Annotated in this window: 46 protein-coding genes (2 of these 46 only partly in view); 21 read left to right on the top strand and 25 right to left on the bottom strand. The window is 72.7% G+C overall.

The window, feature by feature from the left end; translation table 11 throughout:
* Positions 1 to 521 carry the 5' end (the start) of a class I adenylate-forming enzyme family protein gene (locus tag ACZ6R6_RS01220; protein WP_470089170.1) on the bottom strand. Its footprint begins 952 nt before the window's first position, so the window shows 521 of its 1,473 coding nt (coding positions 1–521); the start codon lies at positions 519 to 521; its stop codon lies off the left edge, out of view.
* Positions 522 to 801: 280 nt separating this feature from the next.
* Here ACZ6R6_RS01220 and ACZ6R6_RS01215 point away from each other — a divergent pair, with 280 nt between their 5' ends.
* Genes ACZ6R6_RS01215 through ACZ6R6_RS01195 form a run of 5 tightly spaced genes read left to right on the top strand, consistent with a single transcriptional unit; the run spans position 802 to position 10,856 of the window.
* Positions 802 to 7,188, top strand: a complete 6,387-nt coding sequence (locus ACZ6R6_RS01215; protein WP_470089168.1) for an amino acid adenylation domain-containing protein — start codon at positions 802 to 804, stop codon at positions 7,186 to 7,188.
* On the top strand, positions 7,185 to 7,391 hold the full coding sequence (locus ACZ6R6_RS01210) for an MbtH family protein (protein WP_470089166.1): 207 nt from the start codon (positions 7,185 to 7,187) through the stop codon (positions 7,389 to 7,391). The genes ACZ6R6_RS01215 and ACZ6R6_RS01210 overlap by 4 nt, the downstream gene beginning before the upstream one ends.
* Positions 7,392 to 7,423: 32 nt before the next feature.
* Positions 7,424 to 7,678, top strand: coding sequence for an acyl carrier protein (locus ACZ6R6_RS01205; protein WP_451933199.1), 255 nt, complete (start codon positions 7,424 to 7,426; stop codon positions 7,676 to 7,678).
* A gap of 44 nt (positions 7,679 to 7,722) precedes the next feature.
* Entirely contained in the window at positions 7,723 to 9,033 is a 1,311-nt protein-coding gene (locus ACZ6R6_RS01200) for a condensation domain-containing protein (RefSeq protein WP_470089164.1), read from the top strand.
* Positions 9,030 to 10,856, top strand: coding sequence for a N,N-dimethylformamidase beta subunit family domain-containing protein (locus ACZ6R6_RS01195; RefSeq protein ID WP_470089163.1), 1,827 nt, complete (start codon positions 9,030 to 9,032; stop codon positions 10,854 to 10,856). Before ACZ6R6_RS01200 ends, ACZ6R6_RS01195 begins: the two co-directional genes overlap by 4 nt.
* Positions 10,857 to 10,940: 84 nt before the next feature.
* Here ACZ6R6_RS01195 and ACZ6R6_RS01190 read toward each other — a convergent pair whose 3' ends face one another.
* Both ACZ6R6_RS01190 and ACZ6R6_RS01185 read right to left on the bottom strand, forming a co-directional pair.
* Positions 10,941 to 11,585: a M15 family metallopeptidase gene (locus ACZ6R6_RS01190; RefSeq protein ID WP_470089162.1), complete on the bottom strand. Its 645-nt coding sequence runs from the start codon at positions 11,583 to 11,585 to the stop codon at positions 10,941 to 10,943.
* Positions 11,586 to 11,596: 11 nt separating this feature from the next.
* Positions 11,597 to 12,757, bottom strand: coding sequence for an ROK family protein (locus tag ACZ6R6_RS01185; RefSeq protein ID WP_470089161.1), 1,161 nt, complete (start codon positions 12,755 to 12,757; stop codon positions 11,597 to 11,599).
* Positions 12,758 to 12,979: 222 nt separating this feature from the next.
* Here ACZ6R6_RS01185 and ACZ6R6_RS01180 point away from each other — a divergent pair, with 222 nt between their 5' ends.
* The 4 genes from ACZ6R6_RS01180 to ACZ6R6_RS01165 all read left to right on the top strand — a co-directional run bounded on the left by ACZ6R6_RS01180 (position 12,980) and on the right by ACZ6R6_RS01165 (position 17,740).
* Positions 12,980 to 14,311 (top strand): extracellular solute-binding protein, encoded by a 1,332-nt coding sequence (locus ACZ6R6_RS01180; protein ID WP_470089160.1) that lies wholly within the window; start codon positions 12,980 to 12,982, stop codon positions 14,309 to 14,311.
* Between the two features lie 4 nt (positions 14,312 to 14,315).
* On the top strand, positions 14,316 to 15,329 hold the full coding sequence (locus tag ACZ6R6_RS01175; protein WP_470089159.1) for a carbohydrate ABC transporter permease: 1,014 nt from the start codon (positions 14,316 to 14,318) through the stop codon (positions 15,327 to 15,329).
* Positions 15,329 to 16,180 carry a carbohydrate ABC transporter permease gene (locus ACZ6R6_RS01170; protein ID WP_470089158.1) on the top strand — a complete coding sequence of 284 codons (852 nt, stop codon included), beginning with the start codon at positions 15,329 to 15,331 and terminating at the stop codon, positions 16,178 to 16,180. Before ACZ6R6_RS01175 ends, ACZ6R6_RS01170 begins: the two co-directional genes overlap by 1 nt.
* 105 nt (positions 16,181 to 16,285) lie before the next feature.
* Positions 16,286 to 17,740 carry a glycoside hydrolase family 3 protein gene (locus ACZ6R6_RS01165; RefSeq protein WP_470089157.1) on the top strand — a complete coding sequence of 485 codons (1,455 nt, stop codon included), beginning with the start codon at positions 16,286 to 16,288 and terminating at the stop codon, positions 17,738 to 17,740.
* A gap of 72 nt (positions 17,741 to 17,812) precedes the next feature.
* On the opposite strand, the gene ACZ6R6_RS01160 is transcribed toward ACZ6R6_RS01165, so the two are convergent.
* Genes ACZ6R6_RS01160 through ACZ6R6_RS01130 form a run of 7 tightly spaced genes read right to left on the bottom strand, consistent with a single transcriptional unit; the run spans position 17,813 to position 28,106 of the window.
* The gene (locus ACZ6R6_RS01160; RefSeq protein WP_470089156.1) at positions 17,813 to 18,487 is read right to left on the bottom strand and encodes a DUF6875 domain-containing protein; all 675 of its coding nucleotides are present in this window, start codon (positions 18,485 to 18,487) and stop codon (positions 17,813 to 17,815) included.
* Entirely contained in the window at positions 18,481 to 19,803 is a 1,323-nt protein-coding gene (locus ACZ6R6_RS01155) for an FAD-dependent oxidoreductase (RefSeq protein ID WP_470089155.1), read from the bottom strand. The genes ACZ6R6_RS01160 and ACZ6R6_RS01155 overlap by 7 nt, the downstream gene beginning before the upstream one ends.
* Entirely contained in the window at positions 19,800 to 20,909 is a 1,110-nt protein-coding gene (locus ACZ6R6_RS01150) for a methyltransferase (protein ID WP_470089154.1), read from the bottom strand. The genes ACZ6R6_RS01155 and ACZ6R6_RS01150 overlap by 4 nt, the downstream gene beginning before the upstream one ends.
* The gene (locus tag ACZ6R6_RS01145; protein ID WP_470089153.1) at positions 20,887 to 22,368 is read right to left on the bottom strand and encodes an MFS transporter; all 1,482 of its coding nucleotides are present in this window, start codon (positions 22,366 to 22,368) and stop codon (positions 20,887 to 20,889) included. Before ACZ6R6_RS01145 ends, ACZ6R6_RS01150 begins: the two co-directional genes overlap by 23 nt.
* A complete protein-coding gene (locus ACZ6R6_RS01140) occupies positions 22,361 to 26,692 on the bottom strand; it encodes a non-ribosomal peptide synthetase (RefSeq protein ID WP_470089152.1) in 4,332 nt (1,443 codons plus the stop codon). The genes ACZ6R6_RS01145 and ACZ6R6_RS01140 overlap by 8 nt, the downstream gene beginning before the upstream one ends.
* Positions 26,689 to 26,979 (bottom strand): phosphopantetheine-binding protein, encoded by a 291-nt coding sequence (locus ACZ6R6_RS01135; RefSeq protein WP_470089151.1) that lies wholly within the window; start codon positions 26,977 to 26,979, stop codon positions 26,689 to 26,691. The genes ACZ6R6_RS01140 and ACZ6R6_RS01135 overlap by 4 nt, the downstream gene beginning before the upstream one ends.
* Entirely contained in the window at positions 26,976 to 28,106 is a 1,131-nt protein-coding gene (locus tag ACZ6R6_RS01130; protein WP_470089149.1) for a condensation domain-containing protein, read from the bottom strand. The genes ACZ6R6_RS01135 and ACZ6R6_RS01130 overlap by 4 nt, the downstream gene beginning before the upstream one ends.
* Positions 28,107 to 28,278: 172 nt before the next feature.
* On the opposite strand from ACZ6R6_RS01130, the gene ACZ6R6_RS01125 reads away from it, so the two are divergent.
* Positions 28,279 to 29,793: a glycoside hydrolase family 3 N-terminal domain-containing protein gene (locus ACZ6R6_RS01125; RefSeq protein WP_470089147.1), complete on the top strand. Its 1,515-nt coding sequence runs from the start codon at positions 28,279 to 28,281 to the stop codon at positions 29,791 to 29,793.
* A 203-nt stretch (positions 29,794 to 29,996) separates the two neighbouring features.
* Here ACZ6R6_RS01125 and ACZ6R6_RS01120 read toward each other — a convergent pair whose 3' ends face one another.
* From ACZ6R6_RS01120 to ACZ6R6_RS01110, 3 genes are all read right to left on the bottom strand, one after another.
* Positions 29,997 to 30,698 (bottom strand): PIG-L deacetylase family protein, encoded by a 702-nt coding sequence (locus tag ACZ6R6_RS01120; protein ID WP_470089146.1) that lies wholly within the window; start codon positions 30,696 to 30,698, stop codon positions 29,997 to 29,999.
* Positions 30,695 to 32,059, bottom strand: a complete 1,365-nt coding sequence (locus tag ACZ6R6_RS01115; protein WP_470089144.1) for a hypothetical protein — start codon at positions 32,057 to 32,059, stop codon at positions 30,695 to 30,697. Before ACZ6R6_RS01115 ends, ACZ6R6_RS01120 begins: the two co-directional genes overlap by 4 nt.
* A gap of 122 nt (positions 32,060 to 32,181) precedes the next feature.
* Positions 32,182 to 33,360 carry an ROK family transcriptional regulator gene (locus ACZ6R6_RS01110; protein WP_470089142.1) on the bottom strand — a complete coding sequence of 393 codons (1,179 nt, stop codon included), beginning with the start codon at positions 33,358 to 33,360 and terminating at the stop codon, positions 32,182 to 32,184.
* A 307-nt stretch (positions 33,361 to 33,667) separates the two neighbouring features.
* Here ACZ6R6_RS01110 and ACZ6R6_RS01105 point away from each other — a divergent pair, with 307 nt between their 5' ends.
* The 3 genes from ACZ6R6_RS01105 to ACZ6R6_RS01095 are packed head-to-tail and all read left to right on the top strand — an operon-like array spanning position 33,668 to position 36,616.
* Positions 33,668 to 35,344 (top strand): condensation domain-containing protein, encoded by a 1,677-nt coding sequence (locus ACZ6R6_RS01105; RefSeq protein ID WP_470089141.1) that lies wholly within the window; start codon positions 33,668 to 33,670, stop codon positions 35,342 to 35,344.
* 20 nt (positions 35,345 to 35,364) lie between these two features.
* Positions 35,365 to 35,814: an RrF2 family transcriptional regulator gene (locus tag ACZ6R6_RS01100; RefSeq protein ID WP_470089139.1), complete on the top strand. Its 450-nt coding sequence runs from the start codon at positions 35,365 to 35,367 to the stop codon at positions 35,812 to 35,814.
* Between the two features lie 10 nt (positions 35,815 to 35,824).
* On the top strand, positions 35,825 to 36,616 hold the full coding sequence (locus ACZ6R6_RS01095; protein WP_470089137.1) for an Fpg/Nei family DNA glycosylase: 792 nt from the start codon (positions 35,825 to 35,827) through the stop codon (positions 36,614 to 36,616).
* Here ACZ6R6_RS01095 and ACZ6R6_RS01090 read toward each other — a convergent pair.
* From ACZ6R6_RS01090 to dapA, 8 genes are all read right to left on the bottom strand, one after another.
* Positions 36,613 to 36,975 (bottom strand): helix-turn-helix domain-containing protein, encoded by a 363-nt coding sequence (locus ACZ6R6_RS01090; protein ID WP_306856984.1) that lies wholly within the window; start codon positions 36,973 to 36,975, stop codon positions 36,613 to 36,615. The two genes, ACZ6R6_RS01095 and ACZ6R6_RS01090, sit on opposite strands and share 4 nt — an antisense overlap.
* Positions 36,976 to 37,182: 207 nt before the next feature.
* Positions 37,183 to 37,686: a CinA family protein gene (locus tag ACZ6R6_RS01085; RefSeq protein WP_470089135.1), complete on the bottom strand. Its 504-nt coding sequence runs from the start codon at positions 37,684 to 37,686 to the stop codon at positions 37,183 to 37,185.
* Positions 37,686 to 38,288: a CDP-diacylglycerol--glycerol-3-phosphate 3-phosphatidyltransferase gene (gene pgsA, locus ACZ6R6_RS01080; RefSeq protein WP_470089134.1), complete on the bottom strand. Its 603-nt coding sequence runs from the start codon at positions 38,286 to 38,288 to the stop codon at positions 37,686 to 37,688. The genes ACZ6R6_RS01085 and pgsA overlap by 1 nt, the downstream gene beginning before the upstream one ends.
* Before the next feature lie 25 nt (positions 38,289 to 38,313).
* Positions 38,314 to 39,723: a 30S ribosomal protein S12 methylthiotransferase RimO gene (gene rimO / locus ACZ6R6_RS01075; RefSeq protein WP_470089132.1), complete on the bottom strand. Its 1,410-nt coding sequence runs from the start codon at positions 39,721 to 39,723 to the stop codon at positions 38,314 to 38,316.
* 115 nt (positions 39,724 to 39,838) lie between these two features.
* Positions 39,839 to 40,594 carry a helix-turn-helix domain-containing protein gene (locus tag ACZ6R6_RS01070; RefSeq protein ID WP_470089130.1) on the bottom strand — a complete coding sequence of 252 codons (756 nt, stop codon included), beginning with the start codon at positions 40,592 to 40,594 and terminating at the stop codon, positions 39,839 to 39,841.
* Positions 40,595 to 40,705: 111 nt separating this feature from the next.
* Positions 40,706 to 43,261 (bottom strand): DNA translocase FtsK, encoded by a 2,556-nt coding sequence (locus tag ACZ6R6_RS01065; RefSeq protein WP_470089128.1) that lies wholly within the window; start codon positions 43,259 to 43,261, stop codon positions 40,706 to 40,708.
* Between the two features lie 181 nt (positions 43,262 to 43,442).
* On the bottom strand, positions 43,443 to 45,128 hold the full coding sequence (locus tag ACZ6R6_RS01060; protein ID WP_470089127.1) for a ribonuclease J: 1,686 nt from the start codon (positions 45,126 to 45,128) through the stop codon (positions 43,443 to 43,445).
* A gap of 165 nt (positions 45,129 to 45,293) precedes the next feature.
* The gene (dapA, locus tag ACZ6R6_RS01055) at positions 45,294 to 46,220 is read right to left on the bottom strand and encodes a 4-hydroxy-tetrahydrodipicolinate synthase (protein ID WP_470089126.1); all 927 of its coding nucleotides are present in this window, start codon (positions 46,218 to 46,220) and stop codon (positions 45,294 to 45,296) included.
* A 492-nt stretch (positions 46,221 to 46,712) separates the two neighbouring features.
* Here dapA and ACZ6R6_RS01050 point away from each other — a divergent pair, with 492 nt between their 5' ends.
* Positions 46,713 to 47,438 (top strand): GntR family transcriptional regulator, encoded by a 726-nt coding sequence (locus tag ACZ6R6_RS01050; RefSeq protein WP_470089124.1) that lies wholly within the window; start codon positions 46,713 to 46,715, stop codon positions 47,436 to 47,438.
* Here the strand turns inward: ACZ6R6_RS01050 and ACZ6R6_RS01045 are convergent.
* Positions 47,435 to 48,967, bottom strand: coding sequence for an FAD-dependent monooxygenase (locus ACZ6R6_RS01045; RefSeq protein ID WP_470089122.1), 1,533 nt, complete (start codon positions 48,965 to 48,967; stop codon positions 47,435 to 47,437). The two genes, ACZ6R6_RS01050 and ACZ6R6_RS01045, sit on opposite strands and share 4 nt — an antisense overlap.
* Positions 48,968 to 49,044: 77 nt before the next feature.
* Between ACZ6R6_RS01045 and ACZ6R6_RS01040 the strand changes: the two genes are divergently transcribed.
* Positions 49,045 to 49,674 (top strand): TetR/AcrR family transcriptional regulator, encoded by a 630-nt coding sequence (locus ACZ6R6_RS01040; RefSeq protein ID WP_470089121.1) that lies wholly within the window; start codon positions 49,045 to 49,047, stop codon positions 49,672 to 49,674.
* A 208-nt stretch (positions 49,675 to 49,882) separates the two neighbouring features.
* Here the strand turns inward: ACZ6R6_RS01040 and ACZ6R6_RS01035 are convergent, their stop codons facing one another.
* Positions 49,883 to 50,254, bottom strand: coding sequence for a DoxX family protein (locus tag ACZ6R6_RS01035; RefSeq protein ID WP_470089119.1), 372 nt, complete (start codon positions 50,252 to 50,254; stop codon positions 49,883 to 49,885).
* Between the two features lie 83 nt (positions 50,255 to 50,337).
* Between ACZ6R6_RS01035 and ACZ6R6_RS01030 the strand changes: the two genes are divergently transcribed.
* Complete coding sequence (locus tag ACZ6R6_RS01030; RefSeq protein WP_470089117.1) at positions 50,338 to 51,210, top strand: LysR family transcriptional regulator; 873 nt, start codon at positions 50,338 to 50,340, stop codon at positions 51,208 to 51,210.
* Positions 51,211 to 51,596: 386 nt separating this feature from the next.
* The gene (locus ACZ6R6_RS01025; protein ID WP_470089116.1) at positions 51,597 to 52,238 is read left to right on the top strand and encodes a JAB domain-containing protein; all 642 of its coding nucleotides are present in this window, start codon (positions 51,597 to 51,599) and stop codon (positions 52,236 to 52,238) included.
* Positions 52,239 to 52,649: 411 nt separating this feature from the next.
* Here ACZ6R6_RS01025 and ACZ6R6_RS01020 read toward each other — a convergent pair whose 3' ends face one another.
* Positions 52,650 to 52,943, bottom strand: a complete 294-nt coding sequence (locus tag ACZ6R6_RS01020; RefSeq protein ID WP_470089114.1) for a hypothetical protein — start codon at positions 52,941 to 52,943, stop codon at positions 52,650 to 52,652.
* Between the two features lie 138 nt (positions 52,944 to 53,081).
* Between ACZ6R6_RS01020 and ACZ6R6_RS01015 the strand changes: the two genes are divergently transcribed.
* Complete coding sequence (locus ACZ6R6_RS01015) at positions 53,082 to 53,567, top strand: winged helix-turn-helix domain-containing protein (RefSeq protein ID WP_470089113.1); 486 nt, start codon at positions 53,082 to 53,084, stop codon at positions 53,565 to 53,567.
* A gap of 50 nt (positions 53,568 to 53,617) precedes the next feature.
* Complete coding sequence (locus ACZ6R6_RS01010) at positions 53,618 to 54,154, top strand: GntR family transcriptional regulator (protein ID WP_470089111.1); 537 nt, start codon at positions 53,618 to 53,620, stop codon at positions 54,152 to 54,154.
* A 23-nt stretch (positions 54,155 to 54,177) separates the two neighbouring features.
* Here the strand turns inward: ACZ6R6_RS01010 and ACZ6R6_RS01005 are convergent, their stop codons facing one another.
* A complete protein-coding gene (locus tag ACZ6R6_RS01005; RefSeq protein WP_470089109.1) occupies positions 54,178 to 55,131 on the bottom strand; it encodes a helix-turn-helix transcriptional regulator in 954 nt (317 codons plus the stop codon).
* A 62-nt stretch (positions 55,132 to 55,193) separates the two neighbouring features.
* Here ACZ6R6_RS01005 and ACZ6R6_RS01000 point away from each other — a divergent pair, with 62 nt between their 5' ends.
* Entirely contained in the window at positions 55,194 to 56,342 is a 1,149-nt protein-coding gene (locus tag ACZ6R6_RS01000) for an epoxide hydrolase family protein (RefSeq protein WP_470089107.1), read from the top strand.
* Between the two features lie 88 nt (positions 56,343 to 56,430).
* On the top strand, positions 56,431 to 57,018 hold the 5' portion of the coding sequence (locus ACZ6R6_RS00995) for a transglutaminase domain-containing protein (protein ID WP_470089105.1). 123 nt of this gene lie beyond the right edge of the window; the window shows 588 of its 711 coding nt (coding positions 1–588); it begins with the start codon at positions 56,431 to 56,433; its stop codon lies beyond the right edge, outside the window.

Genomic DNA, 57,018 nt, shown 5'->3' with positions numbered 1-57,018 from the left:
AGGTTGGCGTGGGTGGCCGACACGCCCTTGGGGCGGCCCGTGGTCCCGGAGGTGTAGAGGATCTGGGCGAGGTCTCCGGGGGCGGGACGGGTCATCTCGTGGGCCGCCCCGCTCTGCTCATAGGACGTTTCGGCCCGCAGCTCGGCGACCGTGGCGCTCCAGCCGGCCTCGGGCACGGTGAGCCCGCCGGCGTGGACGGTTCCGCTCGCACGGCAGTGCTCCAGCATGAAGCGCAGATCAGCGGGGGCGAGGCGGTCCGACAGCGGCACGGCGGCCGCCCCGGCCGCCAGCACCCCGCAGAACGCCACGGCGTAGTCCGCCCAGTCGGCGCTCCCGAAGACCAGGCCCACCCGATCGCCCCTGGTGACACCCCGCGCCACCAGGCTGTTCGCGATCACGGCGGACCGCTCGTGCCACTGGCGATAGGTGAGCGGATCCGAGCCGTGCACGATCAGCGCGACCCCGTCGGGGTCGGTGGAGGCTCGGTCTCTGAGCAATTGGGGGACGGTCAGGTTCACCATGTGAACCTCCCAATAAAGATCGGATGTATATGAACTCAGCGCATGCGGGCGCCTGAGTCACAACAGGAAAGAATCTTTACTATTCTAAAACGAGCGTCAGTCTTACATGATCGCCACAGCAGCGCAAGCCCTTTGCCGAGGTTCGCGAGAACGCCGGAAACCCCTGCCACACAGGGCCTTGCGCACCCCGGTCGGAGGTGTAACACTAACCACCCGGAACTAACTGAAAGGTTTCTTTCCAGAAAGAAACTTTTCCCATTACGTGCTCAACTCGGCAAATATGCGCGGAGCGGGCCTCCGCATACCCATTTTCAGGCGCCATCGCGCGAATGCGGGCCCGCGGCCGACGAAGGAGCTCTGCGTGCCTCAGCCAGAGACCGTTTCCCCCGGCCGACCTGCGACGGAATACCCGCTGTCGTACGGACAGCAACGGCTGTGGTTTCTCCACCGGCTCGATCCAAGCGACTCGGCCTACAACACATCCTATGTTTACAGGTTGAAAGGCCGTCTTGACACGGTCGCGTTGGAGGCCGCGTTCACCGCCGTGGCGGCCCGGCACGAGAGCCTGCGGACCCGGTTCCGGGAGGTGTCCGGAGAGCCGCTGGCGATCGTCGACCCGCCCGCGCCCGTGACGCTGGAGCGGCTGACGGCCGGGGACGAGCAGGAGGCGCTGGGCCTGGTCTCCATGCTCACCAACACGGCCTTCGACCTGTCCGCCGCGCCCCCGTTCCGGGTCGCGCTGATCGGTCTCGGACCCGACGAGCACGTGCTCTGCGTCGTCCTGCACCACATCAACGGCGACGGCTGGTCACTGAACGTGCTCCGCTCCGAGGTGGCCCTCCACTACGGCAGCGGCGGCACCGCCCCGCTGCCCGAGCTGCCCCTCCAGTACGGCGAGCACGCCCGCCGCCGGCACGCGGCGGACTCCGGCCTCCAGTGGTGGGTCGAGCGGCTGACCGGGGTGCCGCCCCTCGAACTGCCCACCGACCGGCCACGTCCCGTCCAGCGCAGCGGCGCCGGCGGCGAGGTGGACTTCCGGATCGACGCCGACCTGGCCGACGCCGTCCGGGACCTGGCCCGCCGCGCCCGCTGCACGCCGTACATGGTGCTGCTCGCCGCCTACCAGGTCCTGCTCGCCCGGCACACCGGCCAGAGCGACTTCTGCGTGGGCACCCCGTCGGCCGGCCGCGACAGCACCGAGCTGGAGACCATGATCGGTTTCCTGTCGACCACGCTGGCCCTCCGCTGCGACCTGTCCGGCGACCCCACCTTCGGCGAGCTGCTCAAGCGCACCAGGCGGGTCGTGCTGGACGCGCTCTCCCGGCAGGACGTCCCCTTCGAACGGCTCGTGGCGGAGCTGGACGTGGAGCGGGACCTCAGCCGCACCCCGCTGTTCGCGACCCTGTTCGCCTTCCACACCCACGGCGAGTGGGTCGACCCGCTGCCCGGCCTGACCGCCACGCCCTTCCCGCACGGCTGGTCCCGGGCCCGGCTCGACCTGTCGGTGGACATCTCCCCCGCCCACGACGGCCACCTGCTCGGCAGCGTGGTCTACAGCACCGACCTGTTCGACCGCGAGAGCGTGGAGCGGATGGTCGCCCGCTTCCAGGAGCTGCTCGCGGCCGCCGTGGCCGACCCCGAGGCGCCGGTGGGCTCGCTGCGGATGCTGCCGGAGGCCGAGCTCGCACTGCTGGAGAAGTGGAACGGGACCGGCGCCGAGCTGCCCGGCGTGACGCTGGTCGACCTGGTGCTGGAGCAGGCCGCCGCGACCCCGGACGCCGTCGCGGTGCAGACCCTGACCCACCCCGGACAGCCGGCCCCGGACGCCGCCGCGGAACCGGCCCCTGCTCACGCCGGCCGGCCGGCCGCCGCCCCCGGCCGCGCCGTGGTGAACACCGTGACCTACGCGGAGCTGGTACGGCGGGCCGCGGAGCTGGCCGGCCGGCTGGGCGCCGCCGGCATCGGCCGTGGCTCGCTGGTCGCGGTCCGGATGGAGCGCGGCGCGGACATGGTCGTCGCGCTGCTGGGCGTGGCGATGAGCGGCGCCGCCTACCTGCCGGTCGACCCCGACTACCCCCAGGCCCGCGTCTCGTACGTGATCGAGGACTCCGCGGCCGCGCTGGTGCTGACCGGCCTCGACGACCTTCCCCCCGCGACCGCCGCGCTCCCGCGGCCCGGCCCCGGCGACACCGCCTACGTCCTGTACACCTCCGGGTCCACCGGGCGCCCGAAGGGCGTGGTGGTGCCGCACCGGGCGCTGACCAACTTCCTGCTGGCGATGCGGGGACTCGTCGGGTCCTCGCCGCGGGACGCGTGGCTGGCGCTGACCTCGCTGTCGTTCGACATCTCCGCCCTGGAGCTGTACCTGCCGCTGGTGACCGGCGGCCGGGTGGTCGTCGCCGACGCCGAGACGGCCCGCGACGGCGCCCGGCTCGCCCGGCTCGTCCGGGACGCGGGCGTGACCCACGTCCAGGCGACGCCGTCGGGGTGGCGGGTCCTGCTCACCGGGGACCTGCCCCGGGTGACGGGCCTGACCGGCGGCGAGCCGCTGCCGGCGCAGCTCGCCCGCGAGCTGCGTCCCCGGGTGGACCGGCTCGTCAACGTCTACGGCCCGACCGAGACCACGATCTGGTCCACGGCCTGGGAGGTCCCCGAGGACCCCGGCGAGATCGTCATCGGCCGCCCGATCGCCAACACCACCGTCCACGTCCTGGACCCCACCGGCGCTCCCGCCCCGATCGGGGTCCCGGGCGAGCTGCTCATCGGCGGCGCGGGAGTCGCGACCGGCTATCTCGGCCGCCCCGCCCTGACCGCCGAGCGCTTCGTCCCCGGCCCCGGCGGCTCCCGCGTCTACCGCACGGGGGACCGCGCCCGGCTGCGGGGCGACGGCGCCCTGGAGTTCCTCGGCCGCACCGACAACCAGGTCAAGCTCCGGGGCCACCGCATCGAGCTCGGCGAGATCGAGGCCGTGCTCGACGCCCATCCCGCCGTACGGCAGGCGGTCGTCGCCGTGCGCGGGGACCGGCTGGTCGCCTTCGCCGTACCGGCTCCGGACGCCCGCGGGCTCCTCGACGAGATCGGCGAGCACGCCAGGCGGGAACTGCCGGGATACATGGTGCCCAGCGTGTTCGTCGAGGTGGAGGCGTTGCCGCTGACGCCGAACGGGAAGATCGACCGCGGCGCGCTGCCGGACGCGGAGGGCGGGTCCCGGCGGGACGCGAGGGCCCCCCGCACTCCGGGCGAGCGGCTGGTCGCACAGGTCTTCGCCGAGGTGCTCGGGGTGGCCGAGGTCGGCGCGGACGACGACTTCTTCACGCTCGGCGGCCACTCGCTGCTGGCGACCATGGTCACCGCGCGGCTGTCGGCGCTGTCCGGCACGGAGGTGCCCGTCCGTGAGGTGTTCCTGCGGCCGACGGTCGCCGCGCTGGCGGAGCTGGTCGGCGACGGCGCGGAGCCCGCCGGCCCCGGAGAAGGACGGGCGGGACACGCCGCCGGGGACGGGACGGACGGGCGGACCGACGGCACCGGGGACGGGCCGGCCGGGCATGCCGCCGGCTCCGGGGACGGGCCGGCGGGACGGGAGGGCCGTCTCGGGGGCGGGCCGGCCGACGGGCCCCGGCCGCGGCCGGCGGGGACCACCGCGCCGCTCTCGGCCGGCCAGGAGCGGCTCTGGTTCCTCAACCGGCTCGACCCGGACGACGCCTCCTACAACATGTGCCTGGTCAGGCGGTTGCGGGGCCCGCTGGACCTGGACGCCCTGGGCAGGGCCCTGGACGGCACGGTGGCCCGCCACGAGAGCCTGCGCACCCGCTTCCCCGAGATGGACGGCGCCCCCGTCGCGGTCGTCGACCCGCCCGGCCCGGTCGCCGTCGACCGGGTGGGCGCCGAGGGCGAGGCCGGGGCCCTGGAGCTCGTCGCGGCGCTGACCAACAGGCCCTTCCCGGACCTGGCCTCCCGGCCGCCCCTGCGGGTCACGCTGGTCGGGATCGGCGAGGACGACCATGTCCTGTGCCTCGTCCTGCACCACATCCTCGGCGACGGCTGGTCGCTCAACCTCGTCTTCGACGAGCTGTCGGATCTCTACTCCGGCCGGGCGGAGCTGCCCCCGGTGCCGCTCCAGTTCGGCGACGTCGCCCGCTGGCAGCGTGAGCGCGACACCGGCGGCCTGCTCGCCTACTGGCGGGACCGGCTCGCCGACCCGACCCCGCTGGAGCTGCCGACCGACCGGCCGCGCACCGCGGGCGCCGCCCGGCGCGGCGACGTGGTGACGGTCCGGCTGAGCTCCGGCGAGGCCGACGCGCTGACCCGGCTGGGCAGGGAGCACGGCGCCACGATGTTCATGGTCCTGCTCGCCGCCTACCAGGTGCTCCTGGCCCGGCACACCGGCCAGAGCGACATCCTGGTCGGCACGGCCACCGCGGGCCGGGACCGGGTCCAGCTCGAACCGGTCGTCGGCTACCTCAGCGACACCCTGGTCCTGCGCGGCGACCTGTCGGGCGACCCCACCTTCGCCGACCTGCTGCGCGAGACCCAGATCGGCGTCCTGGACGCCTTCTCCCACCAGGGCGTCCCGTTCGAGGAGCTGGTGACGGCCCTGCGGACCGAGCGGGACCTCACCCGCACGCCCCTGTTCCAGACGATGATCATCCTGCACACGCAGGACTCCGGGCACGCCCGCGACGCCTTCGCCGGGCTGACCACCACGGCCTTCGAGCACGGCATGCGGCAGGCCAAGCTCGAACTGATGCTGGAGGCCTGGCAGGACGAGCACGAGCTGCTGATCACCCTGGTCTACGACGCCGAGCTGTTCGACCGGGCCACCGTCGAGGGGCTGGCCGGCCGCTTCCGCCTGCTCCTGACCGCGCTGCCCGGGGCCGCCGGCGAGCGGGTCTCCGCCCTCCCACTGCGCACCGGGGACGACGACGCCCTGCTCCGCCGCCTGTCCGAGGGCCCGGCCCAGCCTCCGGCGACCGCCGTGCCGGACCTGTTCGCGGCGGCCGTGCGGCGCACGCCGGACGCGGTGGCCGTCGGGTGCGGGCAGACCCTGCTCACCTACGCCGAGCTGGACGCGCGCGCCGACGGGCTGGCCGCGCTCCTGCAGGCGCGCGGCGTCGCCCCCGGCGACGTGGTCGGCGTCCGCCTGGGCCGGACCCCGGACACCGTCGCCGCGCTGCTGGCCGTCTGGCGGGTCGGAGCCGTCTACCTCCCGCTCGACCCCGACTACCCCGAGGACCGGCTCGCCTTCCTGGTGGCCGACAGCGGGGCCTCCCACGTGCTGGCCGAGGCCGGGCCGTACCAGGGGGTCCCGGAGCCCGCGCCGCGCGACGCCGCCGCCTACGTGATCTACACCTCGGGCTCCACCGGCACGCCCAAGGGCGTCGTGGTCGAGCACGAGGGGCTCGCGGCGCGGGTGACGTGGATGCGTGAGGCGTACGGCCTGGGCCCCGGCGACCGGGTGGTGCAGTTCGCCTCGCTGAGCTTCGACACCCACGCCGAGGAGATCTACCCCACCCTCGCCGCCGGGGCCCGGCTGGAGCTGCTGCCCGACGGCGGCGTCACCCTGCCCGACCACCTGGACCAGGTCACCGTCCTGGACCTGCCGACGGCCTACTGGCACGCGCTGGTCGACCAGATCGACGAGATCGCCTGGCCCCCGACGCTGCGCCTGGTGATCCTGGGCGGCGAGCAGGTCCACGAGGCGGCGGTGGCCCGCTGGCGGGAGCGCTTCGGCGACCGGGTGCGGCTGGTCAACACCTACGGCCCGACCGAGGCCACGATCATCGCCACGGCCGCCGAGCTGGACGGCTCCCCCGGCAGGCCGCCGATCGGCACCCCGATCGGCGGCACCCGGGTCATGGTCCTGGACGGCCACGGCGAGCCCGTGCCGCCGGGCGCGCCGGGCGAGCTGTGCGTGACCGGGGCCGGGGTCGCCCGGGGCTACCTCGGCAGGCCCGCGCTGACCGCGCGGCGCTTCGTCCCCGGCCCCGGCGGTTCACGGATCTACCGGACCGGCGACCGGGCCCGCTGGCGGAGCGACGGGCGGCTGGAGTTCCTCGGCCGCGACGACGACCAGGTCAAGGTCAGAGGCTTCCGGGTCGAGCTGGGTGAGATCGAGGCCAGGATCCTGGCGCATCCCGGCGTCGGCCAGGCGGCGGTGGCCGTACACCAGGAGACCCTGGTCGGCTACGTCGTGGGCGCCGCCACGGGCGAGGAGCTGGGCAGACACCTGGCCGGCGCGCTGCCCGCCTACATGGTCCCGGCGCTCTGGGTCGGCCTCGACGCCCTCCCGCTGACCCGCAGCGGCAAGCTCGACCGGGCCGCGCTGCCCGCGCCCGAGGCCAGGACTGGGGCGGCGACCGCCCCGCGCGGCGACGCCGAGCTGCTGGTGGCCGACGTCTTCGGCGAGGTGCTGGGGATCGGGGAGATCGGCGCCTTCGACGACTTCTTCGCCCTGGGCGGCCACTCGCTGCTGGCCACCCGCGTCATCGCCAGGCTGCGCGCCCTCGTCGAGGTGGACGTGCCGATCCGGACCCTGTTCGCGCGGAGCACCGTGGCCGGTCTCGCGGCGGCGGTGGAGGAGCTGCTGATCGCCGAGCTCGACGGGCTGTCGGAGGAGGAGGCCGCCCGTCTCATGCAAACGCCTCAAGGAGAAGGGGAGCTGGGATGAGTCACCGCGTCGTGGTCAACCACGAGGAGCAGTATTCGATCTGGCCCACCGGCCGGGAGCTACCGGACGGCTGGCGGGAGGAGGGCGCCACCGGGAGCCGGGACGAGTGCCTGGCCCACATCGACCAGGTCTGGACTGACATGCGCCCGCGCAGCGCCAGGGAGGCCGGCGGTGTGTCACGAGTGGATCTGGATCTCCAATGACGACGGCCCGCGGCACACGACAGGAGCCCGCAATGGTGGTTAGGGAACGGCTGGCCGCGATGGTGGCCACGGCGTCGGACGGCGCGGTGACGGCCAAGGAGGCGCTCGCCGCGACGGTCCCGCTGTCGGCGCTGGGGGTCACCTCCCTGGCGCAGATGCGGTTGATCGACGCGGTGGAGACCGAGTTCGGGGTCGAGATCGACCTGTCGGGCGACGGGTTCGACCTGCTGGACGACCTGGACGCGCTGGAGCGCTACATCGCCGGGGCCGGACGCACCGGCTCCTGAACACCTCGCGGACGTGCTCGGCACGTCTCGAACAGGAGAGGCACATGGACATCCGGTTCTCGGGGAGCCGATCGGACACGGCGCCGCTGACCTGGGGGCAGCGGGCCATCTGGGACACGATCCAGAAGACGGCGCCGGACGACCACTACTTCAACTTCGGCCGCGTGCTCGCCGTGCCCAGGCGGGCCCGGCCGCTCACCGTGGAGCGGGCCGCCGCGGCTCTGGGCGCGCTGGTGGAGCGGCACGAGTCGCTGCGGACCAGGCTGGGGGCGGGGCCGTCCCAGGTGCTGGGGACCTCCGGCGCCATCCCGGCCACCGTGTCGGCCGGTGATCCGGACCGGCTGCTGGAGGCGCTGGCGGCCAGGGCCTTCGACTACGGGGACGAGTGGCCGCTCCGGGTCGGCCTCGTGGTCGCCGACGGGGCCGTCACCCACATCGTGCTCGTCTTCTGCCACCTGGCGGCCGACGGCCTCGGCGCCGAGGCGGCGGTCACGGACCTGCGGCTGCTGCTGCTCCGCGGGGCCGTGGCCGGGCCGCCGCCGCCCTCGCCGCTGGACCTGGCCCGCTGGCAGCGGTCGGAGCGGGGGCTGAAGGTCGCCCGGACCGCCGCCGAGCACTGGGAGGACGGCTACCGGCGGATCCCGCCGACCATGTTCGACCGGCCCGTGGCCGTGCCGGAGGGCCCGCCCATCTGGCGGGCGCGGATCGTCTCCCGGGCGATGGACCTGGCCGTCCAGCGGATCGCCGCCGTACACGGCGTGAGCACCTCGACCGTGCTGCTGGCCGGCGCGTCCGTGCTGGTCGGGGCCGTGACCGGGCACGACGTGTGCGCGATGCTGCCGATCGTGGGCAACCGCTTCCGCGGCGACACCGCGAACGCGGTCACCACCCTCTCCCAGGAGGGCCTGTTCGTGCTGGACCTGCGCGGCGGCGCCGCCTTCGCCGACCTGCTGCGGGCGGCCAAGCCGGCCGCGCTGCGCGCCTACCGCTCCGCCTACCACGACCCGGGCGACCGGGACCGGCTGACCGCCCGGATCAGCCGGGAACGGGGCACCGGGATCCACCCCTACTGCTGCTTCAACGACATGCGCTTCATCGACCGGGTGGACGCCTCCCACGACGAGCGGACGGTACGGCAGGCGATGGACGAGACGGCCCTGACCTGGCCGCTCAGCCAGGAGCGGCTCAACTGCCGCTTCTGCCTGCACGTGACCGGCGAGCCCGGCGGGCTGGGCGTCTCGCTGACCGCCGACACCCGCTACCTGCCCCGGCCGGCCATGGAACGCTACCTGCGCGACATGGAGTCGCTGCTGGTGGAGGCGGCGTTCCGCGAGGTGCTGGAGCCGGTGGGATGACGGTCTACGCCTACGCCGAGGCCACCTCCTGCGTCCAGGGCGGCACGCTCGGCTTCCACCTCGCCCGCGCCTCCCGGGCCCCGCTGCGCGGCTCGGTCCTGGTGGAGGACGTCTGCGCGGACACGGCCGTGTTCGACGCGGAGTTCGGCGGGCCGCTGTGGACGCTCGACGTCCCCGCGGACCTGCCGAGCTCGCTCTACCGGGCGGTGTTCACCGCCGACGACGACGTCTCCGAGGTCTACTTCGCGGTGCGGGCCGCCCGCCCGCGCTCCCCGATCCTGCTGTCGATCCCGTTCCCGACCTGGCAGGCGTACAACCGGGCGGGCATCCCCGGCGAGTCCATCTACTGGACCGAGCAGGCCGGCCGGGCCTCGCGGGTCTCCTTCGACCGGCCCGGCGGCGGCCCGCCGCCCGAGCGCTGGGAGGAGGGGATGCTGCGCTGGCTCGGCCCGGCCGGATACGAGGTGGACTACTGCTCGGGGCTGGACCTGCACGACGGCTCGGCGCTCCTGTCGGGCTACCGGCTGCTGGTGGTCAACGGCCACGACGAATACTGGACCGCGGGGATGCGTGACAGCGTCGAGGAGTTCGTCCGCCGGGGCGGCAACCTGGCGGTGTTCTCCGGCAACACCTGCTGGTGGCAGTTCCGGCTGGAGGACGGCGGGCGGACCATGGTCTGCTACCGCGACGCGGTCACCGACCCGATGGCCGCCGTGGAGCCCGGGCTCACCACGGTCGAGTGGTCCAGCGCGCCGGTGAACCGGCCGGAGAACACGCTGACGGGGGTCAGCTTCCGGCGCGGCGCCGGGACCTGGGGTCCGTACATGAAGCTGATGCACGAGGAGTCCTACACCACCCGGTTCCCCGAACACTGGGTCTTCGACGGGACCGGGCTGGGCGAGGGCGACAGGTTCGGCCGGGGCGCCATCGGCTACGAGACCGACGCCTGCGACTTCACCGAGGTGGACGGCGTCCCGGTGGCCACCGGCCGCGACGGCACCCCGCCGTCCTTCGTCGTCCTCGCCACCGCCGACCTGCGCCACTGGCACCGCTACGGCCAGGGCGGCATGGCCACCATGGGCGTCTTCGGCCTCGGCGCCGGGACGGTGTTCACCGCCTCCACCGTGAACTGGGGCAACACCCTGCACGACCCCGCCGTGGACCGGATCACCCGCAACGTGCTGGACCGGCTGTCCCGCCCGTCCGCCAGGTGGGAGGTCATCGGCCCCGAATGCTCCCTGCGGGCGCTGACCGCGTGTGACTCCCAGCTCTACGGCGTGGGCGAGGACGGCTCGCTGTACCGCAGGGAGGTCTCCGGCCAGAACCTGCGCTGGCGCCGGGCGGGCTCCGGCGGCGGCGTCGTCGCCATGGCCACCCCGCGTGAGGCGTCCACCACCAGGCCCATCGGCCTGTACGGCCTGACCGGCGACGGCCGGCTCGTCTACCGCGACTCCGATCTCACCTCCCCCTGGACCGTGCTCGGCCTGGCGCCTTCCGGCGGGGTCGGGCTGGCCCTGGTGGACGGCGACCTGTGGGCCGCCACCGCCGACGGCGGCCTGTGGCGGCTGCCTCCGGAGACCTCCGAGTGGTCCCTGGTCGGCGGCGGCACCGACGCCACCGCGCTCACCTCCATGAACGGCCGCCTCTACATCGCCGACGCGGCGGGCCGCGTCCGCACGCGCCTGCCGGTGGCGGCGCCCGCCGAGTGGAGCGACCTGTGCGAGGCGGGCGGCTGCACCGTCCTCACCGCCCACGCCGGCCGGCTGATCGGCACCGCCCCGGGCCACCCCCTCCGCTGGCGCGTCCCGGTCCCCGACCTGTAGCGGAAGGCGCGGCTCAAGGTCCGGAAGGCGGGGCCCAGCACCCGGCGGGGGCCAGGGCCCGGAGGGAGGGCGCGGCTCGGCAGCTCAGAGGGAGGTGGGGCCGTACACGGCGGAGGCGGCCCCGGTGGTCATGGCCCAGTAGCGGTCGCCGTAGGACCAGTGCCACCACTCGGTGGGGTAGTTGACCAGGCCGGCCGTCGTCAGGGCGGCGCCGAGGAGCCGGCGGTGGTGGCGGGCCTCGGACGACAGGCCGGGGGCGTCGGTGTAGCAGGCGCCCCCGCTCTGCTCGGGGGTGGCGTTGAGCGGGGTGCCCATGTCGAGCTCGTCCCCGTCGTCGGTGCACAGGGTCAGGTCCACCGCAGCTCCCGCGGTGTGCGGGGCGACCTCGACCGGCGAGACGTAGCGGCTCGCCGCCACGCAGATCTCCTCGGGCGACATCTCCGGGAAGACCACCCGCAGCTCCGCCGAGTATTCCTCGAAGATCCGCTGCTGCATCACCAGCGGCCGGTAGCCCTCCACGACCAGCAGCCGGTAGCCCGGCGGGAGCTGCGCCTGCGCGCCCTCCAGCCGGGTCAGCAGCCCCTGCCGCAGGTGGGCGAAGGCCCCCTCGGAGTCGGCCAGCCGCCTGTCCACCCGCAGCCGTCCGCGCACGTCGGCCAGCCGCTCCCCGGACTCTTCGACGGGGATCGCGGCGACCCGGGGGTCGGAGATCAGCACGATGTCTCGCATAGCGGTAATTCTCACACCGTTTGCGAGAATACCTGTTCGCGGGCCTGCTCCAGGGCCGAGACCAGGGCGCCGCGCAGCACCGGGTTGCCCTGGACCCGCGTCGTCACGACCCTCGGCTGGCTGGGGCAGACCCTGGCCACGGCCTCCTCGACCCTGGCCGCGAGCGCGCTCCCGCCGGCCCGGCCGACGTCGCCGCCGAGCACGATCAGCGCGGGGTCCAGGACCACGGCCACCGCCGCCACGCCGACCGCGAGCCGCCCGGCCAGCTCGTCGAGGAAGCCGTCCGATCCGCCGGCGACGGCCATACGGACGTGGTCGCCGGGTGAGTCGCCGGCGACGCCGTGCGCGCCCGCCAGGCCGGCCACGGCGTCGCCGCCGACCAGGCGCTGGAACGAGCCGGACTGGGGTTCGCCCACGTCGGTGGGGAGCGGCTCCCCGGGGACCGGGAGCCAGCCGATCTCCCCCGCGCCGCCGGTGAAGCCGCGGTGCAGGCGCCCGCCGAGCATGACTCCCAGTCCCTGGCCGACTCCCGCCCACACGAGCACGAAGTCGTCCATGTCCTGCGCCGCGCCGTGGCAGCGCTCGGCCAGCGCGGCCAGGTTCACGTCGTTCTCGATCGTCACGGGGACGTTGAGGTCGTGGCGGAGCCCGGCGAGCACGCCCTCGTGCCAGGAGGGCAGGTCGAAGGAGAAGCGGACGTCGCCGGTCCGGGGGTCGACGACGCCCCGGGTGCCGATCACGAAGGCGCGCAGGCCGGTCATCGGGATGCCCGCCGACGCGCACGCCTTCTCCACGGCGCCGTGCACGAGCCGGACCGGGTCGTCGTGGCCGTTGGGGTCCACCGAGATCTCGGCGACGGTCTCGCCGGTGATGTCGGCCACCCCGGCGCTGATCCGGTCCGGCAGCACGTCGAGTCCCACGACGTAGGCGCACGAGGGCACGACGCCGTACAGGGCGGCGTTGGGCCCGCGCCCGCCGGCCTGCTCGCCGACCACGGCGACGAGGTCGCGGTCCTCCAGCCTGGCCAGCAGCTGGCCCGCCGTCACCTTGGAGAGACCCGTGTGTTCTCCCAGCTCAGCCCGGGTGAGCGGGCCGCTGGACAGCAGGAGCTCCAGCGCCGCGCGGTCATTGAGCTGGCGCAGCAGCCGGGGCGTCCCCGGGCGTCTGGACAAGATCTGCTCCCCCCGTCACGATCCGCTAACGATCGTTTCTTTTAAGAAAGTTTCTTGTTAGTTTAACCGTAGTCAGCCCGCAGGCAAGAGTGACAGCAGGCTGCGGGATGTCAGAGCGCCGACCGTGAGGAGGCGCCTTCGACCAGGTGTGGCGGGGCATGGGGACCGCGCCGGCACCCGAAGCGCGACCCCGACGCGAAGCCGGGAAGGGAGAACCCCGAAGTGAAAATCACGAAGATCGCGGTTACGACTGCTACCACCGCCGCCCTGGCCCTGGGCCTCGCCGCGTGTGGCTCCGCCAGCGAGCCCGCCAAGAGCGCCGACCCGCAGGCCGGCGCCTCCACCGCGGCCTCCGGCCCGAAGTACGCCGGCCAGACCCTGACCGTGTGGCGTCTCGGTGACAGCAACCCGGCCGCCCAGAAATACATGGACGACCTGAACGCGGCCTTCGAGAAGGAGTCCGGCGCCAAGATCAAGCTTGAGTGGATCCCGTGGCCCCAGGTGAACGACAAGTTCACCGCCGCCGCCGCGGGCGGCGCCGGCCCGGACGTCACCGAGATCGGCAACGACCAGGTACCGCTCTGGCAGAGCCAGGAGGCCCTCGCCCCGGTCACCCCGCTGGCCGAGGCCGGCGACCAGGCCGAGATCCCGAAGAACCTGCTCGGCCTGGAGACCATCGACAACGAGGTCTACGCCCTGCCCTGGGGCGCCGGCTCCCGCGCGGTGCTCTACCGCAAGGACTGGTTCAAGGAGCTCGACATCGAGGTCCCCAAGACCTGGGACGAGCTGGTCGCCGCGGCCAAGAAGATCCAGGCGGAGAAGGGCAAGGACGTCGACGGCTTCGCCTTCAACGGCGGCTCCGACGCCAACCACCTGCTCGGCGCGTTCGCCTGGTCCGAGGGCGGCGAGTACGCCCTCAAGGAGGGCGACAAGTGGGTCGGCAAGGTGACCGACCCCAAGTTCAAGGCCGGCTTCGCCACCTACACGGGCCTGGTCACCGACGGCCTGTCCGGTAAGTCGCGTCTCACCCAGAACACTGTGGACATCCGCAAGCGCTTCGCCAACAACAAGGTCGGCATGTACCTGACCGCCGGCTGGGACCTGCCCGGCATCGAGGTGGACAGCAAGGGCAAGCTGAAGGCCGACAAGCTGGCCTTCTTCCCGCTGCCGGCCAAGTCCGGCGGCGAGGCCCCGTCCTTCTTCGGCGGCAACGACATCGCCATCTGGGACAGCGCCAAGAACAAGGAACTCGCGGCCGAATATCTGAAGATGGCCACCAACAAGGAGTGGGCGGGCCGTTACGCCACCGAGGGCGGCCTGCTGCCGATCTACCCCGAGGCGCTGGCGAAGCTGAGCTCGGACCCGGCGCTGGCCCCGTTCGCGGCGGCCTTCGCCAAGGCCAAGGCCTTCCCGGCCGACTCCAACTGGACCGAGGCCAACGAGACCAAGGCCGTGCTGCAGAACGCCGCGCGCTCCGTCATCGAGGGCAAGGCCACCGCTGACGAGGCGCTCAGCAAGGCCAACGGGGAAATCGAAGAGATCCTGAACCAGTAGTCACATGACGAACACGTCTACGATCGCCCGGGGCGGGGGCAACCCCCCCGCCCCGGGGCGGCGCCGTCACAGCCCGCAGCGCCCCGCCAAGGCCAGCGGGCTCCCTCCGTGGGTCATCCCGTACGTCCTGCTCGTACCCGGCCTCGTGGTGATCGCCGGACTGCTGCTCTACCCGCTGTTCCAGATGATCGTCATCTCGTTCCAGAAGGTGGGCATCCCCCAGATCAACGGCAAGAAGCCGGCCGACTGGGTGGGCTGGGACAACTACACCAAGGTCCTGGACAACGAGATCTTCTGGTCCTCGCTCCGCAACACCGTCGTGTTCGCCGCCATCACGGTGACCCTGACGCTGGTCCTCGGGACCGCGGTGGGCACGCTGCTCAACAAACTCGGCAAGAAGATGTCCACGTTCGTGGTCGTCGGCATCATGTCCGCCTGGGCGGTACCGCCGGTCGCCCAGGGCGTCATCTGGCGCTGGCTCTTCGACGCCGACGCCGGAATGATCAACTGGGTGCTCAACCTGCTCCCGGACTGGCTGTCCAGCCTGCTGTTCGGGCGGTCCGACTGGACCGGCGAGCCCTGGCTCAACGACGCGGTCACCATCTACCTCGTGCTGATCGTCTGCGTGGTCTGGGCCTCGTTCCCGTTCATCGCGGTGTCGGTGCTGGCCGGTCTCAAGGGCATCCCCACCGAGCTCTATGAAGCGGCCAGGGTCGACGGCTCCGGCCCCTGGCGGACCTTCAGGAAGATCACCCTGCCGCTGCTCAAGCCGGTGTTCTCGGTGCTGACGATCCTGTCCATCATCTGGAACTTCAAGGTCTTCAGCCAGCTCTACGTGCTGATGAACGGTCCGACCAACCGTGAGGCGTTCAACCTGTCCATGTTCTCCTTCGCCGAGGCCTTCCGCAGCCCGCCGAAGATGGGCACCGGTGCGGCGATCGCGGTGGTCCTCACCCTGCTGCTGCTGGTCGTCACCGCCGTCTACGTCCGGCAGATCGTGAAGACGGAGGAGATGTGATGACTCCGATCGCACGCAAGCGCCTCACGAAGGCCGCGCTCAACACCGCCGGCGTCCTGGTCTTCATATTCGCGGTCTTCCCCGTCTACTGGATGGTCTCGACCTCCTTCAAGACCAACGACCAGATCTTCACGACGGACTTCATCCCGTTCCCCACGGAGTTCACCCTCGAACACCTGGACCGGATCCTCACCGAGGGCGTGGCCGGCAACTCCATCTGGCTCTACATGCGCAACAGCGCGATCGTGGCCCTGGGGACCGTGCTCATCGGCGCCGTCTTCGCGCTGCTGGCGGCCACCGCCATCGCCCGCTTCAGGTTCAGGGGCCGCGCCGGCTTCCTGGTCCTGCTGCTCATCGTCCAGATGATCCCGGCCGAGGCCCTGCTCATCCCGCTCTTCCTCAACGTCAAGCGGCTCGGCCTCTACGACCAGCTGCTGGGCCTGATCGTCATCAACGTCGGCCTGACCCTCCCCTTCGGCATCTGGATGCTGCGCACGTTCGTCGCCGCGGTGCCCAAGTCCCTGGAGGAGGCCGCCTGGATCGACGGCGCCAGCCGGTTCACGACCTTCTGGAAGGTCCTGTTCCCGCTGGTGGCCCCCGGCCTGGTGGCGACGAGCATCTTCTCGTTCATCACCGCCTGGAACGAGCTGATCTTCGCGCTCATCCTGATGTCGGACTCCTCGGGCTACACGATGCCCGTCGCGCTGCAGTTCTTCTTCGGGCAGCGGGGCACCGACTGGGGCGCCATCATGGCCGGCTCCACGATGATGACGATCCCCGTCGTCGTCTTCTTCCTCCTGGTGCAGCGACGGATGGTCACCGGCCTCGTCTCGGGCGCCGTCAAGGGCTAACCCCTCCTGGGGCTGGTACGGCTCCGCACCCACAAGGCGCGAGCCGTACCAGCCCTGTCTCATATTCGACACCCCCTAACCTCAGGTAAGGAATCAGGTAGCGCCATGTCTGAGCTCATCGCGGACTCCAGCGATCAGGGGCTGCGTCGTCTCGCGGCCGGCACGTTGCTCGTCGCCTTCCAGGGCACCACCGCCCCTGAATGGGTGCTCCGGGACCTGCAGAACGGTCTCGGCGGCGTCACCCTCTTCGGTTTCAACGTCGCGGACCCCGCCCAGCTGTCCGGGCTGACCGCCCGCCTGCGCGAGACCGGCGACCCGGTCATCTCACTGGACGAGGAGGGCGGCGACGTCACCCGCCTCGACTACCACGTGGGCAGCCCCTACCCCGGCAACGCCGCCCTCGGCGCCGTCGACGACGTCGAGCTGACCCGGCGCGTCTACCGCTCCATCGGCGACGACCTGGCCCGGTGCGGCGTCAACCTCGACATGGCGCCGTCCGCCGACGTGAACACCGCCGACGACAACCCGGTGATCGGCACCCGCTCGTTCGGGCCGGACACCGCGCTGGTCGCCCGGCACACCGTCGCCGCGGTCCACGGCCTCCAGGCGGCCGGCGTGGCCGCCTGCGTCAAGCACTTCCCCGGCCACGGCGCCACCCGCCAGGACTCCCACCTGGAGGTCCCGCTCGTCGATGCCTCCCTCGAACTGCTGCGGGAGCGCGAGCTCGTGCCCTTCCGCGCCGCGATCGACGCCGGGACCAGGTCCATCATGACCGCGCACGTCCGCGTCCCGGCCCTGACCGGCACCGCCCCGGCCACGCTGTCGACCGCCGCCCTGACCGGCCTGCTCCGCGGTGAGCTGGGCTACGACGGCGTGATCGTCTCCGACGCCCTCGACATGAAGGCCGTCACCGACGCCTACGGCCTGGCCGGCGGCTCGGTGCTCTCCCTGGCCGCCGGGGCCGACCTGCTCTGCCTCGGCCCGCAGCCGACCGAGGAGGACGTCCACCGGATCATCGCCGAGATCGTCGCCGCGGTCGGGGACGGCCGGCTGCCGCGGGCCCGGCTGGAGGCGGCGGCCGAGCGGGTGGAGCGCCTGCGCGCCTGGTTCGGCATGCCCCGCGCGGCTCAGGTGGAGGAGAACCTGATCGGCCTGGCCGCCGCCCGCCGCGCGGTCAGCCTCACCGGCTCGGCGTCCCCACTGGTCGACCCGCTGGTGGTGGAGGTGGACACCCCGCCGACCATCGCCGTCGGCGACGTCCCGTGGGGGTTCGCGCCCCTGCTGCCGCAGGCGGAGATCCTCCGGGTCAAGCCCGAGGCCGCGGACGTCCCGGGCATCCTGGAGCGTGCCATCGGCCGCTCCCTGGTCGTCGTGGTCAAGGACGCCCACCGCTACGAGTCCAGCAAGTCGGTGGTCTCCGCGCTGCTGAGCGCCCGCCCCGACGCCACGGTGGTCGAGATGGGCCTGCCGATCTGGCGGCCCGAGGGCGTCACCTATCTCGCCACGTACGGCGCCGCCCGCGCCAACGCCCAGGCCGCCGCCGAGCTGCTCGGCGTCTGACCCTCCGGTCACATGCCGGTACGGCCCGCACCCGGGAGGACCCCCCCGGGCGCGGGCCGTACTGTTGCGCGGTCAGGTCGCGGCCAGCAGGCCGTGGTGGCGGGCGGCCGCCTGGATCTCCTCCCTGAGCGCGGCGGGCGGGCGGTGGCCGAACCGCTCCAGGTAGGCGGCCAGGTGTGCGGGGTCCTCGCGCAGGAACGGGAAGTCGGTGGCGACCATGTGCCGGACCGCCAGCAGCGGGACCGGGCTGCCCAGCGGCCGGAACCCGGGGTTCCAGAGCCCGGCCTTGGGCGGCGGGCCGGGGTAGAACTCCCCGATCATCAGCCCCTCGGAGACGTAACGCGACTTGAGCGTCTCCTGGGCGGCGTCGATCACCTCGGCCGCCCCGGCCTCGGGCAGGTCGGGGAAGAGCACCAGGATGGTCCGGTACTGCGGGGACACCCCGGGCGGCGAGACCAGCCGGAGGAACCAGTCCCGGTAGCCGTCGAGCGCCTCGGCCGCCTCGGCGCCGTCCGGCGTTCCGGGATGGACGCCCAGGTAGAAGGTGCCCCGCTCCAGCGACGTCTGGGCGTACGGGCAGACCGGCCCCTTCCTGCCGAGGTCGCCGTGGGGACGGCACAGATACTCCCGCGCCCAGGCGACGATCTCCCCGAGGGCCGCGCCGTACCGCCTGACCAGCTCGTGGCCGCCGTCCAGGTCGGAGGTCTCGACCAGCAGGCGGGTGGGGTCCGCGGGATCGGTCAGCATCGTGCTCCGCCCTTCCGGGTGCTCCGCCGTACGGCGGCCAGCGCCGCGGCGCCCGCCGCGGTCCCGGCCCAGCGCAGGATCGCGTCCTGGCGCCGGGCGCGGGTGAGGGCGTCCGCGTACGGGATGGTCGTGTGCGAGATCATCGTGTAGAGCGGGACCCAGCGGCCGGGCAGCAGCCGGGCGAGCAGCAGGTCCGCCTTCTTGCGCGCGAGGTGGAGCGGGGAGCGGAGCCGCTCGCGCAGCTCCACGAAGTTCTGCCTGGACAGCTCGTCCAGCACGTCGGTGTGCGGCTTGCGCAGGCGCTGGTACTCGGCGAAGGCCCTGCCGAGGTCATCGGGGTGGGCGCCGACGCAGCGGTCGAGGACCGTGCAGTCCTCCAGCGCCGCGTTCATGCCCTGGCCGTAGAAGGGGTAGACCGCGTGACAGGCGTCGCCGATGAGGGCGACCCTGTCCCGGTAGTGCCAGAGCGAGGTGCGGATCGACACCAGATGCCCGACGGGATGCTCGGCGTACTCCTTGGCCAGATGAGGCATGAGCTCGATCGCGTCGGGGAAGCGCTCCCGGAAGAACGCCTCCGGGTCGGCGATCTCCGCGAACCGTCCGGCCGGCAGGAAGAGCGTGCCGGTGAGGGAGTTGTCCCGGTTGGGGTGGGCCACGATGAGGGCGTCCTGGCCGGGCCATACGTGCAGGGCCTCCAGCCTGGCCCTGGCCGACCCGTCGTCGGCGGCGGGGATCGTCAGCTCCTTGTACCCCCACTCCAGGAACTCCTGGTGGTGGTCCACCCTGAGCCCCTGCTGCATATGGGCGCGGACCTGCGAGAACGCGCCGTCCGCGCCGATCACCGCGGTGCCGGGGACGGTGAGCGCGGCCCCGGTGTCCTCCTCGGTGAGACGGACGACCGCCGCCTCGCGGTCGAGGCCGACCAGCCGGTGCCGGAAGTGGAAGCTCACCCCGGGCAGGGTCTCGGCGTGGTCGATCAGCGTGGTGATCAGGTCTCGGCGCAGCACCGAGTGGAGGATCTCCCCCTCGTGCGCGCCGTAGGGCTGGAACGGCGCCCCACCGCCGGGCAGGTGGATGGCCCGGCCCCGCATCGGCACGGTGAGCGGCCACAACGTCTCCATCAGCCCGATGCCGTCGAGCGCCTTGATCCCCCGGGCGGACAGGCCGAGGTTGATCGACCTGCTCTCGTCCTCGTCGAGCAGGCGGGGATCGGCCCGCCGCTCGTAGACGTCCACCTGGAAGCCGCGCCCGGCGAGGTGACAGGCCAGCAGCGTCCCCGCCGGGCCGGCCCCGACGATAACGATCCGGCGCCTCATCCGTCCTCCCCACGGGTCCGGGCCGCGTCCGCCCCGGACCGCAGGGCCCGCTCCGCCCCTGAGTCCGGGGTCCGCTCCGCCCCGGGCAGGCGGGCGACGAGCAGTTCGCTGGGGCCGTCGATCGCGTGCCGCTCGATCCGGCCGAACCCGGCCTCGGCCAGCCATCCGGCGACCTCGTCGAAGGAGTAGATCCGGCCGCCCTGGGTGACGGCGAGGTTGAGGCTGAAGGCCCGGGTGAACGCCTCGGCCACCGGTGGCGTGCCCTCGGGCAGATCCGCGAAGGACTCCAGGACCAGCACCGTGCCGCCGGGACGCAGCGCGGCGGCGACCCGCGCCAGCAGCGCGCGGTTGCCCGGCCCGTCGAAGCCGTGGCAGAGGTTGAACAGCAGCGCCGTGTCGTGCCCGGCGCCGAGGTCGGCCCCGGCCACGTCGCCCGGGACCGCCGTGACGCGACCGCCCAGCCCGGCCCGCTCGATCCTGGCCCGGCCGCCCCGCAGCGCCTCCGGCAGGTCCACGATCGTCGCGGTGAGCCGGGGATGGGCCTGGCAGAAGGCGATGCTGTAGCGGGCGTGGCCGCCGCCGACGTCGAGCAGCCGCTCCCCCGGGTCGGGCGCGGCCGCGGCGACCAGCGGCGCGAGCCCGGTGGCCATCCCGTCCAGCATGGCCTGGAACTCGCGCAGCGTCTGCGGCCGGCTCTCCAGCCATCCGTAGAAGTCGGCCTGGGGCCGGCCGGTGCGGACGGTCTCCTCCAGCCCGTCCCAGAGCTCGCCCAGCAGGTCCTGCCAGAAGGCCAGCGCCGGGGCGTAGCTCCACGGGCTCCGCCGGTCCAGCGCGGCCGCCATCGGGCTGGCGGCGTAGCGCCGGTCGGGCAGCCGGTCGAGGTAGCCGAAGGAGACGAGCGCGTCCAGCAGGACGGGCAGGGCGCCGGCGTCCGTGCCCGTCCCGGCCGCCAGCTCGGTCACGGGCAGCGGCCCGTCCAGGAGCGCCTCGAAGACCCCCAGCCGCTGGGCGGCGCCGGCCGCCCGGAACGCCATCGTCCCGATCAGATCGAGATGTGGCCCGGGTGCCTGGTCACGGAGTTCGTCAGGGTCGAGATACAACGGCATCGCTGTCTCCTTGCGCGATGTGAACGCCTTGCGCGACGTCGGGGTGCTCGGTCTCGGCCTCCGGACCCGCGCCCCCGTCCGGCCCCGGGGGGCGGGCGGTGGCGGCGTCGTCGTCCGGCGGTGAACGTGCGGGATCGGTCTCGGCGGGGACGGGCTCCGGCGGGTGCACGTCCTCGGCGTCGGGGAGCTCGGACTCCACGTTGCGGAACCGGGGCCGGAGGTAGGCGAGCGGGGCGAGCAGGAGCAGGCCCAGCCCGGTGAGGAGGAAGACGGCCGCCAGACCCCGGCCGGTGCCGGTGCCGATCACGCTGCCGAGGGTGCCGGCGAGCGCCCCGTCGGGGGCCATCATCGGTTCGAGGACGTGGTCGGCGAGGGGGCCGGCGGCCAGGTAGGTCAGGACGGTGGCGGCCTGGGTGAGCGTGCGGGCCGTGCTGAGGACGCGGCCCAGCGCCGCCGGGTCCGTCTTGAGCTGCAGCACGGTCATCCCGACGCCCTGCACGAACGGGAGCGTGAACAGGAACGCCGGCGCCACCACCGCGATCAACCACGGCGACGGGGCGAGGCTGTGCAGGGTCAGCAGCACCCCGCCGAGGGCCACCGACACCGCGATGCCGCGCATCCGGCGCCGGGGTCCGCCCCAGGCGCTCAGCACGAGCCCCCCGGCGAAGACGCCCGCGCCGCCGGCGAACATCAGCGCGCCCAGCACCGCGGGCGACCCGAACGACAGGATCAGCGGCTGGACCAGCACCCCGGACATCCCGAAGAACAGGTTGTAGGCCGCCAGCACCATGACGAGCTGGAACAGTCCGGGCCTGGCCCGCAGGTGCCGCCAGCCGTGGAGTAGGTCCCGGCGGAGCGGCTCGGGCGGGGTGGCGGCGCCCGGCCGGGTGACCTCCGGCGGCAGCCGTACGGCGAACATGACCACCCGGGTGACCAGGAACGTCGCCAGGTCGACCACGACCACGCCGGTGACCCCGACCGTCACCAGCAGCGTCCCCGCCAGCAGCGGGGCGGCGATCTTGACCGAGTCGGCCACCTGCATCAGACCGTTGGCCCGGCCGAGGTGCCGCTGCGGCATGATCAGCGGCATCATCGAGTGGTAGGCGGCCATGTGGAAGGTGCCGAAGACCGAACCGGCCACCGTGATCGCGTAGACGTGCCAGACCTCCAGCGCGCCGGAGGCCAGCAGCACCGCCAGCACCCCGGTCACCGCGGCGGCCCCGGCGTCGGCCGCCATCAGCAGCCGCCGGCGGTCCCACCGGTCGGCCGCCGCCCCGGCCACCGGCGACAGCAGCACCTCGGGCAGGACCGCGCAGAGCATGATCAGCACGAACTCGGTGGCCGAGCCGTTCTTCTGGTAGACCCAGACGCCCAGCACGAACCCGGTCAGGCTCGACCCGATGATGGACAGGAGCTGCGCCGCCCAGATCACTACGAACCGGCGGATCCCATCACGCACGGCGGGCCCCCGCGAGGACTCCGGCGCCGATGTAGTGGTCGAGATACCGGCCGAGCAGGGCGCCGTCGGCGGGCGGGCAGACGAGCCCCGCCCCGGCGAGCGTCTCCTCGGTGGCCGAACAGTCGAAGGACGGCCCGCCGGGCCCCTCGTGGTCGGCGACGAACGCCGGGTAGAGGGCGATCGGCAGGTCGTCCCCGACCGCCAGCCGGTCGCGGACCAGCCGACGCCACCGCCCGCCGGGCACGAGCCGCACCGGGAAACCCCGCTCGCGCAGGCCCTCGGCCAGCTCCGCCGAGTCCAGGACGCGCGGATTGTAGTAGTGGAAGTCCCCGGTGGCGCGGCTCCGGGCCAGGTGCACGATCGCCGCGGCGACGTGGTCGACCGGTGCCATGTCGAGCCGTTCCCCGTCGGGCACCGAGCCCAGGAGCGCGCAGGTGGCGAAGAGTCTGCCGAGGAAGTCGCCGGGCGCGGACCGGCCGGTGCGGCTGTCGGCGGAGACGCGGGCGGGCCGGTGGATCGCGATCGGGAGCCCGGTCCGCCGGGCGGCGCTGGCCAGCCGGTCGGCCACCCATTTGCTCTGGTCGTAGCCGAGGTGGAGCAGGTCCGGGTCGGGCAGCGGGTCGCCCTCCCTGACCGTGCGCTCGCCCGGGGTCAGGTGGACGCCGAGCGTCGAGACCAGGTGGACCGGGGTGGTGATCCGGCCGCGCGCCGCCAGGCGCAGGATCTCCAGGACGCCGTCCACGTTGGCCGCCCGCAGCCGCCGGTAGGGCAGGGCGAAGTTGACCAGGGCGCCGTTGTGCACGATGAGGTCGGCCGAGTCGGCCAGCTCGGCGGAGCGTCCGGGCGGCAGGCCGAGCCCGGGGGCGCCGAGGTCGCCGCGCTCCGGGACGATCCGGCCGGCGAAGCGGTCCTCCCAGAGGCCGTGGCGTTCAAGGTTGCCGCGCAGCCGCCCGGCCGGATCGTCGCCCCTGACCAGGCAGTGGATCTCGGCCTCGGTGGCGCGCAGCAGACCGGCCAGGAGGTAGGCGCCGAGGAACCCGGAGGCGCCGGTGAGCAGCACCCGTCCCGGCGGCCCGTCCGGGACCGGCGCGCCGGTGCGGGCGATGTCGCCGGGCAGGACCGCCTCGGCGCGCAGGTCCACCGCCTCGTCCGGCCGGCCGTCCACGACGGCGGCCAGCTCGGCTAGGTCCGCGGTGGCGAACAGCGCGGTCATCGGGACCGTGACCCCCAGCCCGGCGGCGATCCCGGAGACGATCCGCGGCGCCAGCAGCGAGTGGCCGCCCAGGTCGAAGAAGTTGTCCCGGCGGCCCGGCTCGACCTTGAGCACCTCGGCCCAGACCGCCGCGAGCGCCCGCTCGGTGCCCTCCCTCGGCGGCTCGTACGGCGGGGCGTCGCCGTCCCGGTCCGGCTCCGGCAGGGCTCGGAAGTCGATCTTCCCGTGCGAGGTGAGGGGCAGGGCCGCGAGCATGACGGCGGCGCCGGGGATCATGTAGCCGGGGAGCCGGTCGGCGAGGAAGGCCCGCAGGGCCGCCGTGGTGAGCGGCTCGCCCACCAGGTAGGCGACCAGCCGCCGGGCCCCGGCGACGACCACGGCCTCGCGGACGCCGGGATGGGCCAGGCAGGCCGCCTCGACCTCGCCCGGCTCGATCCGGTTGCCGTTGACCTTCACCTGCCGGTCGGTCCGGCCGAGGAACTCCAGGTTCCCGCCGGGCCGGACCCTGGCCAGGTCGCCGGTGGCGTACATTCTGGCCCCCGGGCGGGGCGAGAAGGGGTCGGGCAGGAAGCGTCCGGCGGTCAGGCCCGGGCGGCCGAGATAGCCGTGGGCCAGGCACTCGCCGCCGATGTGCACCTCGCCCGGCACGCCGATCGGGGCCGGGTTGCCGTGCCGGTCGAGCACGTAGACGCGGGTGTGCGGCAGCGCGGTCCCGATCGGCAGGTGCGTGGCCGCGCCCAGCTCCGCCCCGTCGACCGTCCGGTAGGCGGTGGCGCAGACGGTCGCCTCGGTGGGGCCGTAGTGGTTGTGGAAGGCGACCCGGCCGCCGGTCAGCCCGGCCCAGGCCCGCAGGCGCTCCAGCGGGACGCCCTCGCCGCCGACCATCATCGTGGTGAGCGGGAACCCCGCGCCGCCGGCCCGCGCTCCGCCGTCACCGGCCTCCTCCAGGTGCTCGACCCACTGCTGCCACAGCGCCGAGGCGGTGTCGACCATGGTGATCGAGTGCTCGGCGCACAGGTCGACGAGCGCGGGCCCGGTGAGCGAGGCGGGGTCCGGGTGCAGCACCAGCGCCGCGCCGCTGATCAGCGCGGGGAAGACGTCTCCGGCCGAGGCGTCGAAGCTGAGCGGCGGGACCATGAGGACCCGCTCCCCCGGCCCGAACCCGTGCAGGTCCCGGAACGACCTGGCCAGGTGGGAGAGCGTGCGATGGCCGACGACCACGCCTTTGGGCCGTCCGGTGGATCCGGAGGTGTAGATCACGTAGGCGGCCTGGTCGGGATGCCTGACGTCCGGCTCCGGGACCGCCGCCCGCTCCGTCGTCCAGAAGGCGAGGTCGGCCCGGGTCACGATCGGCCCGGTGAACCCGGCGAACCCGGCCTGCTCCGCGATCGCCACCGCCGCGCCGGAGTCCGCCAGCAGGTGGGCCAGCCGCTCGGCGGGCTGCGCCGGGTCCAGCGGCACGTAGGCGGCGCCCGCCTTCAGGATGCCCAGCAGCGCCACGACGGCCTCGGGCCCGGCGGCCAGCGCCAGCGCGACCCGCGCGCCCTGGCCGGCCGGCCCGGACGGCGCCGTCCGGGCCAGCAGCAGGCGGAGCCGGTCGGCGACGGCGGTGGCGGCCCGGTCGAGTCCGCCGTAGGTGAGGACCGTGCCGCCGGGACCGCCGGCCGTACCGGGGACGATGACGGCGGGGGCGTGGGGGGTCCGGGCGGCCTGCCGGGCGATCAGGTGGTCGAGCAGCAGCGCCCCGGCCTCCCAGGCGAGCTCCTCGGGGGGCTCGCCGAGGACGGCGGCGAGCTCGCCGGCGGGCAGGATCTCCAGCTCCGACAGGCGACGGCCCGGATCGGCGACGACCGACCGCAGCAACGTCTCGAAGTGGGCGCCCATCCGCTCCACCGTGGACCGGTCGAACAGGTCGGTGCTGTAGGTGAACATGAGCTGGACGTGGGTGGGGTAGACGATCACCTCCAGGGCGAGGTCGAACTTGGCGCCGGTCAGGCCCGACAGCACCGGCTCGGTGCGCAGGCCGTCGAGGGTGAGCGTCCCGCCGTCGGGGTTGCCCAGCATGAGCATCGTCTGGAACAGCGGGGTCCTGGCCGGATCCCGGTCGAGCCGCAGCTCGCCCACCACCCGCTCGAACGGCACCGCGGCGTGGCCGTACACGGTGAAGGCGCGCCGCCGCACCCGCTTGAGCGTCTCGCGGAAGGTGGGGTCGCCCGCCAGGTCCGCGCGCAGGGCGAGGGTGTTGATGAAGATGCCGAAGACCGACTCGTACTCCTCGTGGTCACGGCCCGCGACGGGGGTGCCGACGCAGAAGTCCTCCTGCCCGGTGTAGCGGGACAGCAGCGCCTGGTAGGCGGCCAGGAGGGTCATGAACGGCGTGCACCGCTCGGCCCTGGCCAGCGCGGTGACCTCCTGCCACAGCTCCAGCGGGATCCGGTGGACGGACAGGTCTCCGCCGGTGGTCCGCACGGCGGGGCGCGGCCGGTCGGTGGGCAGCTCCAGCACCGGCACCCCGTCGAGCTCCCGGAGCAGGCCGTCGAGCTCGGCCGGCCGCTCGCGCTGCAGGCGCGCGTAGTCGCGGTACTGCAGGGCGGGGGGCGGCAGCGGCGACGGCAGCCCGGCGGTGAAGGCCGCGTACAGCGCGGCCAGCTCGGCGAACAGCACCTGTTCGATCGACCAGGCGTCCCCGGCGATGTGGTGCACGACCAGCAGGAAGACGTGCTCGCCGGGTCCGGTGCGCAGCAGGGCGGCCCGGAACAGGGGCCCCTCGGCCAGGTCGAAGGGCCGGTTGCTCCGTTCGGCGAGCAGCTCCCGCAGCCGCTCCCCGGCCGTCCCGGCGGGGTGGTCCCCGTCCCCGCCGGTCAGGTCGAGCCGTTCGATCTCCACCGGGGCCGGGTCCAGGACCACCGCGGCGGGGGCGCCGCCGGCCTCGGGGAAGACGGTCCGCAGCGACTCGTGCCTGGCGACGATCTCGCTCAGCGCCCGGGCCAGCGCGCCGGGGTCGAGCGGCCCGATGAGCCGCTCGCAGACGACCATGTTGTAGGTCCCGTCCCCGGGGGTGAGCCGGTCCAGGAACCACAGCCGCTCCTGGGCGTAGGAGAGCGCGCTCACGCGAGCCCCCCTCGCAGCCGCGTGACCTCCTCGGCCAGGCCGGCGATGGTGGGGTTGTCGAAGAAGACGTCGAGGGAGACCTCCACGCCCAGCCTGCGCCGGGTCCTGGCGATGATCTGGGTGATGGTCAGCGAGTGGCCGCCGAGGTCGTAGAGGTCCTCCTCCAGGTCGATGTCGTCGAGCCGGAGGATCTCCTGCCAGATCTCGCGCACCTGGGTGATCACGGGGTCCTCCCGCTCCGGGCTGTCGAGCACGGGGTCCGGGGCCGGAGGGGACAGGTCGGTCACTGGAGCTCCTCGTCGGATTCGTGGTGAGGCGGCGCCGGAAGGTCCGCGACCTTCGCGTACGGCTCGCCGGCGATGGCGCGCAGCAGGGCGCGCAGGTATCCCGCGACGCGGGCCACGTCGTCGTGGCCGATCACCGTGGGGTCGAAGCGGAGGCCGAGGGTGAGGCTCAGGTCGCCGTCCACGGCCTGGACGTGCAGCGTGCGGCGGGCGGCGCCGTTGAAGACCGTCCACTCCACGCCGGTGCCGAGGCCGGGGAAGCTCGGTGCGGGCGCCCTCCTGCGGTAGCTGAGCAGCACGGGGGCGGAGGTCGCCGGCGGTGGCGCGTGCCGGAAGCGGTACAGCTCGCGCAGCTCGGCCCGGACCGCGCGCAGGTGGGCGGGGAGGTCCTCGCCGGGCCCCGGATGCGGGACGAACGGCACCCGCGCGACGAAGTTCCCGATGTGGTGCCGCGTCTGGCCGGTCCGGGTGCCGAGGTCGAGGGCGAGCGGCGAGCCGGTGGCGCCGTAGCGGCGCAGCAGCATGCCCAGCGCGGCCACGAGCAGTTCGAACCTGGTCGCGCCGAGGGCGGTGGCGGCGGCGGCGAAGGCCGCGAACTCCGCTCCGCCGAGCACCATCTCGACGATCTCGCCGGGGCCGGTGCCGGTGCCGCCGGGGCCGGCGCGCAGGCCGGGCAGGACGAGCCCGGCGGGCCGGTGGCCGCGCTCGGCCCAGAACGCCTCGGCGCCGTCGACCGGAGGCCGCTCGCCGTACGGCACGGCCAGCGGGGGCAGCGCGGCCCGCGAGAAGTAGGCGTCGGCCAGGTCGTGGAGCAGGAGGTCCTTGGAGCCGCCGTCGAACACCCGGCCGTGCGCCGTGAAGATCAGCCTGCTGCTCCGGCGTCCCAGCGTGACCAGCGTGAACCGGGCGAGCGGGCCCTGGTCCAGGTCGAACGGGCGGGTGACCTCGGCGGCGACGACCTCCGGACAGCGCCGGGCGGACGCCTCGGCCCGGGCGACCCGGACCGGGCCGAGGACCGGATGCCGCGCGGCGACGGCGGCGCACGCGCCGAGGAGCGCCGGGACGTCCAGGGGGCCGTTCAGGTGGAGCACCAGCGGGATCCCCCGCAGGTCGAAAGAGGCGTGCGACATCCTGTCCGTCTCCCTCGTGGGTGACTTCTCTTCGGGCAGGTGACGGGGGGCATGGGTCACCCCGGACAGACATTTATTAGGAAAGTTTCCTGTCTATTTACGCAACCCGAATGGTACACATGTGGTACGTCTGAAACAAGCGACTCGTGATGAACCGAGCTGGAGGCATTTGATGATCGTTCGCGGCGGGCCGGCGGGTATGAGCCCCGAGCTGGCCGGGCTTGCCGACACCGTCCTGCAACCCGGGTTCGTGGGAGTGGAGGTGCCCGACTGGCTGCGCAGGCGCCTGGCCGAGGGGCTCGGCGGGGTCGCGCTCTACTCCCGGAACATCGTGGACGGCGCGCAGGTCAGAGCGCTGACCGCGGCCCTGCGGGCGGAGAACCCGGACGTGGTGATCGCCACCGACGAGGAGGCGGGCGACGTCACCCGGCTGGAGGCGCTCACCGGCAGCTCCCGGCCGGGCAACCTCGCGCTCGGCGCGGTGGACGACGCCGAGCTGACCGAGGAGGTCGCCCGCGGGATCGGCCACGACATGGCCGAGGCCGGCATCACCCTGAACTACGCCCCCGTGGTCGACGTCAACTCCGACCTGGACAACCCCGTCGTCGGCACCCGCGCGTTCGGCTCCGACCCCTGGCTGGTGGCCCGGCACGCCCGCGCCTGGGTCACCGGCCTGCAGTCGGCCGGGGTGGCCGCCTGCGCCAAGCACTTCCCCGGCCACGGGGCCACCGCCGTGGACTCCCACAACGACCTGCCGACCGTGTCCTACTCCGCCGAGGAGCTCGCCGCCACGACGCTCCCGCCGTACCGGGCCGCCATCGAGGCCGGCGTCCAGGCCGTGATGACCGGCCACCTGCTCGTCCCCGCCTACGACCCCACCGCCCCCGCCACGATGAGCAGCCGCCTCCTCGTCGGGCTGCTGCGCGAGGAGCTCGGCTTCGACGGCCTGATCGTGACCGACGGTGTGGAGATGCCCTCGGTCGCCGAGCGGTACGGCGTGACCGGCGCGGCCGTCCGCGCCCTGGCCGCCGGGGCCGACGCCGTCTGCGTGGGCGGCGAGCGCAAGGGCGCCGGCGTGGTCGGGTTCATGCGCAACGCCATCATGAACGCCGTGATCGACGGCACCCTCCCCGAGGAGCGCCTGGCCGAGGCCGCCGCCCGGGTGCGCCGCCTGGCGGCCTGGTCGGCCGGGCAGCGCCGGGCCTCCTGGGCGACGGGCCGGCCGGCGCCGGCGCCGGCCGGTCTCGCGGCGGCCCGGCGCGCCCTCCGGGTCCACGGCGAGGGCCTGCCGCTGACCTCGGCGCCGCAGGTGATCGAGTTCGTGTCGGAGACGAACATCGCCATCGACCGGGCCACCCCCTGGGGCGTCGCCGCCCCGCTGGCCGCGCTGCTCCCCGGGACGAGCGCCGTACGGCTCGGCGCCGAGGACCCGGACCCGCCGCTGACCGGCGGACGCCCGCTGGTGGTCGTGGTCCGGGACGCCCACCGGCACGCCTGGGTCTCGGCCCGGCTCGACGCGCTGCTGTCCCGGCGGCCCGACGCGGTCGTGGTGGAGATGGGCCTGCCGGGCCCCGCGACGCCCGGCGGCACGCACATCACCACCTACGGCGCGACGAGCGCGTGCGGCCAGGCGGCGGCCGAACTCCTGGCCGGCCGGCCCGCCGGGGTCCCCGCGGCCACACACTGACCCGGCCACCCCGCCGGAGTCCCCGCAGGGGCCCGGCCGCCCGCCGGGGTCCCCGCGGCCCCGCGCCGGAGCGGCCGGGTCACCTCTCGACGGACCCCGCGGGCCAGTGGGCCCGGCCACCGCTCCACGGAGCTCCCGCCGGACCGCGCCGAGCCGGCCCGATCACCCGGCGGCCCCCGCGGACCTACGCCGGAGCGGCCGGGTCACCTCTCGACGGCCCACACCAGCTCGTGCTGGAGCGGCCCGGGCACGGCGAGGAACTCCCCGTAGTCGCAGGCGAGCGGCGCGAGCTGGGAGGCGTAGGCCAGCACGGCGCGCCGTTTGACCGTCCACTCGGCCCCCTCCAGCCGGATCCGCAGCACGGGGCGGATCCGGTGCCGCTCCGCGAGGGCCCGGACCGGCGGCGTGGCGGCCAGTGCCCGATCCGCCGAGGCGGTGCCCCACTCACGCGCCGCGGCGGCGTACGGAAGGTCGGCGTAGACCCACGGCTCCTGGACGCCGGCCTGCCACAGCGCCTCAAGCGCCTGGTCCCGGACCGCCTCGTGGTCGGCGTTGCCGATCCCCATCGGGACCAGCACCCGCGTATCCGCCGTGACGTGCGCGGCGAGGAAGTCCTCCAGCTCCCGCAGCCGGAGCCCGGCCGCCGGGACGTCGGGATGGGCCAGCGCCACCTGGTCCACCCCGAGGATCTCGCACGCGCGGGCGTCCTCCGCTCGCCGCTCCCGCGCCGTCTCCTCGGCGGAGGCGAACCCGCACAGCCGGTCCCATGCCGAGACCTGCCCGCCCGGCACCCCGCCCAGCGCCGTGACGATCACCGCCGGCCCCCCGTCCCGCGCGAGCACTCCCGCCACCGACAGGGCCGCGTCGTCGAAGTGCGGCGAGACCACGACCGTCCGCCGGCTCACCCGGCGGCTCCGGCCCTGGTCAGCACGAGCCCGCGGCTGCCCCGTTTACGCAGGTAGGCCAGGCCGTCGCAGACGGACTCCAGCGTCGGCGGGGCGAGTTCGAGGCGTTCGGCCACCCGCCAGACCGACTGCCCGCGGAGCCACGGCCAGACCAGGTCGTTGAGCCGGCCGCTCTCCAGGGCGATGAGGACGCGGTCGGTCGGCAGGGCGTCGAGCAGCGCCAGGTCCTGGTCGTAGTAGAGCATCTCGATCAGCAGGTACGCCACCGCCGGGCGGTCCCGGCGGGCGGCCAGGTCCTCCAGGCTGTCCGGCGACACCTCCGCCCCGGGCCACCCCGCCACTCCGGAGGCAGCCCCCGCCGGCCCCGCCGTACCCGGGAAGCCCGCGCCCGTCTCCACCGGCCCCGCCGTATCCGGAGCGGAGCCCGCGCCCACCTCCACCCATCCGGCCGTACCGGCACCGGAACCCGCGCCCGCCTCCACCGGCCCCGCCGTATCCGGAGCGGAGCCCGCGCCCGCCTCCACCCCGGTACCGGAGCCCGTGCCCGTCCTCATCCGCCCGACCAGCCGGGCCCGGAATCCGGCGTTGGGCTCGGTGGCGTGGACCGCGTAGCCCTTGCCGGCCAGCCGCCGGGTCAGCTCGCCCTCGCAGGCCCCCACCTCCACGATCGGCCCGTCGTCCGGCGAGCACCACCGGGCGACCCAGGCCGCCGTCGCGTCGAGCCGGTCGGCCTCGTACGCCGACCGGCCGAACTCCCACGGGTCGTCGGCCACCGCGGCGTCGTCGCCCAGGCTGGAGATCAGCGCGTACAGCCGGTTGGCCTGCGTCACATCGGCGGCGAAGAAGCGCTCGACCGCCGGGACCCGGTCGGTGGTGACGAGCCGGTCGGCCACCCTGCTGCGCAGCAGCTCCCCGGCGTGCCGGTTGATGAAGTCGATCTTGATGTCGGCCTCGGCCCCGGTGAGCGCGGCCACCTCGCCGGGGACCGTCTGCAGGAACGGGTTGTCCCCGACCGAATACGTCACGGTCAGGCCGGGGACGGCGCGGGAGACGGTCCAGCCGAACCGGGCCCGGCGGATCCGGTGGTCGGCCGGCGAGTGGGTCCAGACCTCGGCGGGCGGCCCCTCCAGCCAGCCGGCCACCTCCTCCGGGGACGGCAGCGCGGCGGTGTTGCCGCCGGGCTCGACGAAGGGGGCCAGCAGCCGCAGCCGCTCCCGCGGGGACAGCCCCGCCGGCAGGGTCACCCCGGCCCCCGACTGCCCGACGATCACCCGGATGTCCCGATCGGCGTGGCGCCTCAGAACGGACACGAACTCGAGAGCGACGTCCTCGGCATGCAGAACGGCGATGACAACTGCCATAGATCCCCGATCCCTGATCACAGAAGGATGTCTTTTCCATGACATTTCCGCGCCAGCATAGACGATCTTCCCGGCGCCGCAACGGGTGCGGACCGAGAAGGATCGCCCGTCTCATCGGGCTCTCAGGACGCGAAGATCTCCTCCCGCGCCTGCTCCAGAGCGGCGAGGACGGCGCCGCGCAGCACCGGGTTCCCCTCCACCTCGCTGGCCACCACCTGCGGGCGGACCGGGCAGATCCGGGCCACCGCCTCCTCTATCCGGGAGGTCAGCGCACCTCCGCCCGCCTGGCTGACCTCTCCGGCCAGCACCACGAGCCCGGGGTCGAGCACGACCGAGACCGAGGCCACGCCCAGCGCCAGCCGTCCGGCGATCTCATCCAGCAGGGGCTCTCCCCGCCCCCCCGCCTCGACGGCCGCCGCCACGCACTCGGCGGCGCCGCCCCCCTCGAAACCGTGGGTGGCGGCGAGCTCGGCCACCGCCTCCGCGCTGACCAGCGACTGCAGACCGCCCGCCAGCGACGGCAGCCGTCCGGGCACCGCCCGCACGTCGGCGGCCAGCGGCACGCCGGGCACCGGGAGGTAGCCGATCTCGCCCGCGCTGCCGGACCGGCCGCGGTGCAGCCGGCCGCCGAGCACGACGCCGAGGCCGATGCCGCGGCCCACCCAGAGCAGCACGAAGTCGTCGACGCCGCGCGCCGCACCCAGGGTGCGCTCGGCGACGGCGACCAGGTTCACGTCGTTTTCGATCTTGATGTCGCGACGGAGGTCACGGGCGAGCGCCTCGTGGATGCCCTCGTGCCAGCCCGGCAGGTCGAAGGAGAAGCGCACGTCGCCGGTCCGGGGGTCGACCACGCCCGGGGTGCCGATGACGACCGCCCGCAGCTTGGAGAGCGCGACCTTGGCCGACCGGCACGCCTTGACGACCGCGCTGTGCACCAGGGCGACCGGATCGTCGTGTCCGTTCGGCGCGACCGTCACCTCCGCGACGATCTCACCGTGGATATCCGCGATGGCGGTGGTGACGAATTCCGGGCCGACGTCCAGTCCCGCGACATAGGCAGAGGACGGGATAATTCCATAAAGCGCCGCATTCGGCCCTCTCCCGCCGGCCTGCTCTCCCGCCACCTCGACCAGGCCGCGCTCCTCCAGGCGGGCGAGTGTCTGCGACGCCGTCACCTTGGAAAGGCCGGTGAGCTCCCCGATCTGGCCCCGTGTCAGCGGTCCCGAGTCAAGCAACAGCTCCAGCGCGGCCCGGTCGTTGATCTCCCTCAATAGCCTGGGCACGCCAGGACGTCGCTCCATATGCATGCTCTCTTGTTCGCCGTTTCCCCGTCGCTTTTACATTCAGCCAAGAATAGCGGTTCTATTCATTAATAAAGCTTCCTGACAGTTTAGCCCCATAGGGACCTCCCGGGGGCCCCGGGTGCCCGCGCCGCGCCGCCCCCTCCCCGCCCCCCACCCGGATCCCCGCAGGCGCTCTCCGCCCGGATCCCCGCAGGCGCCGGGAAATCGAGGCTTGCGATGCCCGCCCGCCGCGTGGAACACTCCCGGAAACGGTAAAGGTTCTTTTCAGTAAAAGCCCTTCCGCGTGTGCGAGGCAGGTCTCGACATGGACACCATCACCAGGATCGCCGCCGACTACGCGGGGCGACCGACCCGGAGCGGGCCCGTCACCATGGGGCAGGCCAACATGGCGCGCTGCGTGCTCCGCGACCCGCCGCTGCACATGAACTTCCGCGTCACCAAGCGCCTCCCGGCGCAGACGACCTTCGCCACCGTCTCCGAGGCGGTCGGCCGGCTGCTCTCCCGGCACGAGAGCCTCCGGGCCACCATCCACGCCGGCGTCCAGGTCGTGCCCGGTTCGGGTGTCTGCCCCATCGAGGTGCACGGCGCCGGGGCGGACGCCACCGAGCACGACCTGGACGGGCTCGCCGAGGAGGTCGGCCTGCGGATGCAGGGCACCCGCTTCGACGTGGAGGCCGAACTCCCCATCCGGATCGCGGTGATCACCGACCGGGACGCGCCCCGCCGGGTGGTCTTCGTCCTGCCCCACACCTCGGTGGACGCGATCGGCCTGGCCACCGTCATGCGCGAGTGGGAGCGCCTGGTCCGGGGCGACACCGTGCCCGCCCCGTGCCCGACGCAGCCACTCGACCTGGCGGCCGCCGAGGCCACCCCGCTCGCCCAGCGCCGCAGCACGGCGGCGCTACGGCACTGGGAGGCCCAGCTCAGACGGGCGCCGCAGGCCATGTTCGCGGTCTCCGAGGCAGCCGACGCCGGCGCGATCCGCCCGCGGCTCAGGGTCCGTTCGGCCGTGGCGGGCAGCGCGCTGGGCGCCGTCGCGAGCCGCACCGGGGCGAGCCGCTCGGTGGTGACGCTCGCCGCGCTGGGCGTGCTGATCGGCCTGCGCAGCGCGCAGCGGACCTGCGTGATCGCCTCGCTGTCGAGCAACCGGGTCCGCCCCGGGCTGCGCGACTACGTCGGGCCGCTGGCCCAGGACGCGCTGATGGCCGCCGACCTCGACGTCCCCACCTTCGACGAGGCGGTCCGCCGCTTCCGCGCCGCCTCCCTGGCCGGATACCAGCACAGCCGGTTCGACTCCACCGCGCTCTGGGAGGTCATCGAGGCCGTCAACGCCCAGCGGGGGGTGAACTTCGCCCGCGACTGCGTCTTCAACGACATGAGCGGCGTCACCGTGGCCGGCCGGGAGGCTCCGCCCGCCACCGACATCGAGCACGGCTGGCTCCCCGAGTCCTCGCTCCCCGCGCATCTCGCGCTCTGGGCCAACCGGCTGGAGGAGGAGGTGGACCTGACGTTCTGGATCGACCCGCAGGTGATGTCCCGCGAGGAGGCGGAGGGTTTCGGGACCGGACTCGTCAGACTGCTGATCGAGGCGGGAGAGCGGACGATCCCCACCATGGAGATCCCGGCCGTCTCCGGGGTCACGCCCGTCGAGCACGGCCCCGGATGGGTCCACGCCGACTCCTGCTGGGTGAGCCTGGCCGAGGTCGACCGGCTGGTCGGCGAGGCCGTCGGCGGACGGCCACACCGCGTGACCTACGGCGCCGACGGACGGCTGACCTGCCACGTCACCTCCGGGACCCCGGAGGAGATCCACGCCGCCTGTCTCGCCCTGCTGCCGGGCCGCACCTCCGCCATGACACCCCACCACTACGTCGTCCACCGGCCCGCCCCCGGAGAAAGCTGGCTGGACGGGCCCGTGGTGACCGAGGGTGACGGACGCCGGCTCAGTTCCTCCATGACCGCGCGCATAAGCAGTCAATAGCAAGCGGGATAATCGATTACATGCGTCTATCCGCTCGTGTCGACTATGCCCTGCGTGCCGCCGCCGAACTCGCCGCCGCCGGCGACGGACCAACCACTGTGGGTGAGCTGGCCAAAGAGCAGGACATGCCGCCCAAGTATTTGGAGAACATCCTCCTGCAGATGCGCCGGGCCGGCCTGGTCCGCGGCCAGCGCGGCCCCGAGGGCGGTTACGTGCTGGCCCGCCCGGCGACCGAGATCACCCTGGCCGACGTGATCCGCGCCGTGGACGGCCCGCTGGCCAACGTGCGGGGCGAGCGGCCCGAGCATGTCGACTACCGCGGCCCCGCCGAGTCCCTGCAGCAGGTGTGGATCGCGCTGCGGGCCAGCGAGCGGGCGATCCTTGAGGAGGTCACGCTCGAGAACGTGGCCACCGGCGCGCTCCCCGAGCGGGTCCGCCAGCTCGCCGCCGACCCCTCCGCCTGGGACTGAGCGGGCTCCCGTGCCCGAGGGCGACGTCGTCTACCGCGCTGCCGGACGGCTCGGCCGGGCACTCGACGGCCGGATCCTGACCCGCTCCGACTTCCGCGTGCCGCGCCTCGCCACGGCCGACCTCACCGGCCGGACCGTGCTGGAGAACCTCTCGCGCGGCAAACACCTGCTCACCCGGATCGAGGGCGGCCTGACCGTCCACACCCATCTGCGCATGGACGGGAGCTGGCAGATCTCACCCGCCGGCCGCCGCCCGCCCCCGGGCGACGTGGTCCGGCTGGTGCTCGCCAACGCCGAATGGCAGGCGGTGGGCGTACGGCTCGGCGTGGTCGACCTGGTGGCGACCGATGAGGAGCGCCGGCTCGTCGGGCATCTCGGGCCCGATCTGCTGGGGCCGGACTGGGATCCGGCGGAGGCCGTGCGGCGGCTGTCGGAGAGACCGGGGACGGCCATCGGGGAGGCGCTGCTCGATCAGCGCAATCTGGCGGGGATCGGCACCATCTATCGGGCCGAGACGTTGTTCCTCGCGGGGGTCTCGCCGTGGCGGCCGGTGGGGGCGGTCGAGGATGTCGGGAGAGTGGTGACGCTCGCGCAGCGGTTGATGCACGCCAACAGGGAGCGACCTGAACGCGTGACGACGGGCGACCTCCGCCCGGGACGGGGCAGCTGGGTATACGGCAGGGCAGGACGGCCTTGTCTGCGCTGCGGACAACGGATCAGTCGCGGGGAGATGGGGGCGCAGCCGCACGAGCGGCTGGTCTTCTGGTGTCGTCACTGCCAGCCGGGAGAACCGACCGGCTAAGCGGCGACCATGTCGTTGACCTCGGGGAAGACGGATTCCGGAAGGGCGCCGCCGGGCACGGTCTCGGCGATCGGCAGACGCTCCCGTTCGGGGACATCGCCGGCAAGCACCGGGGCGTGCTGGAGCTCGGCCAGCGCGAACTGGTCGGAAACCTCACGGAGCACCTGTGAAAGCGGCACACCGAGGGCACCGCAGATTGACGCGAGTAGCTCAGAAGATGCCTCCTTCTGACCGCGCTCCACCTCGGACAGGTATCCAAGGGAGACACGGGCCAATGTGGACACCTCACGCAGCGTGCGGCTCTGCCGCACGCGCAGCCGCCGCAACACGTCACCGAGCAGCTGACGCAGCAGGACCATCTGTCGCTCCCTCCCCGGCGCGGGCGTCTGCACAACACTCCGCGCGATCGGTTCGTGCCGCCCGTTCTTCGAACTCGACCCTTGGTACATACTCCTCGCCGTCATCATCGCTTGACCTTTACCTCACTCACATCTCCACCGTACCTGTATCGACCAACACCGCGGCAGACCGTGATGAGCATGTTCGCTGGGGACGTAACGCGGTAATCACCCGGAATGTTCCCCCAAGTTCGTCTCGAGCACACCTTGAAGTAGGTCCACAGCCTCGTTCACCGTCGATTGCCGAATTTCCTCACGAGTCCCGTCAAGACGGAGGTCTCGGTGCCATACCCGCCCATCTGGCCCGCTAACAGCCAGATGCACGGTGCCGACCGGCTTGCCGTCCTGCGGGTCGGGACCGGCCACGCCGGTGGCGGCCAGGCCGTACGTGGAGCCGGTGAGCTCGCGCACGCCGACCGCCATCGCCGCGGCGACCCGCGGGTGCACGGCCCCCTCGCGCTCCAGCAGGTCGGCGGGGACCCCCAGCAGGCGGTGTTTGAGGTCGGTGGCGTAGGAGAGGACCCCGCCCACGAAGGCCGCGGACGCCCCGGAGGGGGCGGTGAGCGCGGCGCCGATCAGCCCGGCCGTCAACGACTCGGCCACCGCCACCGTCTCGCCCCGGCGGACGAGCAGGGAGAGCACGTTGGTGGCGGCGAGCAGGCGGTGACTCATCAGGCCCGCGCCCGCTTCGCCACCTGCCGCAGTTTGACCGCGCGGACCACGTAGTCGAGCCCGGTGCCCACGGTCACGACGACCGCCGCGCCCATGACGGCCCAGCGGATCGGCTCGGGCACCTCCGGCCACATGTAGGAGACGATCGCCGCGATCTGGAGCACGGTCTTCACCTTCCCGCCGTAGCTGGCGGGGATGACGCCGTGCCTGATGACGGCGAACCGCAGGAGGGTGACGCCCAGCTCCCTGCCCAGGATCACGGCGGTGACCCACCAGGGCAGCTCGTCCAGGACCGAGAGGCTGATCAGCGCGGCGCCGATCAGGGCCTTGTCGGCGATCGGGTCGGCGATCTTCCCGAAGTCGGTGACCAGTCCGTAGCGGCGGGCCAGCTCGCCGTCGAGCAGGTCGGTGAGCGAGGCGACCAGGAAGACCACCAGGGCCGTGACCCGCCAGCCGGCCCCCGGCAGGAACAGGCAGACCACGAAGAGCGGGACCATCGCCAGCCGTATCACTGTGACGACGTTGGCGATGTTCCACGCGCTCACCTTGGGGCGCGCGGCTGCCGCGGTCGCGTCAGTGCCGGTCTCTGGCGTGTTGGTCATACGCTCTCCCGGCCCGGCGGCGCACTCATGGTGCGACCTTGATGCGGGCGATCAGGTCGACCCCCTCGGAGTCGACCACGACGGCCCGGACGATCTGGCCGGGGACCAGGCCGATGCCCTGGACCGTCACGGACCCGTCGACCTCCGGCCCCTGGTGGGCCGCGCGGCCTTCGTAGCCGCCGTCACCGAGGTCCTCCTCGATGAGGACGTCCACCTCGGTGCCGATCCGCTCCTCGGCCCGCTGGGCCATGAGCTCCTCGGCCAGCTCGGTGAGCGCGGCGACACGGGCGTCGACGACCTCCTGCTCCAGCTTGCCGGGCAGCTCGGCCGCCTCGGTGCCATCCTCGTCGGAGTAGCCGAAGACGCCGATCACGTCGAGCCTGGCCTCCTGGAGGAAGGACGTCAGCTCGCCGAACTCCTCCTCGGTCTCGCCCGGGAAGCCCACGATGAAGTTGGAGCGCACACCCGCCTCGGGGGCGATCGCCCGGACCGCCTCCAGCAGGTCGAGGAAGCGCCTGGGGTCGCCGAAGCGGCGCATCCGGCGCAGCACCGAGCCGCTGGCGTGCTGGAAGGACAGGTCGAAGTAGGGGGCCACGCTCTCGGTCGAGGCGATCATCTCCAGCAGGCCCGGGCGGAGCTCGGCGGGCTGCAGGTAGCTGACCCGCACCCGCTCGATGCCCTCGGTCGCGGCCAGGGAGGGCAGCAGCTTCTCCAGCGCCCGCAGGTCGCCGAAGTCCTTGCCGTATGAGGTGGAGTTCTCGCTGACCAGCACGAGCTCCTTGACGCCCTGCCCGGCCAGCCACGCGGCCTCGCCCAGCAGCTCCTCCGGAGCACGCGAGACGTAGGCGCCGCGGAAGGCCGGGATGGCGCAGAACGTGCAGCGCCGGTCACAGCCGGAGGCCAGCTTCAGCGACGCCACCGGGCCGTCGCCCAGGCGCTTGCGCAGCGGCCGGGGGCCGCTGGCCGGGGCCAGCCCCTCGGGCAGCTCGCCGTGGCCGGGGATGTTGGTCTTGGGCACGGCCGCGCGCTCGACCGGCGAGATGGGCAGCAGGGTCCTGCGGTCACGGGGACTGTGCGGGACCAGCGGCCTGCCCGCCAGCACGTCGTCCAGGCGCGTGCCGATCTGGGTGTAGTCGTCGAAGGAGATGACGGCCGACGCCTCGGGCAGCGCGTCGGCGAGCTGATCGCCGTAGCGCTCGGCCATGCAGCCCGCGGCGACCACCTTGGCCCCGGAGTCGGCCGCGGCGAGCAGCGTGTCGATGGAGTCCTTTTTCGCTGAGTCGATGAAGCCGCAGGTGTTGACGACGATGACATCGGGGTCGTCGTCGCCCACCTGCCAACCGGCAGCCTCAAGACGCGCGGCGAGCTCCTCGGAGTCGACCTCGTTGCGCGCGCAGCCCAGTGTTATCAGCGATGCGGTTCGGCGGGATGACATGGTGAACACTACGGTATCGGGAGTTGGCCACCACCGATGCACCTCCCCCATCACAAGCTCGCTGCGGAGCGGCCACCATCCTGTGGAGAGCGCCGCGGCGGACCGGGCCGCGGACCTAGCGCGGCCGGGGCGCGGGGGCCCCGTAGGAGCGGGTGAGGACCTGCCCGGAAGGGCCGGCGGTGCCGAGGTTCTTCCCGTTCATCCGCACGAGGAAGGCTCCGCCGTCGCCGAAGGTGACCTTCACCCCCTTCTTCGCCTTCCAGACGGAGGTTTTACCCGCCTCCAGCATGCCGGAGAAGAGTTTGCGGCCGCCCGCCTCCGTCACGTCGATCCAGGACGAACGCTCCGCCCTGACCTGGAAGACGACCACCTCGCCCTTCTTGCCGGTCGCCAGCGACGCCGCCTGGCGCGACGGGCTGGGCGCGGCCGATGCGGCCGGCGGCGGCACGGCCGGCACCGCGGCCGGGCGGACCTCCGCCGTGGGGGTGTCCTGGCCGCCCATCATCTTCACCACGCCGAACACCACGACGATGGCCAGCGCGACCGCCATCGCGGTCGTCCAGTTGGGCGAACGGCTCTCGCGGATCTTGATGGGCGTGTCGGCCTGGAAGACGCTGGCCGCCCGCACCGGCAGCGGCACACCCCCGTGCAGCTCGTCGTATCTGTGCACCATGGTCTCGGGATCGAGCCCGATGACCTTGGCGATGTTGCGGATGTGTCCGCGCGCGTAGAAGTCCCCCCCGCACTGGGAGAAGTCATCCCGTTCGATCGCGTGGATCAGCGCCTCGCGAACGCGCGTGCGCGCGCTCAACTGTCCGACGGTCAGACCCGCCGCCCGACGCGCCTCTGCCAGATCGCTGCCAATGCTCATAGCGCACGCCCCCCAGCCCCCGACGTTGCGTAGTGGGTCCTATTCAACCAGTAATCGAAAGGGGCTCGTGCGGTGGGGGTCGTTCTCCGCGCAGGTCAGCCGCGACGGGGGTCATTCACCGCCGCGCAGGTCGGCGAGGAGGCCGGGGAGCTCGTCGGGTTTGACCATCACCTCCCGGGCCTTCGACCCCTCGCTCGGCCCCACCACGTTCCGGCTCTCCAGCAGGTCCATCAGGCGGCCCGCCTTGGCGAAGCCCACCCGCAGCTTGCGCTGGAGCATCGAGGTCGAGCCGAACTGGGTGGTCACGATCAGCTCGGCCGCCTGGACCAGCAGGTCGAGGTCGTCGCCGATGTCCTCGTCGATCTCCTTCTTGGCGGTCGCCGCGGCGGCCACGTCGTCGCGGTATTCGACCTGCATCTGGGCCTTGCAGTGCGCGACGACCTCGGTGATCTCCTTCTCGGAGACGAAGGCGTTCTGCAGCCGCATGGGCTTGCTGGCGCCCATCGGCAGGAACAGCGCGTCACCCTGGCCGACCAGCTTCTCCGCGCCCGGCTGGTCGAGGATGACCCGGCTGTCGGCGAGGCTGGAGGTGGCGAAGGCGAGCCGGGAGGGCACGTTGGCCTTGATCAGGCCGGTGACGACGTCCACCGACGGGCGCTGGGTGGCGATCACCAGGTGGATGCCGGCGGCGCGGGCGAGCTGGGTGATGCGGACGATGGAGTCCTCGACGTCGCGCGGGGCGACCATCATCAGGTCGGCGAGCTCGTCGACGATCACCAGCAGGTAGGGGTAGGGCTGGTAGACCCGCTCGCTGCCCGGCGGCGGCACGAGCTTGCCCGCGCGCACCGCCTTGTTGAAGTCGTCGACGTGCCGGAACCCGCTGGCGGCCAGGTCGTCGTAGCGGCGGTCCATCTCGCCCACCACCCACTCCAGGGCCTCGGCGGCCTTCTTGGGGTTGGTGATGATCGGCGTGATGAGGTGCGGGATGCCCTCGTAGACGCTGAGCTCGACCCGCTTGGGGTCGACCAGCACCATGCGGACCTCGTCCGGGGTGGCGCGCATCAGGATCGAGGAGATGAGGCCGTTGACGCAGACCGACTTGCCGGCGCCGGTGGCGCCCGCGATGAGCAGGTGCGGCATCTTGGCGAGGTTGGCCACGATCGTGCGGCCCTCGACGTCTTTGCCGAGGCCGACGATCATGGGGTGCTGGTCGGCCTGGGCCACCTGGGAGCGCAGGATGTCGCCCAGCGACACGAGGTCCTTGTCGGTGTTGGGGATCTCGACGCCGATGGCCGACTTGCCGGGGATCGGGCTCAGGATGCGCACGTCCGCGGACTTGACCGTGTAGGCGATGTTCTTGGTGAGCGCCGTGACCTTCTCGACCTTGACGGCCGGGCCGAGTTCGATCTCGTAGCGCGTCACCGTCGGCCCGCGGGTGAAACCGATCACCTGGGCGTCGATGGCGAACTGCTCCAGCACGCTGGTCAGCGCGTTGACCACGACGGTGTTGGCCTTGGTCTGCGGCTTGGGCGCGCTGCCCGGGCGCAGCAGCTGCGCGTCGGGCAGCGTGTAGGGGCCGGCCTGCGGCGACAGGACGAGCTGCTCCACCTTGCGCGGCGCCGGGCTCGGCTCGGGCGGCTCGGACCTGCGGGCCGGAGCCTCCTCGTCCTCCCCCACCAGCCCCGGCACGATCTCCGGGGAGTGGTCGGCGTGCTCGGGGGGCTCGGCCGGCCGCCTGCCCTGCGGTTCGGTGACGACCGGGGTGTCGTACGGCTTGACGTTGTCGCCGACCTCCGGCCCCTCCTCCGGCTTCTTGCGCGCGGTCCGCTTGCGGGGCTCGCGGGGCTTGGCCGGGAGGTCGCGGTTGAAGAGCATGTGCTTGATCTCGGCCAGCCGCTCCGGGATCCGGTGCACCGGGGTGGCGGTGATGACCAGGACGCCGAAGCCGGACAGGATCAGCATCAGCGGGATGGTGACGAAAGCCGGCAGGATGCTCGCCGGAGGCGCCGAGACGACGAAGCCGATCATGCCGCCGGCGGCCGACACCTTGTCCATGCCGTTGGGTCCGCCCCCCGAGGGGTACGGCGTGTCGTGCACGATGTGCACGACACCGAGGACGCCGACGGTGAGCGCGGACCACCCGATGCTCATCCGGCCGGTGTCGGCGTTCTGGTCCGGATGGCGCAGCAGCCGCCAGGCCAGCAGCGCCAGCAGGATCGGGATCAGCCAGGCCAGCGATCCGAACACCCCGCGCATGACGGCGTTGACCACCGCCGAGACCGTGCCCGTGCTCTCCCGCCAGGTCATCGCGGCCAGCACGATCGCCCCGGAGAACACCGCCAGGCCGAGCCCGTCGCGGCGGTGCACCGGGTCGAGTTCCCGCGCGTTCTGTCCGAGGGCGCGCGCCGCGCTGCCGATGCCACCGGCGAGCAGCATCCAGATCCCCATGAACAGCTTGCCGATCATGGTGAAGACCCAGCCGATCGGGTCCTGGTTCGGCGTGGCGGACCTGCGGGCCGGGGCCGTCGTCCTCGCCCGCGCGGTGGAGGACCGCCTGGCGGGGGCCGTACGGGACGGGCGGGGTCCGGACCGGCCAGCGGACCCCTTACCAGTGGCCCCCTTGGCGGGGGTCTTACCTGAGGCGCCTTTAGACGTACGGGTGGCCATGATAGTGAGGCTAACGAGACGGATGGTGGATCGCGCGGAGGCTCGCCGTGACGGCGTCTCACCGGTTCCGCCTCCGGCCCGGCCGGCGGCGGAACCGGCCTCACAGGGGAGCGAGCCGCCGCCCGCGGTGGGGCGGCGGCGGGCCGTGGGCGGCCGGTGGGGCCACCGTACGGCGGGCGGGTCAGACCTCGATCACCACGGGGATGATCATCGGTCGGCGACGGTAGGTGTCGCTCACCCAGCGCCCGACGGTCCTGCGGACCACCCTGCGGATCTGCTGGACGTCCACCACCCCGTCGGCCGTGTGCTCCTCCACGGCCTTCTCGATCTGCGGAATGACCTCCTCCAGACGGTCGGGGTCGATGCCCGATCCCCTGGCGTGGATCTCCGGGCCGCCGGCGAGCTTGCCGTTGGCGGTGTCGACCACGATGACGACGGAGATGAAGCCCTCCTCGCCCAGGATCCGTCGGTCCTTCAGCGCGTAGTCGGTGACGTCGCCCACCGAGGTGCCGTCCACGTAGACGTAGCCGGCCGAGACCGCACCCACGATCTTCGCGCGGCCGTCGAGCAGGTCGACCACGACGCCGTCCTCGGCGATCACGATGTGGTCGTCGGGCACCCCGGACAGCGCGGCGATCTTGGCGTGCGCCCGCATGTGCCGCCACTCGCCGTGCACCGGCATGAAGTTGGACGGCCTGGTCACGTTGAGCAGGTAGAGCAGCTCGCCCGCGGCGGCGTGCCCGGAGACGTGCACCTTCGCGTTGCCCTTGTGCACCACGCGGGCGCCCCACCGGGCCAGCCCGTTGATCACCTTGTTGACCGAGGTCTCGTTGCCGGGCACCAGCGAGGAGGCCAGCAGCACGGTGTCGCCCTCGGCGACCCTGATCGGGTGGTCGCGGTTGGCCATGCGCGACAGCGCGGCCATCGGCTCGCCCTGGGACCCGGTGCAGATCAGCACCACGTCCTCCGGCGGCCAGGTCTCGATCTCCTTGGAATCGACGATCAGGCCCGTCGGCACCTTCAGGTAGCCGAGGTCGCGGGCGATGCCCATGTTGCGGACCATGGAGCGGCCGACCAGCGCGACCTTGCGGCCGTGCTTGTGCGCGGCGTCCATGACCTGCTGGACGCGGTGGACGTGGGAGGCGAAGCTCGCCACGATCACGCGCTTCTGGGCGGTGCGGACCACCTCGTCGATGACCGGCGCGATCTCCCGCTCGCTGGTGACGAAGCCCGGCACCTCCGCGTTCGTCGAGTCGGACATCAGCAGGTCGACGCCCTCGGCGCCGAGCCTGGCGAAGCCGCCCAGATCGGTCAGCCGCCCGTCGCTGGGCAGCTGGTCCATCCGGAAGTCGCCGGTGTGCAGCACGATGCCCGCGGGCGTGCGGACCGCGACGGCCAGCGCGTCCGGGATCGAGTGGTTGACCGCGAAGAACTCGCACTCGAACGGCCCGAACCGGTGCCGCTCCCCCTCGACGACCTCAAGCTTGGACGGTTGGATGCGGTGCTCGGTGAGCTTCGCCTCGACCAGCGCCAGCGTCAGCTTCGACCCCACGACCGGGATGTCGCGGCGCTCCCGCAGCAGGTACGGCACGGCGCCGATGTGGTCCTCGTGCCCATGGGTCAGCAGCACGGCCTCGACGTCGTCCAGGCGGTCCCGGATGTATTCGAAGTCGGGCAGGATCAGGTCGATGCCCGGCTGGTCGGGCTCGGGGAACAGCACCCCGCAGTCGATGATCAGTAGGCGGCCTTCGTACTCGAACACCGCCATGTTGCGGCCGATCTCACCGAGACCGCCCAGCGCGACGATGCGCAGCGCGCCTTCGGGCAGCACCGGCGGCGGCCCGAGTTCGGGGTGGGGGTGACTCATGCGGCCACACCTCTCTCACAAGCGTCGGCGGAGCCTCTGTCCGGCAGGAATGCTCCCTCGCCGAGCACTCCGGTCTCCAGCGGACCGCTGTGTCCTCTGTCGCTCAAACTCCCGTTCCTCCCCACTGCGGCCGATACTGGCCGCTACGTGCTTTCTCATGCCTTCTCATGACACAACCCCGTCGGACAGCTTCACGCCGCCCGCGATCAAGTCTTCTCTCAGCCGCGCGACCTGCTCTTCGGTGGCCTCCACCAACGGCAGTCGCGCCGGTCCCGCGGACCGCCCCACCAGGTTCAGCGCCGCCTTCGCCATGATCGCACCACCGGCCTGCGTCATGATCCCGGAGATCACCGGGAGCAGCCTGCGGTGGACGTCGAGCGCGCCCGAGACGTCGCCCGAGCGGTACCGCGCGATCATCGCGGCGATCTCCGCGCCGACGACGTGCCCGACGACGCTGACGCATCCGACGGCCCCGACCGACAGCCACGGCAGGTTGAGCGTGTCGTCGCCCGAGTAGAACGCCAGGTCGGCGGCCGCCATCACCTGCGATCCGGCGAACAGGTCGGCCTTGGCGTCCTTCACCGCGACGATCCGCTCGTGGCGGGCCAGCCGCAGGAGGGTGCCGGTCTCGATCGGCACGCCGCTGCGGCCCGGGATGTCGTAGAGCATGACCGGCAGGCCGGTGGCGTCGGCCACGGCGGTGAAGTGGCGGTAGAGGCCCTCCTGCGGCGGCTTGCTGTAGTACGGCGTCACCAGCAGGAGGCCGTGGGCCCCGGCGCGTTCGGCGTCGCGGGCCAGTTCGACGCTGTGGTGGGTGTCGTTGCTGCCCGCCCCGGCCACGACGGCGGCGCGGTCGCCGACCGCCTCGACGACGGCGCGCAGGATGCGCTCCTTCTCGGCGTCGGAGGTGGTCGGGGACTCGCCCGTGGTGCCGCTCACCACGAGGCCGTCGTTCCGCTGCTCGTCCACCAGGTAGGTGGCCAGGCGCTGCGCTCCCTCGTAGTCGACCGCGCCGTCATCGGTGAACGGCGTGACCATGGCGGTCAGCATGCGACCGAAGGGTGCGTCGGAGGTTCCAGTTGGCGCTGCCATAGACCGAACGGTACCCGGATCCACCCATACGGTGGACCCCGCCACCCCGCCTAGCCTCGGTACACCGATGCACTCAAGGGTTGATATCCCCTGAGACGCCTCGTTTCACGCCGTAAAGGCGGATATAACGTGCCGATCGGCGACGCCGCTCCCCCTTCCGGCGAGCACGGCCGCCGGGAGGGCAACGAGGATCACAATTTTGTCCCCATAAGGGCAAAAAAAGAAGTAACAGGATTCATGTCCGCTTCCAGGCGGCCGACGCCCTCCGCAGACATGAAAGAAGCCGCCGATATGTGCTCGGGGGTACACACATCGGCGGCCTCTACCGTTGAATCGCGGGCGCTTACGCGGGTGTTACACGGTCTCTGAGATATTTTCGGGCACTTCTCCGAGCCCCCGCAAAGTTGGAGCTCCAAATCGGGGCCATTACCCTGAGTTGTCCATCGAATACGACAGGATGGGACGACGCCTGTCGAACCCAGGGATGGACACGTGGCAACCTCCGATCCGGTCTACCTGCGCGTCGTCGCCGACATCCGCCGTCAGATCGTCGACGGCTCCCTCTCCCCCGGCGCGCCGATCCCCTCCCGCGCCCAGCTCACCCGCAAGTACGGCGTGGGCGAGACCGCCGCCCGCCACGCGCTGCGCGTGCTCGCCGCCGAAGGGCTGGTCGTCGGCCGGGTCGGCTCCGGCCACTACGTCCGGGCCCAGCCCGTACTGCTCCCGCTGCACCGCTGGCGCCTGCCCGACCACCACTCCCCCTTCGGCGCCGAGATCCAGGCGCAGGGCCCCCGCGCCTCCTGGGAGCGGCGGGCCGAGCCCGCGGAGGCCACCCCGGAGATCGCCCAGCGCCTGCGCCTGGACGACTCCGCCCCGGTGACCCGCACCCGCCACGTCTTCCGGGGCGACGGCAGGCCGGTCCAGCTCGCCACCTCCTACGAGCCCGTCGAGTTCAGCGAGCCCGCCGCCGAGGAGCACCCCCGCGGCCTGATCGCCCGGCTGTCCGCGCTCGGCGTCAAGATCACCGAAATAGTGGAGGAGGTCTACACCCGCGTCCCCCAGCCCACCGAGAGTGACGCCCTCGCCCTGCCGACCGGCGTCCACGTCCTCCACGTCGAACGCACCCACTGGGCCGGCGACCGCCCGGTCGAGACCAGCGACATCGTCATCCCCGGCGACCGCTTCCGCCTGGTCTACGCCCACTGCCCGCAGCCCTAGGCGACCGGTGCGCCGAGCCACGCGCGCAGGGCCGTCTCCAGCGCGCCGGGATCCACCCGGCCGGCGTCGGCCGCCCAGGCGACGACCCCGTCCGGCCGCACCAGCAGCCCGGCCAGCTCGGGCCGGTCGGGCAGGGCCCCGGTGACCACCTTCAACCGGTCGCCATAGCCGTCGGCCGCCGCCCGCAGCTCCCCCGCCGGGTCCAGCAGCAGCGCCCGGCCGTCGTGCAGGTGGTCGGCGAGCCTGGAGCCGTCGGCCAGCCCGAGGTCCGGCGCGCTGCCGCCGATCAGCCGATGGTCGCCGGGAAGGTCGTAGCGCTGCCAGACCCCGGAGATCTTCTTGACGAAGTAGGTGGTCCCGGTGACGGTCTCCGCCAGCTGGGCCACCACCTCGCGCAGCGCCCGGGCGTGCGGATCGGGGCGCATCAGCGCGATCTGGGCGCGCGTCCAGTCCAGCACCCAGGCGCCGATCGGGTGGCGTTCGGCGGTGTAGGTGTCCAGCAGACCCTCCGGAGCCCGGCCGCGCACGGTGGCGGCGAGCTTCCAGCCGAGGTTCACCGCGTCTCCGAGACCCAGGTTCAGCCCCTGGCCGCCGAAGGGCGAGTGGACGTGGGCCGCGTCACCGGCCAGCAGCACCCGCCCGAGCCGGTAGGTGGTCGCCTGACGGGCGTTGTCGGTGAACCGGGTCGCGGTCCTGACCCCGGTCACGACGGCGTCGACCCCGCTGACGTTCCTGATCGACGCCTGCAGCTCATCGGCGGTGACCGGGGCGTCCCGGTCGGCCGGAGCGCCGCCGAACTCCACGGTGAGGACGCGGCCGGGCATCGGGCCGTGCGCGTAGACGCCGGTGGGGGTGGCCTGCCAGCCCGCCCCCAGCGCCTCGGAGCCCTCCATCTCCACCATGGCCTGGTAGGCGGTGATCTCCGGGCCGGTGCCGGGGAAGTCGAAGCCGGCGAGCTTGCGGACCGTGCTCCTGCCGCCGTCGCAGCCGGCCAGCCAGCGGCCCCGGATCCGCCCGCCGTCCGTCATGACGGTCACCCCGTCGGCGTCGGCCTCCAGGCCGGTCAGCTCCACGCCCCGGCGCACCTCGACCCCGAGCTCGGCGGCGCGCAGGGCCAGGAGCTCCTCGAGCTGCTGCTGATTGACCATGCCGACGAGATCCGCGGGGCCGTGCCCGGCCAGCTCCGGGTCGGACGGGTCGAGCCGGTCGCCGCTGAGCATGATCCCCGCGAAGTGGCCGGCGAACCTCGGCGGCGCCTTGGCGGGCCCTCCTTCGGGGAGCCGCTGCCGCATGAACGCGGCGTAGCGCTCCAGGTTCTCCTCCTGGGCCCGCTGCAGCGCGGGCAGCAGACCGCGCCGGTAGAGCGCCTCCACGCTGGGCGTGTTCAGCGCGCCGGCCTTGATGGTGGGGTCCATCTCGGCCAGCCGCTCCAGCACCACGACCGAGACGCCGCCGAGCCGCAGCTCGCAGGCGAGCATCAGCCCCACGGGGCCGCCCCCGGCCACCACCACGTCAACGTCGTACGACATGCCAACCTCCCGGAGAATTCACTACCGTCGCTAAAAACTTACTGTGACTAGAAGTTTTTATCAACTATAGTGATTCCGTGAGCTATGAGCCTGGACTCCGCGAGCGGAAGAAGCAGCAGACCCGCAAGGCGATCTCGGACGTGGCCTCCGGCCTCTTCATCCGGCACGGGTTCGACAACGTCACGGTCGCCGAGGTGGCCGAGGCGGCCGACGTCTCGACGAAGACGGTCTTCAACTACTTCCCGAAGAAGGAGGACCTCTTCCTCGACCGGTTCCCCGAGGCCGCCGAGCTGATCACCCGCGCGGTCCGCGAGCGCCCCGAGGGCGAGGAGCCGCTGGCCGCGCTGCGCCGCATGCTGCTGGACCTGCTGGAGCGGCGCCATCCCCTGGGCGGGGTCGGCGACGGCTACCAGTTCTTCTGGCAGGTCATACTCGACTCCCCGGCTCTGCAGGCACGGGCCAGGGAGCTGGTGGACGGCCTGGAGGACCTGCTCGGCTCGCTGTTCGCCGAGACCTCCGGAGCCGGTCCCGGCGACCCGTGGCCCCGGGTGGCGGCGGCACTGGTCGTCTCGGCCTACCGCACGACCTACGTCACCACCGCCCGCAGGATCCTCGCCGGCGAGAGCTTCGACGACGTCATCGACGACCACATCGCCCTGCTGAACCGGGCCTTCGACGCCCTGGAACGGGCGCTGACCGCCCGCTGACGCCGCTCCGACCCGTACCGCGTCTCCCCATCGGCCCGTACGGCGGCCGCCACCGTCGGCGGGTCGGCCTGGACCGACCCGCCGACGGTGGCGGAACTCGAGGAGATCGACATTCGGGAAGGGAACTGATCGCGATCGGTTCAGCCCCCGCCACCCTGCGACGGATCGCGGAGACCTCCCTTCTCGGCATGGAGGCGTCGGGCGGTTCTCAGAGCGGCCACGACTTCAGACGCCCCCACACGACGATCGCCGCGATGGCGAGCACGACCAGGTTTCCGGCGATCAGATGCACCTCTCCTCTGCCCAGATGCGTGACCGTGGCGCCAGCCATGATGATCACCAACCCCGCAGCGGCAAGCGGCGTCAGCATGGTCGCGATCCCGGTGATCCCGGGCAGGATGAGGCCCAGCGCACCGCAGATCTCCAGGACCCCGATTCCGGCGACCTGGAGCCGGGAGAAGTCCTCCACCCATGGCATCAACCCGGTCAGGGCCTCGAGCGGCCTGGTGAGCTTGAGGCCACCCGCGGCGAGGAACAGCAGGGACAGCAGTCCCTGGAACACCCACAAGACGATAGACACGGCCCCTAGTCCACACGGACGCCGACTCGACCGTCCAAGACCGGTTCCCACTCGTCCGATAGGCTCCGCCTATCATTGCCGGAATGGCATGGGACCTCCACCGGCTGCGTTATTTCCAAGCAGTGGCCGAAGAACTGCATTTCGGCCGGGCAGCCCGCCGGTTGCACATCGCTCAGCCGTCACTGAGCCAGCAGATCAAGGCTCTGGAGAAGGCGGTCGGCACTCCTCTCCTGGAGCGCACCCCGCGCGGGGTGCTGTTGACGCCTGCGGGAGCGGCAGCGCTGGACGCGGCGCGAGATCTGCTCGCGAGTTCCGAACGGCACCTGCGTCACGTCCGGGATCGCGCCTCCGGCTCCGAGTCCGCACTCAGGATCGGGGTGTCCACAGGAATAAGTTCCGGCCCGCTGAGTCGAGTGCGCGCCGCCGCGACGGCCGCAGGAGTGAAGACCGCCTTCCACGACGCCACCTGTGCGCAGCAGACCGATCTGCTGCGCCGAGGCGAGCTCGATCTCGGGCTCCTTCTCGAACCCGTGGAGGACACGGACCTGCGTCTGCTCCGTCTGGCCGACGAGCCTCTGGGCGTGATCACCGGTAACCGGTCGCGTCTTCCGGATGGGCTCTCGGCGGACGACCTCGCCGGCAAGCGCCTGCTCTGGTTCGCCCGCGAGGAGGCCCCGGGCTACTACGACCATGTACTGGACGCCTGCACGATGGCCGGATGGCGGCCCGAGGTCCAGGTGTGCCCGAGTCGGCGGCTCAGCACCATCGTCCTGCTGCTCACCGCCGAACCCGACCTGGTCTCGCTGGTTCCCGCCGCCAAGGCCGTACATCCCGAGCTGGTCTGGCGCCCCCTCCGTCCTGCCCCGCGCCACCGCGTCGCCCTGGCCTGGCACGCCCACGACGGCAGGGAGGCCGTCAGGCGCCTGCGTGAAGCACTGGCCCGCGATCCGGACTGAAGCGGGTGGCTCCTCCGCTCCCTGAAAGAGCGGCTTCTCGCTAAGCCGCTTCCGCAGCCCGGCGAAGGGCAAGCCCTGCCCTGAGAATGTTGACGGCCGCGTTCACGTCGGCGTGCGCGGCATGCCCGCACGCCGTACAGGCGAACTCGGCTTGGGTTTGGGTGACGCGGGTCGCCGCCCCCCGCCTCTCCCACGGGCAGGACGCGCATGGCCATGCTCGTGCTGATGGCCTTGCGAACGACCCCGTTCTTCCCTCGGGCAGGGCGCACGCCGGTGTCCGTGAAGGACGCCGGGGCACGGCCCGTCCTTCGGGCCGGAATGTCGGTGCCGCCTGGTACAACCGAGCTGGTTTTCCAAGCCGGAGGTGCCGATTGCGCGTCAAGGACATGCCCCCCAGCGACCAGCCGCGCGAGCGGCTGCTGTCCGGTGGCGCGACCGCGCTGGCCGACCGGGAGCTGCTCGCCCTGCTGATCGGCTCGGGCAGCCGGGGCACCAACGCGGTCGAGCTCGCCTCCCACCTGATCGCCCACTGCGGCGACCTGCGCGGCCTGGCCCGTTCCGACGCCCACCGCCTGATGTCGGTCCCCGGCATCGGCCCGGCCAAGGCCGCCCGGGTCGTCGCCGCCTTCCACCTCGTACGGCAGGCGCAGTCGGAGCCGGAGCGCCGCCGGATCACCTGCTCGGGAGACCTGGCCGCCGTCGCCTCCCCGCTGCTGCGCGGCCTCGGCCACGAGCGCGTGGTCGTCGTGGTCTGCGACCCGAGCGGCGCGGTGACCCGCAAGGCGATCGCCAGCGAGGGCGGCAGCGACCACGCCCCGGCTCCCGTCCGGGAGATCATCACCACCGTCCTCACCTCCGGCGGCGCCTCCTTCGGCCTGGCCCACAACCACCCCAGCGGCTCCCTCGAACCCAGCCCGGCCGACCTGGAGGTCACCGTCCGCCTCCGCGAGGCCGCCGAGACCGTCGGGATCCGCCTCCTCGACCACGTGATCGTCACCGACACCGCCTGGCGCCGCATCGCCGCCTGACGGCGGCCCGGCCGGGAACCGCCCGCCCGGCGTCGGCCCAGGTGGCCGGCGGCCCCGCTCGACGCCGGCCCGGGTGGACGGCGGCCTCCTGAAGGGCGGTTCCACATGAGGGTCTCGCTTGGTGAGGGGCTCGCTTGGCGGTGACCCCGTGCCACCCGGTTGACACGGGACCACCGCCGGTCCTCAGCGGTCGGATTGTGGGATGCCCGCTGAGGACAGCACCCCGGCGGGTGATGGGAAGGGAAGCCCACCGGGGAGTTTCACGTGGTGGCCCCGCGTCCGCCCTTCAACGGACGCGGGGACCACCGCCCTGCCTCCCCGACCGTCATGGCCCGTCGGAGAGGCAGGGAGCTCATGGGACGCCCGGGCGGAGCGACACGCGCCCCGCAGCCGAGCACGGCTGTCCGGCCGTCAACGGGCGCTGCCCATCAGCAGGCGGAGCCACAGCTCCTCCACCTGGCGCGAGAGCGCCCAGGGCGACTCGTGCACGGTCACCGCTCCTCTCAGCCGATGCGTCCGCCGTACGAACATCAATCCGCCTGCCTGACACAGCTCGTAGAAGGTCGCCCGGCAGTCACAGGTGTGCTCCTTCACCCGCACCCGATCGGCCCTCGGCCGCTCCGGCCGCCAGTCGATCAGCTCGTGCACCGCCTGCAACGGCCCGAGATGATGCCCGTGATGCCGCTCCTTCCACACCACGGCCACCACTTGTCCCCTCAGTCCTCGCGCGACCTCTCAGGCAGCTTAGTTCACCTTAATCCCAGTGGTCCACTACACCTATTCATTAGTTGAGCAGACGTCTAGATTCTGGCTAGACGTACCTTTTGGTCTATCATGCGGGGCATGCTTGACCGTGAGGGCCCAGTGCCGGTGTACAAGCAGGTCGCCGAGATGATCCGCACGCGCATCGTGGCCGGCGACCTCGGACCCGGCGAGGCCGTGCCCAGTGAGGCCGAACTCGAGATCGAGTACGGCATCGCCAAGACGACGGCACGCCGAGTCGCGCGAGAACTCCGAGAGCAAGGTCTTGCGTACACAGTCCAGGGGGAGGGCACCTTCGTCGGCGAACCGGGAACTCCACGACCGGCCGACCAGATTCCCGTTTATCAGCAGATAGCGGCGGGGATTCGAAGCCAGATCGAGGCGGGCGAACTGCTACCGAACCGGCGCATCCCCAGCGAGAAGGAACTGATGCGCAAGCATGGTGTCGCGAAGGCCACGGTGCGCCAGGCGATGGCCTTCCTGCGCGATCAGGGGTGGGTGTTCACCGTGGAGTATCGCGGCACGTATGTGTCGCCCGCCGAAAACTGGCCCGGCCCGACAAAATAACCAAGATATCCACAAAGCGGTCACCATAGGTCTAGCACTCATATCAATTGGTGGAGTTCACCACCCCATGGCTTGGGCCGCCCCGCTACCGTGTGGCTGTGCTGGATCGCGAGGGCGACACCCATCTGTACGTTCAGATAGCCGACGTCATTCGGCGACGCGTTCTTGGAGGTCAGCTCGCTCTCGGCGATGCCGTACCGAGTGAGGCCGAACTGCGGAGCGAGTTCGGCGTCGCCAGGACGACTGCCCGGCGAGCGGTCAGGATGCTCCGGGACGAGGGTCTCATCCATACGGCACAGGGCGAGGGCACGTTCGTCGGCCCGCCCGGCCAGGCCCGGCGTGAACCGAAGAAAGCACCGCTCTACCGGGCGATCGCCGACGACCTGGCCGGTCGCATCAGACGCGGCGACCTCAAACCCCGGCGCCCCATACCGAGCGAGAGCACTTTGATGCAGCAGCACGGTGTCGCCCGGGAGACGGCGCGTCGCGCGGTCGGTCTCCTCCGGGAGCAGGGTTGGGTCTACACCGTGCCCCATCGCGGCACATACGTGTCACCCGCCGAAGACCGGCCCGACTCAGCGCGATGAAGAAACACCCCCTGGGTTCCCGGTCAGTCGTGGGCGACCGCGTCGGCGAAGCGGGTGGACAGCCTGCGGATGTGCCGGACGAGTTCGGGTGGTGACTCGACCTCGAAGTCGGCGTCGAGCGTGCTCAGCACGAGCACGACGGGGTCGAAGGAGTCCGCGGCGAGTTCCAGCAGGCAGGTGTGGTCGTCGACAGGGGTCACCATTCCGTTGACGCGCGCGGCGACCTCGGCCGCGGAGGCGTGCACCCGCAACCGCGCGCGCAGCGGCCACATCTCGAAGCCCATCGTTCTGCGCAGGTAGGCGGCCACGTCACCGTCGGGGGGCTCGCGGTGGGCGAACCGAGGACCGTTGGGCGTCCGCAGCGAGATCCGGTCGACCCGGAAGGTGCGCCAGTCCGCCCGTTCGACGTCCCATCCGACCAGATACCACCTCCGCCCCCAGCAGACCAGACGATGCGGCTCGACGGCGCGGCGGGACTCGGTCTCGTGGTGGCTGACGTAGTCGAAACGGAGCAGCTCACCGGCTCGGATCGCGGCCGAGATCGCGGTGAGCGCCGCCGCCTCCACGGTGGGCTCGCTGCCCGGCGGCATCGTCACCACCGCGCCCTTCAGCGCGACCACCTGGGGCCGCAACCGGGACGGCAGCACCTGCTCGATCTTGGCCAGGGCGCGCAGCGAGGCCTCTTCGGCCCCCGACACATGGCCCGCCGCCGTGGTGTGCAGCCCGACCGTGACCGCTACCGCCTCCTCGTCGTCCAGCAGCAGCGGGGGCAGCGAGGCGCCGGCGCCGAGCCGGTAACCGCCCACCGGCCCCTTCCAGGCGTGCACCGGGTATCCCAGCTCACGCAACCTGTCGACGTCGCGGCGGACCGTTCTGGTCGTGACGCCCAGCCGCCCGGCGAGTTCCGTTCCGGACCAGTCACGGCGCACCTGCAGCAACGACAGCAGCCGCAGCAGTCGAGCGGAAGTCTCCAGCATTCCTCCACTGTCGCCGATGTACAGGACCGGAGCTGTCCTATACAGGGCACATCGTCGGCGGCATGAGCACAGTAGAGCCCTTCCGCATCGACGTCCCGCAGGCCGGACTCGACGACCTGCGCGACCGGCTGGCCCGCACCCGCTGGCCGGACGAACTCCCCGGCGTCGGCTGGACCTACGGGGTGAACAAGGACTACCTCGTCGAGCTGGTCGAGCACTGGCGCACCGGCTACGACTGGCGCGGGCACGAGGCCCGCCTCAACAGGGTCCCGCAGTTCACCACGGAGATCGACGGCCAGAACGTGCATTTCCTGCACGTGCGCTCGCCCGAGCCGGACGCCGTCCCGTTGGTCGTCACACACGGGTGGCCGAGCACGGTGTACGACTTCCTCGACGTCCTCGGACCGCTGACCGACCCCCGGTCGCACGGCGGGGACCCGGCGGACGCCTTCCACGTCGTCGCCCCCTCGGTGCCGGGCTTCGCGTTCTCCGGGCCGACGCGGGAGACCGGCTGGGGCGTCAACCGTACGGCGCGGGCCTGGGCCGAGCTGATGCGGCGGCTGGGATACCACCGCTACGGCGCCCAGGGCGGCGACTTCGGCAGCATCGTCTCCCCGGAGCTCGGCCGGATCGACCGGGAACACGTCATCGGCGTCCATGTCAACGCGCTGGCCAACGCCGCGACCCCGGTCGACCCCGGCGAACTGGACACGCTCTCCGCGGCGGAGCGGGAACAGGCCGCGCGGAACCAGAGGTGGTGGTACGGCCACTCCGGCTACGCCACCCAGATGTCCACCCGGCCGCAGACCATCGCCTACGCGCTCAACGACTCCCCGGCCGGACAGCTCGCGTGGAACCTGGAATGGTTCGTGGACTGGGATCCCACCCGGACGGAGCGGCCCCCCGTCGACCGGGACACCGTCCTGACCAACGTCACGATCTTCTGGCTGACCGCGACCGCGGGCTCGGCCGCGCGACTCTACCTGGAGGCCGGATCGGAGGCGTGGGGCCGGCGTCCCGCGCCCTCACCGGTCCCCACGGGTGTGGCGAACTTCCTCGGCGACCGGGCGATCCGCGGGCTGGCGGAACTGTCGAACACGATCACCCACTGGTCGCGGTTCCCCCACGGCGGGCACTTCGCCTCGCTCCAGGCTCCGGACCTGCTGGTCTCGGACATCCGGCAGTTCTTCCGGACGGTGCGCCCGCGGTAGCCGCCCAGGCGGCCACGCCCGATCCGGGGCACACGGCGGGCGTCACCGGTGCATCATGGACCCAAGACACGATCATGGAATGGAGCCGATGCTCTCGCCATCACGCCGTCGCCGCGCCACCGCTCCCCGCCGGGCGACGGCCGGAGGCGGGCTGGCGGCCACGCCCATCCTCGACCGGGGGCATCCCCGGATCCTGGAGTTGGCGGCCGAAGTCCAGAACACGGGCGCCGGGACGGGCCGGGATCTGCTGATCACAGCCCACCGCCTCATCGCCGCGCGGGTGCGCCCGGTGTACGCCATGAACGAGGCGCAGCCCGCCTCCAGGACGCTCGCCCTGGGGCGTGGGTCGTGCAGCCAGCGGCTGGCGGTGCTGGAAGCCGTGGCACGGGCCTGTGGGATCGCCAGCCGGGTCAGAGGACTGCTGGTGGAGGGGCGCTTCTGGGATCCGCGGTTCCCCCGGCTGCGGGCGCTGATCCCCCGCCAGGTGGTGCTCGCCTGGCCGGAGTTCCTCCTCGACGGCCGGTGGACGGCCGTCTCGGAGCTCTACGGCGACCTGGACACCCTGCGGGCGGGTGGCGGGTTCACCAACGCCGACGGTGAGACGCTCTTCGACGCGGTCGCCCGCACCGCCGTGGACTGGGACGGTGTCACCTGCTCGGCGTGCGACCTGTCGGGC

It is taken from the genome of Streptosporangium sp. NPDC048886, from assembly GCF_055586905.1.
This window is presented reverse-complemented; position numbering and strand designations above follow the sequence as displayed.

What these genes read in the sequence shown, in the direction of transcription:
- ACZ6R6_RS01205 (WP_451933199.1), top strand. Translation starts at nt 7,424, where the DNA reads ATGGTGGTTAGGGAACGGCTGGCCGCGATGGTGGCCACGGCGTCGGAC.
- ACZ6R6_RS01150 (WP_470089154.1), bottom strand. Translation starts at nt 20,909, where the DNA reads ATGCCGTTGTATCTCGACCCTGACGAACTCCGTGACCAGGCACCCGGG.
- ACZ6R6_RS01015 (WP_470089113.1), top strand. Translation starts at nt 53,082, where the DNA reads ATGCTTGACCGTGAGGGCCCAGTGCCGGTGTACAAGCAGGTCGCCGAG.
- ACZ6R6_RS01070 (WP_470089130.1), bottom strand. Translation starts at nt 40,594, where the DNA reads ATGAGCATTGGCAGCGATCTGGCAGAGGCGCGTCGGGCGGCGGGTCTG.
- rimO (WP_470089132.1), bottom strand. Translation starts at nt 39,723, where the DNA reads ATGTCATCCCGCCGAACCGCATCGCTGATAACACTGGGCTGCGCGCGC.
- ACZ6R6_RS01060 (WP_470089127.1), bottom strand. Translation starts at nt 45,128, where the DNA reads ATGAGTCACCCCCACCCCGAACTCGGGCCGCCGCCGGTGCTGCCCGAA.
- ACZ6R6_RS01025 (WP_470089116.1), top strand. Translation starts at nt 51,597, where the DNA reads ATGCCCCCCAGCGACCAGCCGCGCGAGCGGCTGCTGTCCGGTGGCGCG.
- ACZ6R6_RS01030 (WP_470089117.1), top strand. Translation starts at nt 50,338, where the DNA reads ATGGCATGGGACCTCCACCGGCTGCGTTATTTCCAAGCAGTGGCCGAA.
- ACZ6R6_RS01115 (WP_470089144.1), bottom strand. Translation starts at nt 32,059, where the DNA reads ATGGCAGTTGTCATCGCCGTTCTGCATGCCGAGGACGTCGCTCTCGAG.
- ACZ6R6_RS01155 (WP_470089155.1), bottom strand. Translation starts at nt 19,803, where the DNA reads ATGAGGCGCCGGATCGTTATCGTCGGGGCCGGCCCGGCGGGGACGCTG.
- ACZ6R6_RS01160 (WP_470089156.1), bottom strand. Translation starts at nt 18,487, where the DNA reads ATGCTGACCGATCCCGCGGACCCCACCCGCCTGCTGGTCGAGACCTCC.
- ACZ6R6_RS01170 (WP_470089158.1), top strand. Translation starts at nt 15,329, where the DNA reads ATGACTCCGATCGCACGCAAGCGCCTCACGAAGGCCGCGCTCAACACC.
- ACZ6R6_RS01000 (WP_470089107.1), top strand. Translation starts at nt 55,194, where the DNA reads ATGAGCACAGTAGAGCCCTTCCGCATCGACGTCCCGCAGGCCGGACTC.
- dapA (WP_470089126.1), bottom strand. Translation starts at nt 46,220, where the DNA reads ATGGCAGCGCCAACTGGAACCTCCGACGCACCCTTCGGTCGCATGCTG.
- ACZ6R6_RS01190 (WP_470089162.1), bottom strand. Translation starts at nt 11,585, where the DNA reads ATGCGAGACATCGTGCTGATCTCCGACCCCCGGGTCGCCGCGATCCCC.
- ACZ6R6_RS01175 (WP_470089159.1), top strand. Translation starts at nt 14,316, where the DNA reads ATGACGAACACGTCTACGATCGCCCGGGGCGGGGGCAACCCCCCCGCC.
- ACZ6R6_RS01195 (WP_470089163.1), top strand. Translation starts at nt 9,030, where the DNA reads ATGACGGTCTACGCCTACGCCGAGGCCACCTCCTGCGTCCAGGGCGGC.
- ACZ6R6_RS01085 (WP_470089135.1), bottom strand. Translation starts at nt 37,686, where the DNA reads ATGAGTCACCGCCTGCTCGCCGCCACCAACGTGCTCTCCCTGCTCGTC.
- ACZ6R6_RS01125 (WP_470089147.1), top strand. Translation starts at nt 28,279, where the DNA reads ATGATCGTTCGCGGCGGGCCGGCGGGTATGAGCCCCGAGCTGGCCGGG.
- ACZ6R6_RS01165 (WP_470089157.1), top strand. Translation starts at nt 16,286, where the DNA reads ATGTCTGAGCTCATCGCGGACTCCAGCGATCAGGGGCTGCGTCGTCTC.
- ACZ6R6_RS01210 (WP_470089166.1), top strand. Translation starts at nt 7,185, where the DNA reads ATGAGTCACCGCGTCGTGGTCAACCACGAGGAGCAGTATTCGATCTGG.
- pgsA (WP_470089134.1), bottom strand. Translation starts at nt 38,288, where the DNA reads ATGACCAACACGCCAGAGACCGGCACTGACGCGACCGCGGCAGCCGCG.
- ACZ6R6_RS01200 (WP_470089164.1), top strand. Translation starts at nt 7,723, where the DNA reads ATGGACATCCGGTTCTCGGGGAGCCGATCGGACACGGCGCCGCTGACC.
- ACZ6R6_RS01105 (WP_470089141.1), top strand. Translation starts at nt 33,668, where the DNA reads ATGGACACCATCACCAGGATCGCCGCCGACTACGCGGGGCGACCGACC.
- ACZ6R6_RS01045 (WP_470089122.1), bottom strand. Translation starts at nt 48,967, where the DNA reads ATGTCGTACGACGTTGACGTGGTGGTGGCCGGGGGCGGCCCCGTGGGG.
- ACZ6R6_RS01215 (WP_470089168.1), top strand. Translation starts at nt 802, where the DNA reads ATGCGCGGAGCGGGCCTCCGCATACCCATTTTCAGGCGCCATCGCGCG.
- ACZ6R6_RS01100 (WP_470089139.1), top strand. Translation starts at nt 35,365, where the DNA reads ATGCGTCTATCCGCTCGTGTCGACTATGCCCTGCGTGCCGCCGCCGAA.
- ACZ6R6_RS01110 (WP_470089142.1), bottom strand. Translation starts at nt 33,360, where the DNA reads ATGGAGCGACGTCCTGGCGTGCCCAGGCTATTGAGGGAGATCAACGAC.
- ACZ6R6_RS01090 (WP_306856984.1), bottom strand. Translation starts at nt 36,975, where the DNA reads ATGGTCCTGCTGCGTCAGCTGCTCGGTGACGTGTTGCGGCGGCTGCGC.
- ACZ6R6_RS01130 (WP_470089149.1), bottom strand. Translation starts at nt 28,106, where the DNA reads ATGTCGCACGCCTCTTTCGACCTGCGGGGGATCCCGCTGGTGCTCCAC.
- ACZ6R6_RS01065 (WP_470089128.1), bottom strand. Translation starts at nt 43,261, where the DNA reads ATGGCCACCCGTACGTCTAAAGGCGCCTCAGGTAAGACCCCCGCCAAG.
- ACZ6R6_RS01005 (WP_470089109.1), bottom strand. Translation starts at nt 55,131, where the DNA reads ATGCTGGAGACTTCCGCTCGACTGCTGCGGCTGCTGTCGTTGCTGCAG.